We start from the raw sequence: 42,415 nt of genomic DNA on the forward strand, positions 1-42,415 counted from the left end.
ATATAGACCAATACGCCTAAATTATGGCGGCGGCAGGCAGGAATCATTTCGTATTCGGGCGCGCGGAAAAGAATGTTGTAGCCGATTTGGTTGGAGACGGCTGATCCGTTTTTCATCCAATTCTTCAGGTTCTTCGGGCCAAAATTGGAGACACCGATCTCACGAATTTTACCTTCCTGTTGCAGCTTTTCTAAGACAGGAATAATCTCTTCGTAGGGCGCTGCCGTGAAAGGCCAATGCACTTGGTACAAGTCCATGTGGTCAACGCCTAAACTGCGCAGGCTGTTTTCACAGGCAGTCCGCAGTTTGTCCGGCGTGCAGCTGTCGGTCGATGCTTTTGATGCGATATAGACTTTATCGCGCCGACCACGGAGCGCTTTGCCCAAAATTTCTTCCGACTGGCCGTCGCCGTATATTTCAGCCGTATCGAAAAGATTGATACCGGCATCTATGGCAGCGCCGACAACGCCGTCAACGTCAGTTTCGTTGTCATCGCCCCAAAACTCGGGGTCGCCGATCTGCCAAGCGCCAAAAGAAATAATGGATACTTTAAGCGCGCTTTTACCTAGTGTCTTATAGTGCATAATTACTCCTAAGGTCGTATCAATTTCCTTCAAGGCAAGCAATTAAAGTTTCTGAACCGCTTGCTCGAAAGAAATATTATAGTATGACAGGCAGTCCTGTTTGAATAGACTCACTGGCGGCAAGGGTCACGCGCAAGGTCTTAAGCCCTTCCGCATAACTGCTGCGTATGCCCGTGCGTTTATTTTGTTTCAAGGCCTGAAGGAACAAGTCATTTTCAATTTCATATTTGTTCTTCGCACTGAAATGTTTGATGATTTTATAGTCTTCCCGTATTTGCAGCCGATCGTCGGAGAGGGTCAGGCTAAATTGGGGCGTATCAATTTTCATGGACAGACTGCCGGGATGATTTAAGATGCAGGTCGTAGATATAGAGGCTACGGCGCCCGTTTTCAATCTGAGATTGATCACGCTGCTTTCTTCCACATCAAAATCTTTTATTTTCGACAGGCAGCCACGGGTACCCATGGCGTGCACTTCTGACACGGGCCCGCAAAGATAAAGCAGCAAATCGATGATGTGTGAAGTTTCGTCCATGATCTGACCGCCGCCTTGATCTTTACGTTGAGACCATTTCGCTTCCGGCGGGTGGGTGTGCCAACTGCCCGTGATCAGAGAATTGACCTCTCGGGAAAGAAGGCGCTTCGCTTGTTGGGTCAGATCACAATACCGATAACAATAACCCACCTTCGCCAGTATCTTGGATTTTCGGATGGCGGCGCTGATGGTACGTGCTGTCTTAATATCCAGTGCAATGGGCATTTCGATAAACAAATGGATGCCCCGTGTTGCTGCTTCTAGTTCATAGGCGCCGTGCGCAACGGGGGGTACCGCAATATAGACTGCCTGCGGTTTGCCCGTATCGTACATGGAAAGGGCATCTTTAAAAACAGGGACGTTGAAACGTGCTCCGAAAGATTCTGCTTTTTCTTGATTGATATCAAAGCAGCCGACGAATTCCACATCGTTTCTTTGTGCAAGCAAATTACTATGGGTGGAGGCTATTGCGCCACAACCGATGAACCCGATTCTGACAGGGTTCATAGTCTCCTTCCTTTTCCCCGGTCATAAAAGATATTCGCTTTAGGTGCTGATATATTAAACATACGGGATACCGTGAGGGATATCAAGATCAATAGAACAGCGCCTTGCTGTTGCACATGATCTCCATGAGTCTATCATAACAAAAGCCGACACCGTAAAAAGTCACCGTCACGAAGCTTCACTATTATTTAAGGAATGATCTTCACATGAAGATGCGTATAGGCGGCGTAACCGCTATCATTTTCCCGTTTCACCTTCACGATGTAGTCGCCCGGCTGCTCATAGTGGTGCTCCAGCATCGTGTAACCATCCGGTGCGTGGGGGTCGGGATTCTTGCCCGATTGAGTGTAAACGGGGGCGCTGCCATCACCAAAATCCCATATTTCTGATCCATCTTTAAATCCGAAAGCCCGCACGGAAAAGGTAATACGATCTCCGGCTTTCAGATTAAAGGTAGGCGTGTATGCAACATGGAGCGAAGGCATATATCTTTCAGGATTCTCAGGATTAAGGACGTGTACGATGGCAAAATCATAATCGACCGCCCCGCGGCTATCGGTAATTTTTAATAGCTCTTCAAATTTACCGGGCTGCAAATACTGGCGTTCCACTTTTTCTCCCACGGCCGTTTCACCATCGGTAAACTGCCACTCATAAGAGTTAATGGCATCTGCTGCAGTCCAGCTGTGCGATCCGTCTAGGGTTATGGTGGCGCCGGGCATGATCAAATGACGTTGACGGGCGCAGGCTAAAATTTCAGGTTGGTATTGATTTATATAGGCTTCTCGGATGAGTGCATGGGAAGGCAGCGTTCCCCAATCGCCGCTGGGTTGTCTGCATTTAATTTCAAAATGCAAATGAGACCAACCGCCGCTGGCGCCCTCTTTGCCGACTAGACCGAGAAAAGTTCCTTTTTTCACGTAGTCGCCTAATTGCACGCCTTCATCTATGTGGCTAAAATGGCTGTAGCGATAAAACCAGCCGCGCTCATCGTATAAATACAGCACATCAGCCCGTGACTTAATCGGCGTATCTTCCGTAAATCCCGACAAATTTTGACCCCGCGCAGAAACGACCAAGCAGTCGCAGGCTGCTAAAACACGGGTTTGTCCTTCCACTGCGCCCAAATCAATGCCCGCATGATAGTAAACCGTTTTTGAAATACGTGCGCCGCCATCAACGGGTTCATTATCAAACCACGTATGGGAACTATGCCAAAGCTGGTCGATAGGGTAAAGAAAGGAATCAGGCTCCATAAGGGGGCTGTCTTTCGGCCACAGCCGCAGACGAATCTCCTTTCGCAATCCCCAATAATCTTCTGCGGCGCCTTTGTTATACCCCTGCGTGATGGGCGCGTCCACCAATACCCCGTCTACCTCTACGGGTCGGTTATAAAGTCCGGCCGTCAAGGTTGTTTCGTCTTCTCCAACGCGCAGGGTCACGTCAGCGCGACGCACGGCATCGCGGATAGGATCGCGAGTTTCATCCAATCCAAGTACCGCCAGATCGACTGTACTGCCGTCTTGCAAGGGAAGGGAAAGTTCCTCGCCTACATCAAGATCAACCAGCGTAAAAAGCGGGGACAGCGAAGGATAGGGGAAGCGCACCGCCAGATTGGGGCTTTCCCATTGGATCCGTGCGCAAAATAAGGCTCCCGTAGCGCCGCGCGTGCGCATCTCATCATTCCAGATGCCTTCATTGACGGTGACCCACGACTCGCGCTCTGACACGTTGGCTGCGCCAAAATTACCTAAGGTAGCGCCACGCTCCGGAATCAAAACACGCTCCGATGCCCGTAAGACACATAGATTATCCGTATCAACTTGGGCAATGAACAAGGGCGCGCGGTGGCGCATAATGTGGTCGTTGTCGGCGCCACGGCGTGTATAGACTAAAAATAGAGCGTCGGAATGGGTCACCCAATGCTGCTGCGTGTTATAGGAACCCAATTCTTGACCGTCATCAAAAAGCCACGGAGTAATAGGGTCAAAATGTATCCCGTCTGTGCCGGACGTGACGTAGCCTCCGTTATCATTACGCAAGGTCAAATAGAAGCGATCATCAAGGCGGGCAAGGGAAGGTTCACATAATCCGCGCCCCCCTTCAAAGGTCATTTCCGTGCCATGCTCAAGGTAGGTGAGTTCTTCGCCGTCAAAGGCGCAGCGTGCCACCGTAACCGAATAATCCTTTTGTCCGTCAGTCCCATAATACAGGGGCAGCAAGAGATTGCCATTGGGCTCAATCAGCCATTGGGCGCAGGCGTTACGGGAAAAATGGAACTTGGGCTCATCCGGCATCTCAAGGACTTTCCAGCCGGTCCAGGTATCGGTCTTCGGATCGTACAGGGCATAGGCGGTTTGATCGGAACGTGCTTCATCTTCATAAAGACTGCCGTCGGGCCGATAATAAAGTTGAGCGCCAATGGCGAGCACCTTTCCGGTTATAGGATGGTAGCCCGGCGTTACATCACACACAGCGCGAATGGTGCCGCCCGGGCCATCCCGCCATACCAGTTCGGGGATTTCGGTAGGACCTGTCCACGTTTTTCCAAGATCATCTGTGCGCATGCTATACAAGCCCGAGTAGAAATCGGAGACCTGCAAATGTTTTTGTACAGTCATAAGGATGGCAGGCTGTCCATCCCGCCCGCCTTGTGGAATAGCGGTGACGCGTGGATGAAACCATAAGAACTCACCATCATCATGTTCAACAGCAGTATCCAATTGAATGGTATATGCCGGCGCTTCCTGCGCCTCTGCAAAAGTAATTTGAAAAAGAAATGATACGGCAGCAATCAGCACAAAGGCATTAACGGTTATTCTTGTACGATTCATTGAAATGACCTTTCTTTAGGCGTGAGCATTCTCAGAAGCCCTTCCCGTTTACAGGTATTTTTGTAATTTTGTGGTGCCTTCGGTATTATAGCCTCTTAAGCCCATGAAACACAGCCGCTGTTTGGGGACGCTTTAAAAATGGTTGCGGCTGCGTTCCCAAGCCCGATTGATATTGAAGGAAAGAATGCTATATCCATGACGATCCGAGCAATTACTTTTGATTTTTGGTTAACCTTGTTCAGAGACCTTAACGGTGAAAAACGGCATGATTTACGGATGGCAGCACTAAGAGAGGCCATTCCGATCAGTGAAGAAGAGGCGGACAAAACACTGCGGGAGGTCATGGACCATTTCATGCGTCAGCATATTGAAACACAAAATACGCTCACGCCCATGGACGCGGTGCAAATGGCCTGTGCGAAACATCAAACTTCGTTGAGTTCCTCTGAGGCGGCCAAAATGGCAGCAGCTTTTGCAGACGTTATTTTGCTGCATCCGCCGGAGCCCATTGAAGATGCTCTTGAAGCGGTGACGGCAGCGGCAGAGAAAGTACCGGTCGCCATCATATCGGATACGGGTATTAGTCCGGGCAAAAACTTAAGCATTTTACTGGAGCGGCAAGGCTTTCTTCCGCTGTTTCAATCGTTGGCTTTTTCCGATGAAATCGGCGCGGCAAAACCGCAGCGCATTATGTTTGAAACGACCGCGCAGCGCTTGGGCGTGAGAATTGATGAGCTTTTACATATAGGCGATTTAGAGCCCACCGATATCGTGGGCGCACAACAGGTGAACAGTAAAGCCGCTTTGTTTACCGCTGTCAATGATCGATTTGCTGAGGGGACCAAAGCGGATTATATTTTTCCGTCTTGGCGCCATTTTCTCGAACTCCTGCCCGACCTTATTTAAATACCGCCGTGCGTGCCGTCGTCAATGATTGCCCCCGGTTCGACCTGAGTGGAAGAGGTATTCTTGTCTATGAGCTCAACGAAGCATAGCTGTCCCTTAACACAGGCTTCTTAAATGCCCGTGCAACTTCACCCGACTGACTGCTTTAAACTGTGAAAATCGGATAGGATACCGTGTAAAAAAGGAGTATCCCAACCCTAAGGTCATGATATACTCATACCCTTAGTACAGGCGATTTTTCGAAGTGAAGCGTGCTGATTGATGATTTTGCTAAAAAAACAGGAACAAAAATTAGGGAAAGTAAATATCAACACCATGATGATAGACAACCCTGAAAAAAGAATACTTTCTTATGTTGCTGCGCCTAGGACAAAGAACAGCAAATCTGAAAGAAAAAATATTTCTAAAACAGTGTTTTGCTTCCTTCGTCGAAAAGTTTTCGCAACTACGCTTTTATCAGCTGCCGTACTTATCCTTTTGCGGGCTTCTGTTGCTTATGCTGCTGAAGATCCCACGAAACCGGATTTTGAAATTCCCAAGACCCATATTGAAGTGCGCGTGCTGCCCGATCCGAAAAGTGTGGAACAAGATCCCGTACCCAAGGCGCTGTCTCAAAGTGAAGAAGAGAAGCGAGACACGGTTCCTACTTTAGACTCTCTCCATCTCGAAATGCAGACCCTGCGCGATGAATTGCGTCTCTTACAATCAACGCTTGATTTGCTGATCAATCAAATTATGGAAGATCAACGCAAAGAAAATGAATTTCTCCGACAAGAGATCTGGCGTTTAAATCAACAACGAGAAGAATGCGGATTACCCGATCAAACGCGAATACCACGGCCCGGTATTGGGATTATTCGGGAAGTTTTAGACGGGCAAGATTTCTACGGTCAAGAAGATGAATTTGACGAACAAAAGCCGCTGATTGATTTTTCTCAAGGAGCAATACTGCTTCCCGAGGATTATAGCGATTCCGAAAAAGAAGAAGAAGAAGAGGTTCCGGGAAGCGGCAAAGCCAGTTCCTATACCATCCTCCAAGAATGGGGCCGTGACCCCGATATGGTCGCTGAAATAGGAGAGGGCGCCGCATCGTTAAAAGGGATGGTAGGTGTTGTGCCTGCCGGGAGTCCCCGCGCCGATGTGGAACAGCTCGGCCGTGAATTAAGAAAACAGTATGACGAATATGATAACATCAATATAGAATTATTCGATGATGAAGAGGCTGCCCAACACTATGCACAAACACAGGTGGGCGATTCCGCGCACCGTGTTTTGAGCATTTCTAAACATGCAACCTCCGGGCGCGACATTATCCTATACATAAAAAAGGGGGAAGCCCAAGAGGTTGCGCCCTAGGCTGAAAAGACGCTTAGCCAAGAACTTTTTGGCCTCAATGGATCGGGCAGCATTCCCCACGTTTACCTGTAAAACTACCCATGAAACCTAGGTTACAAAATAAGGAGAAGAATGATGAAAGATGCACTTGAAGTCTTACGTACCCGCAGAACTGTCCGCGAATATGACACAAGCCAAGGGATCGATAAAGAGGTCTGGGAAACCATTATTGATTGTGGTCGGCTCGCTTGCACCGCACGCAATGATCAACCCTGGGAATTTGTGGTCATTACCGATTCTAAAACGCGGCAACAAATCGCCGATTTGACAGAACACGGAAAACATATAGCCGATGCCGCCGCTTGCGTTGCTGTATTTTGTACGCGTACCGATTATTATGTTGAAGACGGCGCGGCAGCCACACAAAACATGTTGAATGCGGCGTGGGCATTGGGTGTTGCAGGCTGTTGGGTAGACGGCGATAAAAAAGACTACGCTCCGGCAGTTGCTAAAATGCTGGGCGCTCCGGAAGACAAGAAACTTTTTAGCTTGGTTGCTTTAGGGCGACCTGCCGCTATCCCTGAAACGGAAAAACGCCCCTTAAATGAGGTGCTGCACTGGGAAAAATTTTAATCCTGCCACCTCCAAGGCCCCGTGCCTTGTTCGAGGGTTAAGAAGCGTTTTTTCCAAGGCAGCCCACATCCAAATCCGCCGAGTGCACCGCCGGCGGCAACAACGCGATGGCAAGGAATTAACAAGAGTATCGGATTTGCGCCCATGGCTGTGCCAATTGCACGGGCAGCCTTGGGCGAACCAATCTCTTCGGCTAAAGCGCCGTAGCTGCGGATTTGTCCGTAGCCGATTCTTTGTGCGGCGCGCCATGCCCGTTGCTGAAACGCCGTACCTTTCCGTAAATCGAGGGGGAAGGCGGATAAATCGATAGCCTTGCCGGCGAAGTAGTCGGTGAGCATTTTTGTCAATCGCCGTTGCTGAGCGCCGTCCGAGATTGCCGTAAGCGGCAGGGCAGGAGGCTGTGCATCTGCCGCATAAAGGGTCAGTCTTTGCAATCCTTGACCGGAGAGGTAACCGCACAGGGCGCCGCCGGCGAAATCAAAACGAAAGTTAATGTCTTGATCTGTCACGTGATTCTCCGCAATGCAGTGAGAGGAAACTAAGCAAGTGGGCCTATAAGCCGGGTTCTGTCCGGAGCGTCGAAACGCTCCTGAACGGTCATTCATCTAGGACCAACGTCACCGCAGGTCTCAAGCATCCTACCCGGAACCGGCGTGGGCAACGCCATTGGTTCCCTATTTGGATTTGCTCCGGACGGGGTTTAGCGAGCCGTTGCGTCACCGCAAACGCTGGTGCGCTCTTACCGCACCTTTTCACCGTTACCTGCCGAAACAGGCTGTGTATTTTCTGTGCCACTTTCCGTCGGATCACTCCGCCTTCGTGTTACGAAGCGTCCTGCCCTGTGGAGCCCGGACTTTCCTCGATACGGATAAAACCGCACCGCGACCGTTCAGCCCACTTGCATCATCAGTATAAGCCCCCATCCCGGGTTATTTCCACAAAGAGACCAAAAAAATATTTCGCCGTGTCTGGAACGCGAATAGAAATCTCCTTCCTAACTTTGAAATAATTAAAGAGTTGGGATACACTGTTATTTCCTTCCAAGCACTTTTGTTAAGTGTGCCCTATTTTATTTTCAACAAGAAAAAGGACGTGATTATGAATCGTTTTGTTGTGGTAGGTATGATCCTGTTATTTTCTGTATCTTTCGCCCCTGTTGATCTTCTTGCACAAGAAGGACCCACTTATGCAGAACGTCTTGGTTTTCCTGCTGATGCTCGTGTCGTGATTTTTCACAATGACGATGTCGGGCTTTGTCACGAGGCGAATGAAGCAAGTATGCGCGGCGTACAGGAAGGACTGATCACGTCGTGGAGTGTCATGTTCCCTTGCGCATGGGTTCCGGAGATCCGTGACTTTCTGAAAGAACATCCGGAGACCTGTTCCGGTGTGCATCTTACGCTCACTTCAGAATGGGATAAATACCGGTGGCGGCCCATTTCTTGTGTAGAAAGCTATCCCGGACTTGCGGATCCCGACGGCTATCTTTGGGACAATGTGCGCCTAGTCGCGGAGCACGCAACTGCCGACGAAATCGAGGCAGAGATTCGCGCGCAGATCGCAACGGCAGAAAAATTAGGTATGCCCATTACCCACTTGGACACCCACATGGGCACGGTCTTCGCCACCGATGAATATCTAATGCGCTATGTGTCCGTAGGTATTGAAAAACAAATTCCCGTACTCTTGCCCGGCGGTCACATGAGCTTGTTGTGCAAGGAAGACCCCGATATGAAGGAGAAAGTGGATGTCATTCGTGTGATCGCGGCATCGCTCTGGGAATCGGGCTTGCCCGTTATCGATGATGTTCACACCGACTCGTATGGGTGGAAGGATGCTGATAAGAGCGATAAATTTGTCGCATTGTTGCCCGATTTAAAACCGGGGATCACACAGGTGATTATTCATGCCACCGTGCCTTCCGACAATTTCGCGCAAATATCCGATTCGAACATAAAGCGGGGCGGTGACTACCACGCCATGATGAGTCCAAAATTAAAAGAAGCCATCGAAAAAGAAGGCATTATATTGACTTCTTGGCGTGAGTTGATCGAGCGCAGAAAAGCAGTGAAATAAGCCGTCCGCCCAAGAAGCGGCTTCTAAATTATTCCATTAATGCCGTGATATGCGCCGTCGCACTTTCAGCCAAAGCATCGAGATTATAGCCTCCTTCGAGAAAGGAAATTATCCGACCGTCGGCAAGGGGTTTCACCATCCGTGTGATCGTACCAAAATCTTCCGATTCAAGTAATTGGTTCGCCAAAGGATCCATACGATGGGCATCGAAACCCGCCGACAGGAGGAGGAAATTCGGAGCAAAGGCGGTGAGCTGCGGTAAGGCAACTTCTTTAATAGTATCCAGCCATTGGTCTGACGTGCCGCCGGGCGGCATCTGGATGTTTAGGTTCGTATCATTCTTGCCCCGTTCATAAGGGTAACCGCTGCCCGGAAATAAAGGATACTCGTGGATGCTGATGAATAGCACCGAATCGTCCTCGTAAAAGGCGTTTTGCGTTCCGTTCCCATGATGAACATCAAAGTCAAGGATGGCGAGTTTTTTCGCGTGTCCTTTTTCTTTGAGCCACCGTGCTGTGATAGCGATATTATTGAATAGACAAAAGCCCATGGCGCCTTCGTACTCGGCATGATGTCCGGGCGGACGCATGATCACGAAAGCATTATCAATCTGACCATCAAGCACGGCTTCCGCCGCGGTAATGCCTGCGCCCGCAGCGAGGAGTGCCGCATCCCAGGAATCGGGGCCCATCACCGTATCGGGATCGTCATAGGGAATGCCATTAAGGCAGGATGCCTGAATCGCTTCCAAGTGGTGCTTGGAATGGTTTCGCAGCAGATCCGCTTCTGTCGCTGCTTCCGGGCGCATAACGGGAACCGCTAAATGATTGGCTTCCACGGCACGCAAGATTGCCAAGGAGCGCAAGGGGGATTCCGGATGATGACTCCCGGTCAGGTGTTTTTCCGCTTCCTCACAATAGAATAAGGCAGTTTTTGCCATCGCGACCTCCAAACATCTCAATGGGTATTTTAGGGATCACTGTTGCAAGATACGGCTGTCCATTCGCCGCTGCAAAGAAGTCCATGCCGTGTGATCAAAATGTGGCTACAACGGTACCGGATTTAATAATCGCTTGGCAGGCGAGCCGCTGATCGTCGCTCAGATCCATATTTTCTTCTTCTTCCGTCTTGGGCTCCAGGTTTTCCATACCCTCAGTCACTGTAATGACACAGGTTCCGCAGATCCCTGCACGGCATACAAACATGACTCCCAAATCTTCACAAGCGTCCATAATGGATGTGCCATCCGGTACTTCTCGTGTTTCTCCGTCAATAATAATAGTCGCCATAACCGTCTCCTTAACTGAATTGTAAAATTCTAAAACGTATACAGGATAAATAGTAAGACAAGGGAATTTCAAGCAGACTTTGAAAAGACGAGGGCCGCTTTATTTTTTCCGCTTGAGAAAAAAAATAGAATAGGGGATTAAAGTGTTCAAATGTCACGGGTTTAGGAAGCAATAATTGTTTTCAAGGCTTGTATAAGCTGATCACATTCTTCATCAGTTCCGACGGTAATGCGCAAGGCATTATCCAGCCGAGGCTGATTGAAGTAGCGCACCAAAATATGATGATTGCGTAAAGTTTCAAACAAGACAGCGGCTGAGGGTGTTCCATCCCATCGTGCCAATAAAAAATTACTCTTTGATTCAGGTACAGAGAAACCCAGATCAAGAAGCTGGCGGCGCAGTTGCGTGCGGCTTTTTCGGATTTGTTCGCTGCGCATCTCCATATACGCATTATCTTGTATGGCCGCCAATGCTGCTTTTTGGCTAAGATAATTCATGTTATAGGAGTCTTTAATTTTTATAAACTCATTGATGAGTGCTGGCTGTGCAACAGCGACTCCTATACGCAATCCTGCCAGGGCATAGGATTTGGAAAAGGTACGCGTAACGATGACATTATCATATTGTAGGGGTAAGTCCATGCAATTATCATCGGCAAAATCCACATAGGCTTCATCAATGAGAACGATGCCTTTAAAGGATTTGCAAAAGTTTTCTATCTCTTCTTTGGGATAGGCGATTCCTGTCGGCGCGTTAGGCCGCGTGAGAAAACACAGAGTCCCTTGTTCATTAAAAAAATCAGGAGACAGTTGAAAGTCATCATCCAAAGGAATTGCGCGCAAGGAGCAGCCATGAAGTTGACAGAGTACGTCATAAAGCGTATAGGTCGGATACACGGTGATAAGCTTATCTCCGGGATCAACAAAGGCGCGTATGGCGAGGGCAAGAATTTCATCCATCCCATTGCCGGCGATAATCCATTCTTCGCCGGGAACGCCATAGCGTTCTGCACAGGCGCGACGCAATGCACCTGCCACGGGATCGGGATACTTACGTAAATGTTCTGTTGATACCGATTGAAGGGCTTCGATGACTTTGGGTGACGGCGGATAGGGATTCTCGTTCGTGTTCAGCTTGATATAGATACCGTCGCGGGGCTGTTCTCCGGGGGTGTAGCCTTCCACATCCCTCAAAATATCTCGTCCGAATTTACTCATTGCCGTACATCTCTGATCCGTACAGTTACAGATTCTGCGTGTGCCTCAAGCCCTTCAAGGGTTGCCAGTTCTTCAATGTCGTGGGCATCGCGCATCAGTCTCTTTTTGGAATACTGCATAATGTTGGTTACTTTACGAAAGTCTTCGGCCGATAGGGGAGAGGCGTAGCGCGCACGACGCATGGTGGGCAGGATATGGTTGGGGCCTGCATAATAATCGCCTACCGCCACGGGCGTCATGGCGCCAAGCATGATGGCGCCGGCATTCATGATTTTAGCTGCTTCACGGGGCGCATATTCTGTTTGAACACTCAAATGTTCCGGTGCCGTGAGATTGGTCAGCTCAATAGCGGTATCCATATCCGGCGTTACAACGACAGCGCCAAAATCGTTCAATGATTTCTCGATAATGGCGGCACGGGATTGAACTGCCATCCGTTCTTTGACACGTTCAATGACGGCTTCCGCTAAGGCTTTTGAGGGCGTAAATAAAAGGCACAACGCTTCTTCGTCGTGTTCGGCCTGCGCCAATAACTCAGCAGCAACATGATTGGGGTTTGCTGTTTTGTCGGCCAGTACAACCACTTCAGAAGGGCCCGCTTCGCTGTCGATATCGACGGAACCGCGAACCAAAGCTTTTGCCATGGTCACATAGGCGTTGCCAGGGCCTGTGATCTTGACCACAGACGGAATCGTTTCTGTACCATAGGCCAAAGCGGCAACGGCTTGTACGCCGCCGACGCGAAATACACGGGTTGCTCCTGCTAAACGTGCGGCGGCAAGTACTGCCGGATGGATAGAGCCTTCATAAGAGGGCGGAGAAACCATCACGATCGTTTGTACCTGTGCGACACGGGCAGGCACGATATTCATCAGAACAGAGGAAGGGTAGAAGGCCTTACCTCCGGGCACATAAACACCGGCCGTCTCAATGGGCGTAACACGCTGCCCATACATGGAACCGTCAGGCAGCGACTGTTCCCAAGATTCCCGTAAATTCTTGGCGTGGAAGGCGCGAATATGTTCATGGGCGCGTTCAAGGATAGCAATGATCCGTTTGGGTACCGTTGCAACTGCTTCCTCTATTTCATCTTGGGTCAACTCTATTTGAGAGGTATCCAGTTTAATCCCATCAAAACGCTCGGTGTACTCCACCAAGGCGGCATCGCCCCGATTCCGCACATCCGCAATAATCGCTTCGATTGATTCTCGGCGCTCTTTTTTAGAGCTCGTATCGGTGCTGCGGTCAGCAGTGTCCAAAATAAACTGTTTTACTTCGGTTAAATTGGCTTCAGAGCTTATTTCAAAATATTTCATGGTTATTTCCTGTCCGTATGTCTTATTCTCGGACGCGTTGTATCGTTGCACCCAGCGCCGCCAGACGTTCTTCTATACGTTCGTAGCCACGGTCAATATGGTATACCCGTTGCACCTTCGTTTCTCCTTCGGGCGCAGAGAGTCCGGCGATGACCAAGGCGGCACTTGCGCGTAAATCACTTGCCATTACAGGGGCTCCTTTAAGAGCAGGGACACCTTGGATAATGGCGGTATTCCCGGCCAATTCAATGCTGGCGCCCATTCGGTTCAATTCCGAAGCTTGCATAAAACGGTTTTCAAAGACTGTTTCCTTGATGGTGCTGTTTCCCGGCGCACAGGCAAGCAGTGCCATCATTTGCGCTTGTAAATCGGTAGGAAATCCGGGGAAAGGGCGTGTGATTAAATCGACGGCATGAATGCCGTTGGGGGCTGCAACACGGATGTTATTATTGCTTGTTTCCACCGTGGCGCCTGACTCATGCAATTTCTCAAGAAATCCGGTCAAATGCTTTTCTTCGGCCTGTAATACCGTCACATCCCCGTGCGTTGCGGCGCCGGCAATCAGAAAGGTACCCGCTTCAATGCGATCGGGAATAACCGTATGTTCAACGCCCTTAAGTTCCTCAACGCCTGTAATGGTGATGGTGTCTGTGCCCATGCCTTGGATTTGCGCGCCCATGGCATTTAGAAAAAGAGCAAGATCTTCTATTTCCGGTTCCCGAGCAACGTTAATGAGACGGGTCGTACCTTTTGCTTTTGACGCTGCCATGATCAGCGTTTCTGTAGCGCCTACGCTCGGAAAGTCTAGGGCGTAGGTTGTGCCGTTCAGACGTCCCTCTGCCACCACATACCCTGCATCAAGGGTGATAGTTGCGCCCATAGCTTCAAGACCTTTGAGATGGATGTCAACGGGGCGCGTGCCGATGGCGCAGCCGCCCGGCAGTGATACACGCGCTTTGTTAAAACGCGCTAATAAGGGACCGAGGACAAAGAAAGAGGCGCGCATTTTGCGAACTAGATCATAAGGCGCATTAGGCGTGACAATAGGGGTTGTGTCTATCGTCATGTACCGCCCGGTAAATTCGATTGCTGTGCCCATATGGGTCAGCAGTTTGTCCATGGAAAAAATATCGTGCAGGCAGGGTACATTATGGAGAACACAGGGACTGTCAGCAAGGATGGAAGCCGCCATTAAAGGCAATGCGGCATTCTTTGCACCGCGCAGGTGTACTTGTCCGCATAATGCTTTACCACCTTGGATAAGAATTGAGTCCATGAGTCCTGACCTTAAAGGCTAAAGATTAAACAACAAAGCCCAAAGCGAAAAGCGCCTTGGGCTGAGAGTTTTACACATTGAATTATTCTGCGGAAGCTTCTTCATCCGGCGCGACATCTTCGTCTGCGGCTGCTTCTTCAGCGGGCGCTTCTTCCGCTGCCGCGTCTTCAGCAACGGCTTCTTCAGCAACGGCTTCCTCAGCGGGCGCTTCTTCCGCTGCCGCTTCTTCAGAAACGGCTTCCTCAGCGACTGCCTCTTCTCCCACCGATTCAGTTACCGCCGGCGCTTCTTCTTCCACCGCTTCGTCTTCGGAAGCAACGGCTTCGTCAGCGTCATCAGCTACAGCTGCAGCGGCTTCTTCCGTATCTCCGATCGTGACGGCATTCACGTCTTCCGTTGTTGCCGTTTCGCCGGCAGCGGCGTCGTCTTCGCCCCAAAGTTCTTCCATGGAAATGGTAGGAGTTGCTTCCACCAGTTCGGGAGCTGCTTCTTTGCCCACTTTACCGGAAAGAATAGACATGACCAATGCAAGAATCATGAAAATACCGGCAGATGCATAGGTGATCTTTTGAGGGAGACTCTTTGAGGAGCGGGGACCGAATATGGTATCAATACCACCACCCATACCAAAGGCTCCTGCTAATCCCTGCCCTTTACCTTTTTGCAACAGTACGATAATAATTAACCCGAAACAAGCGGGAATGTACAGCAAAAGAAAGAGCCACCACAGGGTGTTTAGACTGAAAATAATGTTTAACATACCCTCAAAATTCCTTTTTGTAGAAATGGTGCCGGTTACTTTCGGACAGCCCATTCATTGAGTGATCTTATAGACAGGCGTTGATAATTCCTGCGAAGCTTTCTGCTTGCAGCGCAGCGCCGCCAACGAGAAATCCGTCGATATTCGGACATGCGATCAGATCCCGTGCATTGTCGGGTTTGACACTGCCGCCGTATTGAATGCGTAGTGCTTGAGCCGCTTCAGGGCCAAAAGATTTGTTGATGAGACTACGAACAAAGACATGAGTTTCTTCCGCCTGTTCAGGAGTGGCTGTTTCGCCGGTGCCAATAGCCCAGACAGGTTCATAAGCGATAACCACACGCTCCAGGTCGGCAGCGGTTAAGCCTTTAAGTCCTTCGAGAACCTGACGTTCCAGAACTTTTTCCATGGAACCGCCTTTGCGTTCGTCTAAAGTCTCACCAATGCAAAACATAACATTAAGGTTGCTTGCCAAGGCAAATCGCAGTTTTTCATTTAAAAAACTATCCGATTCGCCCAGAATATGGCGCCGTTCACTATGGCCGATAATGGTCCAGGAGCATCCCACATCAATCAACATCTGCGGGGAGATTTCACCGGTAAAAGCGCCGCTTTCTTTGATGTACGCGTCCTGTGCTCCCAACTGTATCGTGGAGCCGGCAAGCGCTTTGCCAACGGCGTATAATGCCGTGTAGGTAGGACATACCGCCATATCAAGATCAGAGACCCGACCTACTTGGGCTTTCAGGACTTCCGCCAATGCGACTGCCTCTTCAACCATTTTATTCATCTTCCAATTGCCGGCAATAAAAACTTTACGTGCAGCCATACACTACCTCTTTTCAATTTTTGAATGATCTGGATACAAAGACATGCGAAGTGCTCTTTTGAAGGGTTTATGGGACTCCATAGGAGATAGACCCGGAAATTACGCACTCCTAGACACAAATCCTATCATAGATAGAAGAAATAATGCAAACCCTTATTGAGGCAGCTATTCGGGATTAGTTCAAATACCCAAGAGAGCGCATCATTTCCACGTCCTCTGTATTGAATTCTACTTCTGTAGCGTTGCCCTTAGGATGATGTGTATCCCACCGTTCCAGAAGTTCCTTCAGCTCGGAGGCGACATCCCTTTTCTTCGCGTAAAGATTGCTTCGCTCTTGTGGATCATCAGGCAAAAAGTAAAGCAACATCGGCCCTTGTTGGGGGTGTATAAGCTTCCAGTTGTCTCGGATGACCGCCTGAAATATTGCGCTCGTTTGGGATAGAATCTTTTTTGCGCCCGGAAGTTTCGGAACTGCGCCTCCATAAGTTTCCATAAACCGGGGGCGATCCGCAGGCGGCTGCGCTTCTATCAGATTCATACCCAAGGCATAATCCAAGGGATGGAGTCCCGCCAGTCCCAACAAGGTAGGGCCAACATCCATGGTGGTTACCGCCAGGGAACAGCGCCCCGGCTGAACCTGCTCGGAACAGATCATGAAAGGGACGTGGAGCCCTTCTTGATAGAGATGACGGCCATGACCCAAATATCCATGTTCATGCAGATTCTCGCCGTGATCAGCGACAAAGAGGATCCGGGTATCCTTGGGCAAGGCTGCCAACAATACGCCTATATGATGGTCTGTATAGGCGACTTCAGAGGCGTATTTGATGCGCGTTTGTGTCTTGCGATCCACTTGGCGCAGGCGTCGCTCGCCGGGATTGAATGTACTATGGAAATGGTAGGGGGCGTGGGGATCACTATAATGAATCCACGCGAAAAAAGCCTTGTCTTTAGGACGATTCTCCAGCGCTTCAAGGGCGATACGGGTGACCTCTTCCGCTTCCCGTTCCCCGTTGAAAATACCCCAGCGCCGTTGTTCCAAACGGTCTTCGTAAAAATCAAAGCCGCGATTTAATCCTGATAACCGCGCCCGTAAAGTCCAGTTGCTTTGCACGGCAAAAGTGTAGTAGCCCGCTTTTTTGAAGGTTTCTGTGATGAGCGGCACCTTATCATCGACCCGCATACCATTGCGGATCACACCGGTCATTCGCGGATAGCGAGAGCTCAGCATAGCTGTAAAGGAGGGGGCAGTCAGCGGCATTTCACAGCAGGCATTTTCGAAGAGAAGCGCCTGTTTCGCCAAGGCGTCAATATGGGGCGACGTATTCCATTCACAGCCGTAACAGCCCAAAAAATCGGCACGTAAGGTGTCCACTGACAGCAGGAGTACATTAGGTTGAGCAACAGCGCTCACCGCGGCGAAAACAAAGAGACTAACAAAAAAAAATACATTATGATTGGGGCGGATATTCAATTTTAATTTGAAGTACCTGTTGCAGAGGAATTACACGGCTGTGTTCATCACGAATGGAAATGGGGGCTCCGTGATCGTCGAAGGCGGTGAATTCCAGACGAAATTCTCCGGGCGGGGCTTGGAAAGGTACGTCAACGCGCATGGACCAGACATTATCACCGGCTTTTTCATCGGGTGTTTGCCCGTCATCGCGGAGACGAAAGGTCAAACGCGGATCTTCCAGAACAATACCTTCAATGCGATGCACGATTTTGTGACGATCTTTCACCGTCAACGTAATCACTGCAGATTCCCCCGGGCTCAATAAAGAAGGCTCAATAGAGGCTCGGGTGATTTGGGGTTGTTTTGCCAAGGTGTTACATCCGGTAACAGTAACGGCCATCAACAGAAAAACCATCAAATAAACAAGTGGATTACGCATGGTTTTACCTTTTAGAGAAGCATCGTTCCTATTGTCTTCGATAGATCCTCAATACACCTTTTCAAAGGGATTTTTGGGTCGGGGGCACAGGGCAGTCCTAAAGACAAAAAACACTATGAATTACCCGAATCATTGTAATAAGAGTAATTGATTTTTACGTAACAAATCAAACTTGACCCTCAATCTTGGTTTTATGGGCTGCCATTCAAAGTCCGGCAGCACTGTAGTAGACGCCATCGGCATGAGGGATTTCTTCTATAAGCCCACGATCCACAAGGTGCTGCAAGAGTTTCGTTAGTTCGAGGGGATGAATGCCCAAAGCGGCGGCAATTTCACGGGGTGGGCAGGGTCGCCGTTTTATCATGTTCAATACGGAAAGTTCGTCCGCCTCCGAGTCGGGCTGCTCGTCGCCGGAATGGAAAGGCGCGATAACTTCTGCCCTAGGCTCAAATAATTTGGCGAACGCATGTAATTGCTTAAACGGAACTGCTTTCGCCGAGGACTGGGCAGGGGGGCGTGCAATGGTATTCAACTGAATGCGGTCAGGTCGAATCCTCCGCGCGATTGCTGCTATTTCACGAAGCTGTTCTTCTGCCGTGTTTACGCCATTGATAAGCATCACCTCGAGCCAGATGGTATTGATAAAACTTTCGCGGAAAACAATCAATCCGTCAACCATCTGATCAAAACTGATGCTCGGCGCCGGCCGATCAATTTTTTCAAAAAGAGCTGCATTGCCTGCGTCAAGCGAGGGCAGGACCAAATCAGCATGTTGTAAGGCAGCACGTACTTTTGCATCCCAAAGAAGCGAACCATTCGTAATGACGGCAACCGGGATAGAGGAGAGGGCTTTTATGGCATCTATAATTTGACCGATCCCTGTGTGGAGGGTAGGTTCTCCGGAGGCAGAGACGGTGATGAAATCCTGCGCAGGATGCGTTTCCAAAAAGTCTTTCATTTCCTGTACGAGTGCCTCCACAGGCACATAATTTTTCCGTTCACTTGTTTTTAGGGTCGTTCTGCCCTGTTCACAATACACACAATCGTAGGTGCACGTCTTAAAAGGCATAATATCCAGTCCGAGGGATCTGCCCAAGCGACGGGATAATACGGGGCCAAAAATATAACGATAGCTTTTGGGTGGGCTCATGATTGCTCCATGATGGGCTGCGTAAAAAATCTGAACAGTCCAATTGTTTTAAGGTACCAGAACCGCCGCCGAGATGACCGTTGTCCAGCGTCCATCTTTGTCGCCCAGGGCGGCTTTGGTGATATTGGTTGTACGAATGATTTTGCCGCTAATGCTCCAAATGTCTCGTTTCTCATCCCAGCTTTTGTCCGGGTCAAATTCCAGGCCCAAAACCGTTGCGAGCATTTCCGCGGCAAGGTCTTCTGCATAATCGCCGGCTTTGTCGCCTGTTTCCCCGCAGCTATGGTGTTCAGAGAGATATCCGAATTGCTTTGGATCACGAGGCACTGCGACGCCTATGGAAGCGGCAATCAAACGGCGCGGTTCATTGGTCGCTGATTCGCTTAGTACGACATGCGTAATTTGTCCTGCTTTCATTTCCGCCAGACCCTTTTCCGGTTTGACCAATTTGCAGCCCGGCGGAAAAATACTGGAGACGCGAACCAGATTGAATTGGGCGATGCCGCAATCACGCAATGCCAGTTCGAAACTGGAAAGGCGTTCCCGATGACGTCCAACACCATGGGTTAAAAAAATGCGGGTGGGTACGTACATGGCTTATCTCCTTAGGGAAAAAGTGGAGAACCAATCTATTCCTGAATCTGCTTAAAAACCGCTAACTTAAATCATTGTAAAACATTTTTTCTCTTCAAACAATAAACGCAAAAATAAAAGATTGTTTTTGCATCCTCTTTTGTGTGTTCTACAATTTTCAGAAAAACAGCGATTTACTTTTGGTGAAACATATGGAATTTTGAAAGAGTCAAAACAATAGCAAGCTTGTATGTTTTTAGATTCTGTTTTCCTAAAAGATCACGAATCGGAATCAGTGGAATTTATAAAAGTAAAGCGCATGACGTATTTCATCGCAGCTCATGGAACAGATTAATCTTGATTGGAAGGAAGCATCATGATTTACAGGAAAAAGGGATTTACGCTCATTGAGTTGCTGGTGGTAATAGCAATCATCAGTATATTAGCCTCCATCTTATTGCCGGCTCTTTCCCGTGCCCGTGAAGCGGCTCGCAGGAAAAGTTGTCAAAATAATTTAAAACAATGGGGCATTATTTTTAAGCTCTATGCCGACGAATCAAAAGGGCATAAATATCCGCCCATGCAATTCCGCGCCCATTCCAATTTTTCCGCGGACATTGCCATCGGACCCATGGTCAGTTCTATTTATCCCGACTATTTCAACGATCCTGCCATCGCTGTTTGTCCTTCTGATGCTACCAGTTCCGTAGACGATTTTAAAGATGAAAATGGCGACTGGAATATTTATGACAAACCCGATCGGATCGACACGAGTTATGCGTATCTGGGCTTTTTGCTGGATAAATGCGGAGATAACATGCCGCCTGAAGCGTTTATTGCACTCAATGATCTCATGGGAATGATCCCGCAAGTGTCCAACCGTTTTATCTTGGATGATCCCCATGCTACCGGTCCCTACCAGTTCGTTTCTTTGTTATTGTCCACGGTTCAAGAAGTCTTGACCCGCCGCCTGGCCGGGGAAGATCCCTATGTTGCTTCTTTTCAAGTGGTCGATACGGATAAAGAAGTTGATTCTCTTTCCACTTCAAGCGGGTTGATGCCCATGGGCAACGGCGGCAGTAAAACGATTTATAGATTAAGTGAAGGAATCGAGCGATTTTTAATTACCGATATTAACAATCCGCAAAGCGGGGCTATCGCGCAAAGTCATGTATGGGTCATGTTTGACGCCCTGTCCACCAATGTGCGCTATTTCAACCATGTTCCCGGCGGCTGCAATGTCCTGTATATGGATGGTCATGTTGATTTCCTTTTGTACCCTTCCCGTGAAGCGCCGGTGAATAAGGGAATGGCGTTGTTCTTGGGTACTATGCTGGATCGCAGTCGGGGTTAATATGCCGAAGAATGAGGAGAACAGTATCATGCTTAAGTATAAGCTCTTTGCGGGAGCGATGATTTTGCTCTTGGTTATGGTCTTGGTCGGTTGCGGTCCGTCAGAAGAGGAACGCAAAGCCATGCAAACCTTCAATGACCTCGATGAATTAATCGCTCACGGCGGTTATGTCAAAAAGTTTGAGCGTTTTGAATCACGGCCGGATAAAGTGTTTGTTATTGAGGCGGAAATCGTTGATGCCGACGATGTGCCCTTGGGCCTCTTGCGTTCGGAGCGTGTCGAAGGTTTCGGCACTGCCCGGCCTCGCATTCAATGGTATAAAACACCCGGCGTACGTGAAGAATGGACTCCGCCGCGACGCGGCAACAGGCGCGGTCCCCGGGGCGAAGGCGGCCCGCCGAGACGAGAAGGTCAACGGGGAAGACGCGACGGCGCGGCGCCGAGAGAGGGCGAATCCTAAGCATACACAGGAATCGCTTATAAAAAACGTGCCTTTTCAGGGTTCATATAGTCGAAGAGGGTCATCCCTAATTGGCGCATCAACGTATCCAGACGCACGATGGGCAATCCGAGCACATTGAGATAGCATCCTTCGTAGCGTGAGACCAGCAGACTGCCGGGACCATCCACTGTATACGCGCCGGCACGATCCAGGGGGGAGACTGCCTTCACAAAATGCTCAATCTCCGCCTCGTTCAAAAGCCGAAAACTAACAGCCGTTGTTTCAGAACCTTGTACTTCCTGCCCTGTCGCAGTATCACAAAGTGCGACGCCCGTAATTACCTCGTGAGTTTTTCCCGACAACAGGCTTAGCATGCGCCGTGCATCGTCTAAATCTACAGGCTTAGACAATACTTCATTGCCTAAAAAAACGAGGGTGTCAGCAGCAATGACAAGGGTATCTGCTGCTGCTGTAGACGCCACTGCCGCACATTTACGTTTGGCATTTGTTTTGACAATGTCCTCGGGACATTCACCCACGTCGTTTTCATCTATCATGGGAGCTTGAACCTGATAAGATAGGCCAAGATCGTCTAGGAGCGCACGACGTCGGGGAGAGCCCGAAGCGAGGATAAGGGACTTCATAATAGTGATCCGTATTGAGGCTTTGTAACTTTTCCGTGTATCATATGTATTGTAATCAAAATATAGCTTTCTGCCTTTGAATAAAATTACAATCTCCGAGGAGTTTAAAAAAATGAAACACATTAAAACAACTACGCTACGTTCTGCTCACCCCAAACAGGCGATGAGCACTTCAACCATTTTGACCATCGTCGGTTCCGTGTTTACCGGTATCGGTTCAATCTTGCTGGCTGTCAGTGCTTCTATCGATCCCAAAGTGTTTGAAGATTAAGCGACCCCCCTATTGGTCCGTATCGATCGCTTTGGGGCTAATCATTTCTTCGGGGCGGACGAGTCTGTCAAATTCTTCCCCACCCAATAAACCCAAAGTCACTGCGGCGTCACGCAAACTTATGTTTTCCTCATAGGCGTGTCTGGCGATGGCGGCTGCCTTATCATATCCCAATACACGGTTCAGTGCAGTGACCAGCATGCGCGAGCTGTCCAGATGTTTTTGAATACGCTCTTTGTTGGGTTCTATGCCATCGACACAGCGTATCCGAAGCGATTCCATGGCATCGGCAAGTAAGGTAATGGACTGCAATACGTTGTAAATGAGCACCGGCTTATAGACGTTTAATTCAAGGTTGCCTGATGCGCCGGCAATGGTGACCGTCACATCGTTGCCCATGACTTGCGCCGCCGCCATGGTAAGTGCCTCGCATTGGGTAGGATTAACTTTGCCCGGCATGATCGAGGAGCCCGGTTCATTTTCCGGCAAACACAGTTCACCAATACCGCAGCGCGGACCGCTGGCAAGCCACTGAATGTCATTGGCGATTTTCAAGAGCGACACGGCTGTGGTTTTTAACGCGCCGTGTATCGTGACCAAGGCATCATGGGCGGCAAGGGCTTCAAACTTGTTGGGGGCAGGTATCAAGGGTAAAGCCAGTTCCTCAGCAAGTACTTCAGCCATGCGCTGATCGAAACCTAAAGGTGCGTTTAATCCCGTTCCCACCGCGGTGCCGCCAATGGCAAGTTCGAATAAGGCGGGCAAACATGCCTTGCAACGCTCCCAATTGTTGGTCATTTGCTGTGCATATCCCGAAAATTCTTGACCCAAGGTCAATGGGGTTGCATCCATCAGGTGGGTTCGCCCGATTTTTATAATCTTCTCAAATTCTTGGGCTTTTCCACGCAGGCTTTGACCCAGCAAGTCTAGCTGCGGGATGAATCTGTCCACCAACTGTTTGGCCGCAGCAAGGTGCATGGCTGTCGGGAAAACATCATTCGATGATTGGCTCATGTTTACATGGTCGTTGGGATGAACCGGTGTTTTACTCCCGAGCTCGCCGCCCAGCAATTCGATGGCACGGTTCGCGATGACCTCGTTTACGTTCATATTCGATTGCGTACCGCTGCCGGTCTGCCAAAGGGAGAGCGGGAAAGAGTCGTCCCACTTTCCTGATGATACTTCCCGAGCAGCGATGATGATCGCATTTGAAAGCAATGAAGGTAAAAGCCCCAATTCTTCGTTGACCGCTGCTGCTGTTGCTTTGATCAATGCCAACGCGTGAATAACCTCAAGGGGCATCCGTTCTTTGCCTATAGGGAAATTAACGAGAGCGCGCATGGTTTGTGCGCCAAAATATTGATCTGCAGGAACCTGTATTTCTCCCAAGCTATCTTTTTCTACACGGTGTTTCATGTCGGATACTCCTGTATGCAGTGGGGTCATCACGACCATTCTCCACGAAAGCAGTCGGCGCCTGCGTCTTGGGAGATAAGACAAAAAGCATTGGATCAACAGTCGACCATGGCCGTCACCCTTCTATAGTGTCTGATTCTCCGGATGGGGGCGCTTCCTGGGCAGGCGCAGGCGGCGCAGGCGCATCGGCACCCGCTTCTTGGTTCGTGGGAGAAGGTGGGGGAGGGGGCACATAGGCAGGCGGTGCCGTGCCGGCAATATACGCTTCGCGATAGCTGCCGCCTCGTCTGCCGGTTCTTCGGTCGATAGAGAAAAATTCAATGCCCGGCGGCACTTCAAAGTCTTCTACAGGCAGATCCTGTTCTGCCTCCAGCATAAAATCAACCCAAATGGGGCAAGCCAATCGTCCGCCTGTTACATCGGCACCGCTGCCTAAAGAGCGGTTGTCCCGGTAGCCAACCCAAACCACGGTTGTATAGTCAGCGGTGAAACCACAAAACCAAGCATCGCGGCTCTCATTCGTCGTGCCTGTTTTACCGCCTACAGGACGTTCTAGAACATGGGCGCGCCAGCCGGTAGGATAATAGCCTCCCGTGCGGCAGACTCCTTGCAACATGCTGTTGAGCACATAGGCGACCTTCGGATCCATGGCTTGTTCCGAGCGTGCAAAATCTCGGTAATTATAGCGCTGTATACCATCGGCATCTTGGATGTCGGTCACCAAAATAGGATCGTAACGCATGCCGCCATTAGCAAAGACAGAATAGGCTACACATTGAGTCAGGGGTGTGACCTCACCTGATCCCAAGGCTATCGTAAGTCCCTCAACGTCTGTGGGTACGCCGCAGCGTTGTAAATAGGAGCGGACCATCGATGTGCCCACTTGATCTGCAATCTTCACCGATACAATGTTGATCGATTTTTCTAAGGAGTAGCGTATGGGGACGGCGCCGCTGAATGATCCGCCGAAATTTTTGGGTGTCCACCAGACCCCTGCCGGTGTTCGCCGAGAAAAGGGAGCGTCCACAACGATGGTGGATGGGGTCATTCCTGAAGCGATGCCTGCCGCCCACACGAAAGGTTTCACGCTTGATCCCGGCTGGCGACGTGCCTGCGTGGCGGTATTATATTTTTCAAGTAAAAAATCGCGGCCGCCTACCATGGCGCGTACTTGACCGCGATAGGGAGGCCGGTTATCAATACAGACCAAGGCGCCGGAAACGGGCATGGAATTACCGTCTTTATCTTTGCGGTTTTTACCAAAGCGCATGTCGAAGCTTTCCAGCGCATCCAACATGACACGCTCCGCAATTTCCTGAAGACGCATATCAACCGTGGTATATACTTCAAGTCCGTCACCAAAAACTTGTTCCGATTTATATTGGCTTAAGATGAAACGGCGTACTTCTTCCACGAAGTAGGGAGCTCGGAAACGACCGCGGACGGAATAGTCAATTAATGCACTATCCGGTTCACGCCGTCGTACCGACGCGAGCATATCTTCCTGCAGCGCTTCTTCATATTCGGCTTGGGTGATAAATTTATTTTCCAACATCTGACCCCACACGGTATTGCGACGACTCAACGCGATCTTTGGGTTGTTTTTGGGATTATTGGAATTGGGCCAGCGGCTCACTCCTGCCAAGGTGGCGGCATCGCTCAAGCTTAATTCATAGCAATGTTTTCCGAAATACTGCTGCGCTCCCGTTTCCACGCCATAGGCACTGATCCCAAGGAAAACTTGGTTGAGATAGAGCTCTAAAATCTCATCCTTTGTAAAATCACGTTCCACTTGCAGGGATACCAAAGCCTCACGCAATTTACGCGCATACGTTCGCTCCTGGCCAACTTGCAGATCTTCCACATTGCGAACCACCTGCTGCGTAATGGTACTGCCGCCGCGCATTTTCCCCGTCTGAACCATATATAAAATGGAATTTAAAATGGCATCGGGCCGCACGCCTTTATGCTCGTAGAATAAGCCGTCTTCTGTGGCGATAAAGGCTTTTTGCACAAAGAGAGGAATATCATTCAGGCGTACCAGATGCCGTTCTTCCATTGAGAATTCGCCGATTAATTGACCGTCGCTGCTATAAATTCGAGTGCCCACTTTAGGCCGAAAGTCGGCCAATACCTGGGAAACATTATGGCGTGTATCATTAATCAGCCAGACAAACCAGCCCAGTCCAATGCCCCACAAGGCGGCAACGACGAGCATAATCGTCATGAATATACCAAGACAGCCCCGGCGCTTTACTTCGGGTACAGATTCTGTAGAAATTTCTTTATTCATTGGCTTAGCTTATCATGCAATCCTTTGAATTGACAAATAATTGAAGGTTAAAAAGGTAGTATGACAATCAAAAAAATGTTGCCCGCAGTCGTGTGTGCATGACTTGTTTGCCCACGCTTCTCTATAGTCTAAAAATATTGAGCAAGGCGCCAACCCTTACGCCAAGATAAGTCCATAAGAGCATATAATATGCTGTCATGGTAAGGCAAAGAAGAACAAGAATCGCAGATCAAGCGTGGCGGCGTATGAGGGATGATTCATCGACCCGGAAGCGGTTCCATCAGAAAAAAAGAACCGTAGTCATTTGGAAATCTTGGCGCTTTTGGGATCATTATTATCGAGAAGAATCATTGAGTCGTGACATCTAAGTCGCCTTCCTTGCTTGACCAAAGAATCATCACGTTCCGAGTCGCTTTAGTCATGAACTCAGGCTGGCGCGTTATTGTTCATAAAAAAACTGCCTTTCAACGCATAATTCGAAGACGACTATATCCTATTTCCCATCCGATATTCATCATTTTTAGCTCAGCGAAGAATTGAATGTCAAGACTTCAGTCCACCTCCAAAAGCGTGTGTCATAGGGATCTTACCGGAGATTCCATGAAAGCTCTGGCGACCTTTCCATTTCTAACACCTACGCCTAAAAGGCTTTCTGTGACCTACGCAAAGGTTCGTTATTGAATAGACTCGTTGTAAAAAATGACAGAAAGGGTTATATTATGATCTGTGGTGTAGATGAAGAACTGTTTTAAAATCTTATTATGACTTGCGGAATTAAGTCAGAAGAAGATACACTTGATCACGCAATGAATGGGTTTCGATAAAGACAAGTGTTAACACAATAATGGAAGGAGTAGCGTATGTTGAATCTTGCCCACTATCTTGATGTCGTTGCCAATCGTTATCCCAACAATACAGGCGTCATTTTGGATGACGTCCGTTTATCGTGGCACGATTTGGCTGAGTTTGCCCGTCGTGTCGCAAATGTATTGCAGTCCAAAGGGATCCGTCGCGGGGATACGGTGGCGATGATGATTCCTAATACGCCCCACTTTCCTGCCATCTATTACGGAATCCTCCATGCAGGCGCGGCGGTTGTTCCTGTTAATGTTTTGTACCAGCATCAGGAAATTGAACACTACCTAACTGATTCCGGCGCGAAAGCCTTTTTCGCTTTTGAGATGTTTGAAGAGGAAGCGCGTAAAGCTTTTCTGGGCGCGGAATCTTGCAAAGATTTTTTCGTCGTATCAGCGCCCCATGAACTGGGGGATCCTGTGGTGGGAGAAAATTTTACCAAGGCAGTGATGCAGGCAGCGCCTACCTTTGATACAGTCCAAACCATGCCTGATGATACGGCTGTTATCCTCATATACGTCGGGAACAACAGGCGCGCCTAAAGGCTCAGAATTGACTCACTTCAATATGTTTTTAAACGCCTACTATGCCTGTCACCAGATTATGAAGATGAGCGTTTCTGACATCGTTTTGGTCACCTTACCTTTATTTCATTCTTTTGGTCAGACATGCTTAATGAACGCCTCCGTATTGGGCGGCGCGACCATGACCATGGTACCGCGCTTTGAAACACAAAAAGTCTTGCAGGTGATTGCCCGTGATAAGGTGACGATTATCACCATGGTACCCACCATGTATTTCTTCTTGTTGAATACCAATGACGGCGCAACACAAAATTTTGAACAGGTGCGGCTTGCCGTATCCGGTGGCTCCGCCTTGCCGGAAGATACCCACCGGCGCTTTCAAGAACGTTATGGCATCACGATTTTGGAAGGATACGGATTGTCAGAGACTAGCCCCGTAGCGTCCTTTACACAGGAAGGAGAGGACGTACGTGTTGGCTCCATAGGCAAGCCCATTTGGGGCGTGGAAATGCGTATCAAACGCGATGATGGTTCCTTCGGGAATGTTAATGATGTGGGAGAAATTATTATACGGGGTCACAATGTTATGAAACAGTATTTGAACCGCCCCCAAGCGACGCGGGATGCCATAATAGCGGGCTGGTTTCACACAGGCGATGTCGGATACTTCGACGAAGACGGCTTCTTTTATATTGTAGACCGCAAAAAAGATATTATTATCCGAGGAGGCATGAACATTTATCCTCGTGAAATTGAGGAAGTTTTGTACGCCCATCCCAAAGTACTCGAAACTTCTGTGGTTGGTGTTCCCGATCCCGCACGCGGTGAAGAGGTGATGGCTTTCGTTTCCCCTATCGACGGGGAGACGATTATCCCCGAAGAGCTCGTAGAATATCTTCAACAGCGCATTGCAAAATATAAGCTGCCCAAAAAAATTGAGATTATGAAGGAGCTGCCTAAAGGGCCTACCGGAAAAATACTGAAACGGGAATTAAAAGTCATTGCTGCCGGAAAGAAAACGAATCCTTGACTTTTATACGAATCCGATTTTCTATGCAAAACTGCCGGTGAACAACGGGACTTGTTATTCACCGGCAGCCGTATTTTTCAGCAGATACTGTCTAGATTACATGACTTCTTCAATAATTGAGGCGATACCATTAAATCCGGCAGGGGTGGATAACATGATCTCACGCCATGAGCCGTCAATACCCAACGTGAGATTCAGTTGCACTTTAGACAAGTCAAAATTGGCAGGGATTAAATCAGCCAAGGAATCGCTTGCTTTGGAACCGTCAATCGTGAGGAATCCATAGACTCCTTGATTGAGGACTTCTGCATTTATGCCGGATTCGCCTGCTCCCGCATCAACGCGGCCCATGGCGGTTTCAAGTATATTTTTGTCGGGCGTCACAATAAGTGTCTTATCGGCTAAGCCAAGATGCAAGTCGGTATCATCGCTAACGTTGGCATAAACATAGACGTCATTGTCGCCAAATTTATAACTGGGCTCCTCGATTTTCGCCAACATTTTCAAGAGGTTAGGAATGCCTTCACTATTCTTGGCGTTGACCGCAATAATGGCTTCGGGGATCTTTTTGTTTTTCATGCCAGAAAAACTAATCGCCAATTCGTCGTCCAACATGCCGGAAGCGATACGAAGATAGCCGCCTGCTTGCCGGAAATCTTCATTTTTCATCAAGGTCATGGAGATGACATTGATAAGCTCGGGAGTCAGACGTAAGTTTAAGGCTACCGGCGCTTGAGGATCCAAAAATTCATTCAATTTTAAAGGTGCCGGTGCGGTCAAAGGCGCATCGCTCATATCGTGGGCTGCCAAGCGGACATAGGCTTTGCCCGCCTTTTCTCCAATGGCAACTAACACTTCATCGGAGAATTCTTTTAACGTATCCATCAGGGGCTGGAACATTCCCAAAGCGGCGATATCGGTTAGCAGACCGCTTTCTTCGATAATGTCAAATCGGGTCAAAGCGACCACTTCGTCTTTGTTGCCTTCTTTACCATACTTGACCACGGCGGGATTACTGGTGCGCGTTGCCAATTGTTCAACCAGCTCTTTGTTGGAGGCAAGGAAAAATTTGTTGTCCCGTAAAAAGAAACTAATTTTTTGATCGGGACTGTAGTGCCCGCTAATGTCGTTGGGCAAGGCGATTTCTTCGCCCATGCCGCCAAGAAGGAAAGACAAGGTTTCATTGAGCGCATCGGCATCATCAATGGTCAAGACCACAGCACCTGCTACATCGTCATCGTTTTTATAGTGCAGAAAAGCGACGGCGGGGGCGTTGACATTCACACCGCATTTGGCAAGTCCTTCAGATAAAGTATCACTGCCGAGCATAGTGGCGACGGTCGAAACACGCTCAACATAGGGCAGAGGAAGATCAAGAATCGGACTTGCATTTTTTTCCACGTCAGCAATGCTTGGAAAGCCTAAAGCCAATTGCGTTCCGGCAGGTTGGAAGGCTAATAATTCATTAATGGTGACGGCTTGGGCAGTAACTGCGCCTGCCACGATCATAAGCCCTAAAAGCCAAACAACGTGCTTTCGATTATTCAAGATTTTTCCCATGTTGTTTTCTCCAATTGGTTGTTTTGTTTGTGCTGTGGTTGGGGACAGGGTCCCTTTTTCCCACCGACGGTTTCACAGTAAATGAAAGGGAATCTCCGGTCGAAATCCCCAATGACTGTATATAAGACGCTTTGTAATCCTTTTCGGTGTCATTATTTTACGCCAAGATTTATGATCGCTAAAGACGATATGAAATGTCGACCCGAAAATTATTCTTGAAGTATAAAACCCATTCACGGCTGGCTTTTTTTTATACCGAGACCTGCCGAAGGTTGCTTTGCTTGTTGCCTGTTACGCTAGGAAGAAGCTCCAAAATCAACGGATGACCTATTCAATTCTTATTTGCGGCGTTTGATCGCAATGTCATTAAATTGTTCTGCCAATTCGTGTTTGCGCACCTTACCGATGGCTGTTTTGGGCAAAATGTCAAGGAAACGTACAAAGCGCGGGCATTTGTAGGCGGCAAGTCGTTGCTTACAATAGGAAATAACTTCTTTTTCTTCCAAATTGTGGTCGGGGTTGAGTTGAATCACGGCAAGCACTTCCTGACCCCAAGTGGGTTCATCCACGCCGATGACAGCAACGTCTGCCACTTGCGGCATCGCGGCGATGATTTGTTCGACCTGTGCCGAATAGATGTTCATGCCGCCGCGAATGATCATGTCTTTCACACGATCCACAATATAGAGGTAGCCTTCGCTGTCGAAACGTCCCAGATCACCGGTTTTCAGCCAGCCATCTTTGAGCACTTCCGCCGTTGCTTCCGGATTCTTGTAATAGCCTTTCATGACCGTTGGCCCGGAAATTAAAATTTCGCCTACTTCTCCCGTGGGTACATCTTTCCCTTCTTTATCCACGATTCGTATGGTCGTATAGCGCAGCGCCGGTCCGCAAGAATTCCAGCGTATGGGATCTTCGTGGTCGGCAACAGCGCTGGCGCAGGTAGCCTCACTTAATCCATATCCCATAGTCAACGGTTTATTAAATACGCGCATCACTTCATCATAGATGGCTTTGGTCATCGGAGCGGCGCCGGACACCCAGAAGCGGATAGACTTTACATCTTCTGCGCAGGCTTTAGGCAGACGCGTCAATATTCCATAAACAGTGGGTACAGCGCTCATGGTTGTGATGCCATGCTCTTTGATTTGGTGGAGAATTCCGAAAGGATTAAAGGCTCCGCCAACCAAAACGATAGACGCTGGGATCAGCATGGGCGTCAGGATAGAGACAACTTGTGCGTTGACATGAAAGAGGGGGAGGAGACACAAAAATTTGTCTGCATTCGAAAGGCGATTCGACCGAGAAATGGCGCGAGCATCCCAGAGGTAATTGCCATGGGTTAAGATGACACCCTTAGGTTTGCCTGTCGTACCCGACGTATAGATCAACGCAGCATCGCTCTGTTCATCTACCACAATCGCCGGTATTTCTTTTTCTTGCAACAAAGAATCGAAAGGAAGGGTGTTTGCGTCTTCAGAGTCACCTACCACATAGATGAATTCGATCTGTGGGATTTTGCTTTTCACATCGCCCATTTGAGCAAGTGTTTCGGCCCGTACCACAAGAGCCCGTGCTTCAGAATGGCCAATGACATAGCTATATTCTTCTTGGGTTAATGCGGGATTAATCGGCACCATGATCGCGCCGATACGCCCAAAGCCAAGAAAACAATAAAGATATTCCAAACAGTTATCCATCATAATGGCGATTTTATCGCCTTCGCGGATACCTGCGGCTTTCAAATTGGCTGCTACACTACCGGCCCGTTCATACATAGACTGGTAGGTAATTTCTTCAGCACCATAAATAATCATGACCCGGTCAGGTGCCTGCCGGGCCTGTTCCTCCAATAACAAAGGTATTGTCATAATATTTTTCCTGCTCGAACGAACAAGGGAAGCTTCCTGCCTTATGGCATACATTTTAAAGTATATCCTACTATAACCGAGTTCTTCAAGATAAGTTTATTCACCAGGATGGCTAAGGTAACCGATTCCTCTAAATACTTAACGGGCACTGAATTTCAATTGACCCAGTGCGCCAAAGTCGGCGTGATACAGACCTGCCCGGGCCTTGTTAATTTTTCCGAGCGCGCCATTAGAGATGATCTGCCCTGCTTCAATAACATAGGATTGGGCAATCAAATGGTTCACCGTTTTCAGCAAGGTGAGCCATTGCCCGTGGGCGGTCATGTCGCCTCGCGCCTCATTAATCACAGAGGAATCCAAGCTGAGCTGAATCGCTACGGCATCAGGATCAATGGTGTTGGGATCATGTTTCGGCCCTACAAGCATGGTTTTTCCGTTTATGTTCCAAGCCACGAGGTCAATTTCTGTCGTTGGCCCATAGGTTTCCACCGCTGCTCCCGGCAATTCAATGACAGCGGAGATAGCCGACACATAATCGCGCAGCTTGTCGACAGAATCAACGGTTTCACGAATGGTTTTGCCAAAATGATATCCGATTTCTGTTTCGATGTGGCGCGGCGCTCCGTCTTCCAAATCCAACACAAATTCCCGTGTGGGATCATAGTCCACTGCATCGGGTATAACGGCAACAAGCGGGTGGAGGTCATCGTCTGCCGACACGCCTGCCGCTTTGTAACCGGCAAGCTTTTCAAGACCGCAAAGTCTTTCGACAAAAAGACGTTGAATGGCGTAGGCATCGTCCCAGCCTGCTTCGGGATGTACCGCGCTCAAGGGCGGCATGGGATGATTGCGTTTCCACGCGTCCGTCAGTTGTGCGGCAAAGACGCGATTTCGCAAAGTGGTTGCATCGTTAGTTTTTGCGTCAAACCATGCCGCGTCTTTGATCGGTACACCGTCGCTGTTCGCGGCGATAGGCAGATGGGCATCACGCAATTCGTTGACTTGTTCACGGCTGCGGAGCCGATACTCCCGGAGCATTTCGATGTTATGACGCCTGCACAGGTCACGAACACGGATGCCTGGTTGAAGCGCCCGAAGCATGTACCAGCCTTCAGGATGCCAGTCTCGTTCCATGGTTATTTCTTGAGGATAACGCTCCAGCAGTGCCGCCACCTTATCCCGATTATAATCCTTATGAACTAGGCTGCGGTCAAGATCTAAGGTGGCGATATTTAGCTTGTCCAAAGGAACTGTATCCGGGGGAATAGGCTCCCCTGTCATATCGTAAAAATCGCCGTCGCCTACGGACACGACGTAGTAAGCGTGAATGCCTGCATAGGCGCTCAGGGGAAAGCCTCCGCCGAAGGCGCTGGGCCAAAATACGATTTCCGCGCCTTTGTTCGAAGCTTCCAGCCACAATTCCGGAAAATTAAGGTCGAAACAATTTAACAGGGCGATACGCCCAAAATCCGTATCGAAATAGGGAACCCGCGCTTCGCCGCTATAGGCATTTTCAGTCCATACCACGAATATTTTTCGGTATTGCCCCGCAATGTCGCCTTGACGATCAATCAACACAGCTGTGTTGTAATGGCTTTGCTCGTGTACTTCAAGGAGCGGACAGATCACATACATACCGTATTCTTTTGCCAAAGCGGCGACGACCTCCGTCGTCGGTCCGGGGATGGTTTCGGGAGCGCCTCCGCTAAACTCTTCGGGCAAACAAACAATATCTGCGCCTGCCTTGCCTGCAGCATGGAGGTACTGCGTTGCCATTTCCATCTTTTCCGTGTAAGCGCCGTGATACCCAATCGCGGCGGCGGCGACCTTTACGGGACGGCCAATCAGTGCCTCTTCCCCTGAAGCAAAGGCGGCAGCTGAAAGAAAGTGTACCGTCATGATGAAGAGCAATAGTTTTGAACAATGAAAGAGCTTCATATACATTCCAATCTTAATGATTTGCTTGAATGGCTTATTACGCGTTTTATCCACTGCAAGACCAAGAAATGCGGAACTAGGGTATTGCCGCCATACGTTGAAACAGCCCTTGTGTACACAAACTTAATTAGCGAGGCGGACAATGTGTGAATAAAATACTAGCGTATTTTTAAAATACAGTCAAGACCTTATAGAAGAGATTCGCTTCTATTTTTCGGAATTTCTCTCTTTAGTCTGCGCAAAAATTTTACATGCAAAAGAAGTGAACCGGCGGAAGCATTTTCGACTTCAACCGGTTCACCTATTGTTAAACAAAAGAAATAACTTTAAAGGGGAGGACTAGAGTTATTTGATCCCGATGACGTCTTCAATGGCTTTGCCTGCTTGCGGTACATCAGCGCAATAGTCTTCTCCCAAAAGTGCGGCCAATGTGGCGGCAATGCGATTTAATGAAACGGGGTCACAATCTGTGCGTTCGCCCAAAGCTTCGGTATCAGGTCCCATGAAGGCCAAGAAAATATCTTCAGAACCTCGGATATCTTCTCCATGGCTGCGCCATTCAATGCGGCCATTGCCGCGCCCATGATCACAGCAAAAAATAAGGGTGGTCTTGTCTTTGTATTGGGGCAAGGATTGGGCTGTTTCCCAAATAATTTTTAACGCGTTATCAGCGTGCAGAGCGGCTTCAAGATACAGATCATAACGATCGGCGTGACCCCACTCATCGGTTTCGCCAAAGGAGAGATAGAACACTTTGGGTTGGTGTACTTTAAAGTATTCGTAGGCGGTTTCGAAGGTCAAAACATCGAAGGGTTCACCTTGCCACCGACGAATCACCTCGTTTTTCATACGATTGAGTGATTCTAAGACGGGCGTCAAGGGTACTTCTGTAAGCGGTTCATAGCCGGCGTTCACGAGGAGACCGCTGCGGTCGCGGTTTAATATATAAGGGAAGAGATCCCATGCCGCAAAGGCGGCTACTTTGCCGTGATAGGCCTCTTTGTTGTGCAGCCATTCCAGAACATTAATATTTGGATTGGGGATCTTAGCATTGCTGTTAATCTTGGGATCAACAAATCCGCTGAAGAGCTCCGAATAACAAGGACACGAAAAGTTAAGTCCATTGGTCAGCTGTGCGATGCTGCCCTTATCTTTGTTCCCGAAGAGTTGGCCCTCTTTCACAATAACTTGCCATAAAAAGGGCATGAGCGCTTCACGTCTGGCTTCCGGTGTTGGGCGCCAATAGGCTTGACGGAGACGGTCATTTGCGTCCAACTTGCCTCTCGGATCTAAGAGGGCTTCTTCCGCACCGGTAAAGACCTCTTGCCACCGCAGTCCATCTACCATCACAAAAATAATGTTTTCTGTTTTGAGCTCTACTTGATCCGCCGCCCAAGAGACGCCTTGTACAAGCAGCGCCAGCGCCATCATTACCACGAATAGTTTCGGAATTTTAGACATGGTTGTACGTTCCTTTCATTTGGTTGGGTGCAATCTAATGCCGCCCTTTTCTAACATCGGCATTAAAATAATCTAGATTTTCATTGTTTCAAATTTTGTCGGTCTATTTCCACCATTAAAATGTTTGCATAAAAAATGAAGCCTCTACAGGCTTCATAATGCGCCGCTGGGGGCGGCAAACCCAGTAAGACCGCGCTCCCAATTAATCTTCTTGTAATGGTTGCAAAGAATGGATCACCTTTGATAGGTTTAACGTATCCATATAGGCTTTCGATCACCGTTTTTCTAGAAAGAAAAAAGACGTAGCGATCTCAATAAAAAGAATATGTTAATTACAATTCATTTGGAGGAAAAGGCGATGAAACTCAAGGCGTCTCAAAAAGAGTATTCTAATCCGTTGAAAGGGCAAGTGCATCACTTGTGTCGAATGATCTTTCCTGTCTTGTTGGTCGGTATCGTTGTTGTTGCCTCGGGAACACACATGGCGCTAGCGGATGTTGATGCACCCTTAAAACCTTGGGTAGAAAACCCCTTTTACTGGAGCTGGAACGATAAACCCATTTTGTTGTTGGGAGGCAGCGATGATGACAATCTGTTTCAGTGGCCCGAAGCAAAACTCATCCCTCAATTAGATCGACTGGCCGAAGCGGGCGGTAACGTGATCCGTAATACCATGAGCGATCGAAAAGACGGGGAATGGGAAATTTACGCCTACAAACAATTGGAGAATGGCAGCTATGATTTGATGCAGTGGAACGATGCCTATTGGGATCGCTTCGAGTGCATGCTTCGCGAAACGGCCGCGCGCTCCATTTTTGTACAGATTGAAGTCTGGGACCGCTTTGACTTTACCGATAGCGGCAACAGCAACCGCTGGAAAATTCATCCCTACAATCCGACCAACAATATTAACTATACCGGTGAAGAATCGGGACTGGACGACCACTATCCCGATCATCCCGGCCGAAACAGACAGCCCTTTTTCTTTACCACCCCTGAGCAGCAAAACAATACCGTATTGCTTCCTTATCAACAACGTTTTGTCGAAAAAATGTTGGAGCATTCGTTGAAATATGATCATGTCCTCTACTGCATGGATAATGAGACCAACGGCGACGAAGCATGGGGTCAGTACTGGGCAAAATTCATAAGAGAACGTGCAGAAAAAGCGGGGAAACGGGTTTATCTCACCGAAATGTGGGACAAATGGGATTTGACATCCTCCATGCACAAACGCACTTTCGACCACCCAGAATTATATGATTTTGTTGATGTCTCCCAGAACAACCATAAAACGGGACAGGAACATTGGGATAATTTTTTGCATGTCCGTGAATACTTATCGTCCCTGCCGCGTCCCATGAATACGACCAAAACCTACGGCGCTGACGGCAATAAATTCGGGCATACAGACCAAGACGGTATTGAGCGGTTTTGGAGGCACCTATTGGCAGGCGCTGCGTCTATGCGCTTCCACCGTCCTGACGCGGGGATCGGCTTAAACGATAAAGCAGTGGCCGCGATTCGCGCCGCACGGATGCTCGAATCAAAAATACCCTTATGGACGTTGAAACCTGCCAATGCGTTATTGTCAGACCGCGACGATAACGAAGCCTATGCCGCCGCAGATCCGGGCCGGGCTTATGCCTTGTATTTTCCCGCAGGCGGCGCCGCTGTGAGCTTAGATCTTTCTGCTGCCAAAGGCAAGTTCACCCTGTATTGGATTAATATTGATACGGGCGCTTGGGGCGCAGAACAAAAAGTGAAAGGCGGCAAAAGCATAGCCTTAAATGCGCCTGATGACGGGAACTGGGCGATTGCTTGTGTATCACGCAAAAAATAGCTGCCACCCTTCACAGCTTCTTGTCGATCTCTACAATAATTTGGAGAAGTGGAATCGATCCTTCTTCTTTCACCCTTCCTCGTTATAAGGGAAATGGAGACAGAGCATGCAAATCAATATGAAATACCTAATTTTCTTTTCTACGCTCGTGATTTTTCTTCTTGTTTTTCAAGGTGCGATACGTGCAATACAGACAGAAGAGCTTCCCGCCCAAGTATTGCGTCACGTCGTGTTGTTGAAGTTTAAGGATGACGTGACGGCGGAGCAAGTGCGCTCCATAGAAACGACTTTTTGCCGATTACCCGACGCAACAGGACTCATCCGCGACTTTGAATGGGGAACCAATGTGAGCCCTGAAAATTTGGATCAGGGCTACACCCATTTATTCTTTATGACATTCAATTCCGAGACTGATCGCGACGATTATTTACCGCATCCTGCACATCAAGAATTCGGGCAGTTGCTGACGCCCGTTATAGACAAAGTCGCTGTTTTTGATTATTGGACAAAACCCTGACCGAAGGCTTCAACGGAGAGCGCGCACAGCCTTGCGCGCGGCCGCTGCGCCGTCATCACCAATCCTTATACATCTTGGTGTAAACGGTGTTTGGTGTCTTCGATCACCTTATCGATAATGGTATCCAACGATGTGGTGGCTTTGTAGCCGATGGCGTCGTGAATCTTTTTCAGGCTCGGTTCGCGATAGCGCATATCCTCATAACCGGGGCCATAAGCCTGCTCATAGGGCACATAACGTATATCAGATTTGCTGCCCGTATGCTCAATGATTTTTACTGCCAATTCCTCCATAGTGATGGATTGGTTGTTGCCGATATTAAAGACTTCGCCGCGAATATCCGTGCGTTCCATAAGGGTGATGAGGGCGGGAACCACATCGCCCACATAGGCAAAACAGCGCGATTGTTTGCCATCGCCAAACACTGTTAAAGATTCATTCAGCAAGGCTTGCCGGATGAAAGATGGAATGACCATGCCGTAGCGGCCTGTTTGCCGGGGTCCGACGGTGTTGAATAGACGGGCAATGACAACCGGGTGTCGTTTTTCGCGCCAGTACGCCAGCGCCAAAAATTCATCCAGTGCCTTGGAAGCAGCATAGCACCAGCGGTGGAGATGTGTCGCGCCGATGACACGATCATCATTTTCATGAAAGACCTCCCGCGAGCCTTTACCGTACACTTCACTCGTTGAGGTGATGAGCAGGCGTCTGCGGTAGCGACTTGTTTCCTCCAATACAATTTCCGTGCCTTGGATATTGTTGACGATGGTGCGGATGGGATGGTTCACGACCAGTTGGACGCCCACCGTAGCAGCGAGATGAAAGACCACATCCACTTCCCTGACGAGATCGCGGACAATGTCTTGGTTCAATGTGGAATCAATGACACAGGTGAGATCAGGCAAGGCTTCAATATTTTCGAAACGGCCTGTGCTCAAGTCATCCAGAACAAAAACTTTGTGCCCTTGAGCGTTTAGAGCTTCACACAAATGGGAACCAATGAATCCCGCGCCGCCGGTAACCAATATACGCATAAAAATCTCCTGAACCCTTCTTTCCATAAGAACGGTATGTTTGGGCACAATAATACCTGTTGTAGAATGGTCACGGCAACACCGCGCCGCCAATGTCCGATGAAACCGCCTTTTAAAACCATTAGTCCACTCATGGGAATGTTATATCACGTAAAATAACCGCCAATCTATGGAAGGGTGCTGTATTATGCACAAGCCTTTTTTGATCTTGAGTTGTCTGTTACTGTCTTTTTGTGCCGCCGCCATCGAAAGTGAAAGCCTCTTCCTTGATCAAGGCTGGCGGCTTCAATCAGGCGCGAAGATTGATGAGACAGGTGAAACACTGTCGCTGCCGCATATGGATGTCAACGATTGGTATTCAACGGATATACCGAAAACAGTTCTTGCCGCGCTCGTGGATAAGGGCGTTTATCCTGATCCCTACTTCGGTCAAAATATGAAATCTATCCCCGGCTATCAGGACGGCAGTTGGCTGGTGCAGCGCGAGGACAGCCCCTTCAAATCTTCGTGGTGGTATCGTTGTGAATTTGATTTGCCCGCCGCTCAAGACGCGGAATATTATACGCTCCATTTTGACGGCATCAATTATAAGGCTGTTATTTGGCTCAACGGCAGGAAGATCGCCGATAAAGATGAAGTTGTCGGCATGTTCCGGAGATTCCAGTTCCCCGTAACGGATCAGTTGGTACGGGGCGGCAAAAATGTGCTCGCCGTCGAAATAATCCCGCCCGGCTTGTTGGAAGGGAAGCAGCCGCGAACCAAACAAATTGAAGCGACCACAGGCTGGGATGATCACAACCCGCAGCCGCCTGATATGAATATGGGTATCTGGCAGCCTGTCTATCTGCGGCGGCAAGGACCGGTCACGCTCCAACATCCTTATGTGGAGAGCGATTTGATCCTGCCCGCCCTCCAACAAGCCTCCCTGATCGTGTCGGCTTGGTTATTAAACAACAGTGATGAAGCAATTGCATGTACCGTATCAGGGCGTATTGAAGGCCGAGAGTTTGTCCAGGAAACTGCCCTGGCGCCGTCTGAGAAGAAAGAGCTTATTTTTAGTCCTGCCGATTTCTCCGTCTTGGTCGTAGAAAATCCCCGTGTTTGGTGGCCCCATCCTGCGGGAAATCAGGAACTCTACCAACTTGAGCTTGAAGTCTCCGTTAAAGGAGAACAGTCTGACGCCCTAAAAACTACCTTTGGCATACGAGATTGCAGTACCCACGTCACGGCAGAGGATTGGCGCAAATATCAACTGAATGGAAAGGATATCCTGATTCGGGGCGGTGCTTGGATGACCCAAGACATGCTGCTTAATCTGGATGCGTCGCGCTACGAAGCACTTGTCCGCTACGCTCGAGAAGCTAATTTGAATATGCTCCGTTCCGAGGGTTTTTCTATTCGCGAAACAGAGACCTTTTATGATTTGTGCGATCGTTCCGGTGTCATGGTCACACAACAACTTTTTGGCCGCAATCTTCCCGATGAAGCCTTGGCGATTGCTTGTATCGAAGACACCTTATTGCGCATACGAAACCATCCGAGCCTTGTGCATCTTTTGGGACATGATGAAACTTTCCCGACAGAAAGCTTGGATCGCGCATATAGAGAACTTATAGAAAAGCATCGGATACGGCGCAGTTATCAGCCCCATTCCGGCACCTTCAATATTGGTACACGCGCTAAGACAGGGGGGACTCGGACAGGTACCCGTGAACTGTGGACCTATACCGGCCCATCCCATTACTATTGGATTCAAAAACGCAAGTTTGATTCTGCTTGGGGATTCGCCCAGTCGGGAGGTATCGGCGGCGTGCTCGCGGCGCGGGACAGCATACGGCAGATGCTGCCGGCAAATGACCTCTGGCCTGCAGAAAAGAATGAGAGCTGGTCTTTCCACACGGTAACGCAAGGCATCTCGTATTTTGACGCTGTATTCCGAGCTATGGACCGCGGCTATGGAGCGCCCAAGTCTTTTGATGACTTCTGCAATAAGTTGTATGCCATGAATTATAACAGCGCCCGCGGCATGTTCGAAGCCTACAGCCGCCACAAATACGATGCCTTGGGCATAACAACGTGGAAATATAATGCGGCTTGGCCCGCCGCACTGACATGGCAATATGTGGATTGGTACAAGCGTCCGACTGCCGCTTATTATGGCGCTAAGAAAGCCTGCACGCCCGTGCACGCCCTCTATGCCCACGATGATCAAGGGCTCTATGTTGTCAATAGTCTCTATGATGCGCAACCAAATTTGCCCCTGCACCATGCTTTATATGGTCTCCATGGAAAGAAAGTTACAGAGCGAAGAGATACGGTGTCAGTCGGTGAAGATGGGCGCGTCCGCGCCGCTGTATTGGATTTTCCTGAAGAGGTGGGCGAAACGTTCTTTTTACACCTTCAATTAGAAGATGACCACGGCGCGCCTTTGTCCAACAATTGCTATTGGCTCTCACGAACGCCGGATATACCGGGTAAATCAGGCAGTGGAAAAGACGGTATTTTTTACACAGAACCCAAATCAACGGCAGATTTTACTGCCCTCCAATCCTTGCCCGAAGTAGAGTTAGATACCCGTGTATCCTGTGCGGACGATCAGCTGCGCGTGGAGGTGCAGAATCCTTCGGAGCACATTGCTTTCTTGGCGATTTTCGCAGTGGTGGATCCGGAAACAGCGCTGGAAGCTGCACCCGTATACTGGAGCGATAACTACATTACCTTAATGCCTGGGGAATCACGTGTTCTTCAGGCAGAAACGAAAGGGATGAAGGAGGGAGCCTTCCTGCGTGTGGAGGGCTTCAATATTTCTTCCCAAGAAGTACCTTTGATAAAAGAAGCGGGTGTGTAAACAGGGGGAGACCGGTTCGCATATTTTGAAAAATCCGAGGTGCCGTGATACAGTAACGACATGAATTCGCTGTGGAGAGGCGTTGCTGTGTGTCACGTTTCCCTTGTGTTTTGACCTTCTGAGTGGATACTGTCCCAAGTATCTTCACGCCATGTCAGACCTTCACGATGGGGCACACTGCATCGAGTCCGGGTTTGGAAAGTCCCAATTACATTTCTTTGAGATGAAGCGTGTTTTTTTGTATCTCCACGGTGTGGAATCGGACACTTCGCAACAGCGATAATCAAGGACAGAGAATTTTTAAAATCCCCGGCTAAATCAGTCGGAAAAACAAAAGCTATACTACACAATTACACTCCGATGAGAGGAAAGGTTTGATTATGAATTATTTGGCAGAACGAATGAACGCTATTGATGCCAGTGGTATCCGCAAAATATTTGCACTCGCCGCGAAAATGGAAAACCCCGTCAATCTCAGTATTGGACAGCCTGATTATGATGTGGATCAACTCTGCAAAGATGAGGCATGCCGACAGATCCAAGGCGGCTTTAATTCCTACACGCAGACCTGGGGAATTGATGAGTTGCGTGAGGGAGTATCCGAATATTATGATGCCAGATTTGGCACACCTCTCAAAAATGTCATGATTACCGGCGGCGTTTCCGGCGGACTTTTCCTCGCATTATTGGCGACGATCAATCCCGGCGACGAAGTTATTTTCGCCGACCCTTATTTTGTCATGTATAAGCATTTAGTCAATCTGCTGGGCGGCGTAACCGTTCCTGTCAACACCTATCC

The 42,415-nt window shown here is 49.0% G+C and carries 34 protein-coding genes, 1 other RNA gene and 1 pseudogene; 12 read left to right on the plus strand and 24 right to left on the minus strand.

Going from position 1 to position 42,415, the window contains the following annotated elements; genetic code table 11:
* The 3 genes from GX117_11530 to GX117_11540 form a co-directional block, all read right to left on the minus strand.
* Positions 1–584, minus strand: a 584-nt coding sequence (locus GX117_11530; protein NLO33960.1) for an aldo/keto reductase, incomplete at its 3' end; no start/stop codon positions are given.
* A gap of 76 nt (positions 585–660) precedes the next feature.
* Entirely contained in the window at positions 661–1,626 is a 966-nt protein-coding gene (locus tag GX117_11535) for a Gfo/Idh/MocA family oxidoreductase (GenBank protein NLO33961.1), read from the minus strand.
* Between the two features lie 188 nt (positions 1,627–1,814).
* A complete protein-coding gene (locus GX117_11540; protein ID NLO33962.1) occupies positions 1,815–4,460 on the minus strand; it encodes a peptidoglycan DD-metalloendopeptidase family protein in 2,646 nt (881 codons plus the stop codon).
* Between the two features lie 195 nt (positions 4,461–4,655).
* Here GX117_11540 and GX117_11545 point away from each other — a divergent pair, with 195 nt between their 5' ends.
* The 3 genes from GX117_11545 (at position 4,656) to GX117_11555 (ending at position 7,334) form a co-directional block, all read left to right on the plus strand.
* Positions 4,656–5,366 (plus strand): HAD family hydrolase, encoded by a 711-nt coding sequence (locus GX117_11545; protein NLO33963.1) that lies wholly within the window; start codon positions 4,656–4,658, stop codon positions 5,364–5,366.
* Positions 5,367–5,843: 477 nt separating this feature from the next.
* On the plus strand, positions 5,844–6,722 hold the full coding sequence (locus GX117_11550; GenBank protein ID NLO33964.1) for a hypothetical protein: 879 nt from the start codon (positions 5,844–5,846) through the stop codon (positions 6,720–6,722).
* 114 nt (positions 6,723–6,836) lie between these two features.
* Positions 6,837–7,334: a nitroreductase family protein gene (locus tag GX117_11555; GenBank protein NLO33965.1), complete on the plus strand. Its 498-nt coding sequence runs from the start codon at positions 6,837–6,839 to the stop codon at positions 7,332–7,334.
* Here the strand turns inward: GX117_11555 and GX117_11560 are convergent.
* Together GX117_11560 and rnpB are read right to left on the minus strand one after the other, a co-directional pair.
* Positions 7,331–7,672 carry a methylated-DNA--[protein]-cysteine S-methyltransferase gene (locus tag GX117_11560; GenBank protein NLO33966.1) on the minus strand — a complete coding sequence of 114 codons (342 nt, stop codon included), beginning with the start codon at positions 7,670–7,672 and terminating at the stop codon, positions 7,331–7,333. The two genes, GX117_11555 and GX117_11560, sit on opposite strands and share 4 nt — an antisense overlap.
* A 201-nt stretch (positions 7,673–7,873) precedes the next feature.
* Positions 7,874–8,235, minus strand: an RNA gene (rnpB, locus tag GX117_11565) — RNase P RNA component class A.
* A 197-nt stretch (positions 8,236–8,432) separates the two neighbouring features.
* On the opposite strand from rnpB, the gene GX117_11570 reads away from it, so the two are divergent.
* Positions 8,433–9,410, plus strand: a complete 978-nt coding sequence (locus tag GX117_11570; GenBank protein ID NLO33967.1) for a ChbG/HpnK family deacetylase — start codon at positions 8,433–8,435, stop codon at positions 9,408–9,410.
* 28 nt (positions 9,411–9,438) lie between these two features.
* On the opposite strand, the gene GX117_11575 is transcribed toward GX117_11570, so the two are convergent.
* The 11 genes from GX117_11575 to GX117_11625 all read right to left on the minus strand — a co-directional run bounded on the left by GX117_11575 (position 9,439) and on the right by GX117_11625 (position 19,736).
* Positions 9,439–10,350, minus strand: a complete 912-nt coding sequence (locus GX117_11575) for a histone deacetylase (GenBank protein NLO33968.1) — start codon at positions 10,348–10,350, stop codon at positions 9,439–9,441.
* Positions 10,351–10,444: 94 nt separating this feature from the next.
* A complete protein-coding gene (locus GX117_11580; GenBank protein ID NLO33969.1) occupies positions 10,445–10,699 on the minus strand; it encodes a (2Fe-2S)-binding protein in 255 nt (84 codons plus the stop codon).
* 161 nt (positions 10,700–10,860) lie between these two features.
* Positions 10,861–11,916, minus strand: coding sequence for a histidinol-phosphate transaminase (locus GX117_11585; protein NLO33970.1), 1,056 nt, complete (start codon positions 11,914–11,916; stop codon positions 10,861–10,863).
* Complete coding sequence (hisD, locus tag GX117_11590; protein ID NLO33971.1) at positions 11,913–13,232, minus strand: histidinol dehydrogenase; 1,320 nt, start codon at positions 13,230–13,232, stop codon at positions 11,913–11,915. The genes GX117_11585 and hisD overlap by 4 nt, the downstream gene beginning before the upstream one ends.
* A 22-nt stretch (positions 13,233–13,254) precedes the next feature.
* Positions 13,255–14,508 carry a UDP-N-acetylglucosamine 1-carboxyvinyltransferase gene (gene murA / locus GX117_11595; GenBank protein ID NLO33972.1) on the minus strand — a complete coding sequence of 418 codons (1,254 nt, stop codon included), beginning with the start codon at positions 14,506–14,508 and terminating at the stop codon, positions 13,255–13,257.
* An 82-nt stretch (positions 14,509–14,590) separates the two neighbouring features.
* Positions 14,591–15,268 (minus strand): preprotein translocase subunit SecG, encoded by a 678-nt coding sequence (gene secG / locus GX117_11600; GenBank protein ID NLO33973.1) that lies wholly within the window; start codon positions 15,266–15,268, stop codon positions 14,591–14,593.
* Positions 15,269–15,335: 67 nt separating this feature from the next.
* Complete coding sequence (locus GX117_11605) at positions 15,336–16,097, minus strand: triose-phosphate isomerase (GenBank protein ID NLO33974.1); 762 nt, start codon at positions 16,095–16,097, stop codon at positions 15,336–15,338.
* Between the two features lie 175 nt (positions 16,098–16,272).
* Complete coding sequence (locus GX117_11610) at positions 16,273–17,571, minus strand: sulfatase-like hydrolase/transferase (GenBank protein NLO33975.1); 1,299 nt, start codon at positions 17,569–17,571, stop codon at positions 16,273–16,275.
* Positions 17,549–17,992, minus strand: a complete 444-nt coding sequence (locus GX117_11615) for a hypothetical protein (protein ID NLO33976.1) — start codon at positions 17,990–17,992, stop codon at positions 17,549–17,551. Before GX117_11615 ends, GX117_11610 begins: the two co-directional genes overlap by 23 nt.
* Before the next feature lie 205 nt (positions 17,993–18,197).
* A complete protein-coding gene (locus tag GX117_11620; GenBank protein ID NLO33977.1) occupies positions 18,198–19,142 on the minus strand; it encodes a radical SAM protein in 945 nt (314 codons plus the stop codon).
* Positions 19,143–19,190: 48 nt separating this feature from the next.
* The gene (locus GX117_11625; protein ID NLO33978.1) at positions 19,191–19,736 is read right to left on the minus strand and encodes an arginine decarboxylase, pyruvoyl-dependent; all 546 of its coding nucleotides are present in this window, start codon (positions 19,734–19,736) and stop codon (positions 19,191–19,193) included.
* A gap of 355 nt (positions 19,737–20,091) precedes the next feature.
* Between GX117_11625 and GX117_11630 the strand changes: the two genes are divergently transcribed.
* Together GX117_11630 and GX117_11635 are read left to right on the plus strand one after the other, a co-directional pair.
* Positions 20,092–21,069 (plus strand): DUF1559 domain-containing protein, encoded by a 978-nt coding sequence (locus tag GX117_11630; GenBank protein NLO33979.1) that lies wholly within the window; start codon positions 20,092–20,094, stop codon positions 21,067–21,069.
* Positions 21,070–21,097: 28 nt separating this feature from the next.
* Positions 21,098–21,529: a hypothetical protein gene (locus GX117_11635; GenBank protein NLO33980.1), complete on the plus strand. Its 432-nt coding sequence runs from the start codon at positions 21,098–21,100 to the stop codon at positions 21,527–21,529.
* A gap of 17 nt (positions 21,530–21,546) precedes the next feature.
* Here GX117_11635 and maf read toward each other — a convergent pair whose 3' ends face one another.
* On the minus strand, positions 21,547–22,155 hold the full coding sequence (maf, locus tag GX117_11640) for a septum formation protein Maf (GenBank protein NLO33981.1): 609 nt from the start codon (positions 22,153–22,155) through the stop codon (positions 21,547–21,549).
* A 112-nt stretch (positions 22,156–22,267) separates the two neighbouring features.
* Between maf and GX117_11645 the strand changes: the two genes are divergently transcribed.
* Positions 22,268–22,426: a hypothetical protein gene (locus tag GX117_11645; GenBank protein ID NLO33982.1), complete on the plus strand. Its 159-nt coding sequence runs from the start codon at positions 22,268–22,270 to the stop codon at positions 22,424–22,426.
* A 9-nt stretch (positions 22,427–22,435) separates the two neighbouring features.
* On the opposite strand, the gene fumC is transcribed toward GX117_11645, so the two are convergent.
* A complete protein-coding gene (gene fumC, locus GX117_11650) occupies positions 22,436–23,842 on the minus strand; it encodes a class II fumarate hydratase (protein NLO33983.1) in 1,407 nt (468 codons plus the stop codon).
* 115 nt (positions 23,843–23,957) lie between these two features.
* Complete coding sequence (locus tag GX117_11655) at positions 23,958–26,135, minus strand: PBP1A family penicillin-binding protein (GenBank protein NLO33984.1); 2,178 nt, start codon at positions 26,133–26,135, stop codon at positions 23,958–23,960.
* Between the two features lie 860 nt (positions 26,136–26,995).
* On the opposite strand from GX117_11655, the pseudogene GX117_11660 reads away from it, so the two are divergent.
* A pseudogene (locus tag GX117_11660) lies at positions 26,996–28,544 on the plus strand (long-chain fatty acid--CoA ligase).
* 96 nt (positions 28,545–28,640) lie between these two features.
* Here the strand turns inward: GX117_11660 and GX117_11665 are convergent.
* The 4 genes from GX117_11665 to GX117_11680 form a co-directional block, all read right to left on the minus strand.
* Positions 28,641–30,104, minus strand: coding sequence for a hypothetical protein (locus GX117_11665; protein NLO33985.1), 1,464 nt, complete (start codon positions 30,102–30,104; stop codon positions 28,641–28,643).
* A gap of 338 nt (positions 30,105–30,442) precedes the next feature.
* Entirely contained in the window at positions 30,443–31,975 is a 1,533-nt protein-coding gene (locus tag GX117_11670) for a long-chain-fatty-acid--CoA ligase (GenBank protein ID NLO33986.1), read from the minus strand.
* Positions 31,976–32,113: 138 nt separating this feature from the next.
* On the minus strand, positions 32,114–33,913 hold the full coding sequence (locus tag GX117_11675) for a hypothetical protein (GenBank protein NLO33987.1): 1,800 nt from the start codon (positions 33,911–33,913) through the stop codon (positions 32,114–32,116).
* Positions 33,914–34,258: 345 nt separating this feature from the next.
* The gene (locus tag GX117_11680) at positions 34,259–35,374 is read right to left on the minus strand and encodes an LTA synthase family protein (protein NLO33988.1); all 1,116 of its coding nucleotides are present in this window, start codon (positions 35,372–35,374) and stop codon (positions 34,259–34,261) included.
* A 358-nt stretch (positions 35,375–35,732) separates the two neighbouring features.
* Here GX117_11680 and GX117_11685 point away from each other — a divergent pair, with 358 nt between their 5' ends.
* Positions 35,733–37,217, plus strand: coding sequence for a hypothetical protein (locus GX117_11685; protein ID NLO33989.1), 1,485 nt, complete (start codon positions 35,733–35,735; stop codon positions 37,215–37,217).
* Positions 37,218–37,335: 118 nt separating this feature from the next.
* The gene (locus GX117_11690) at positions 37,336–37,734 is read left to right on the plus strand and encodes a Dabb family protein (GenBank protein NLO33990.1); all 399 of its coding nucleotides are present in this window, start codon (positions 37,336–37,338) and stop codon (positions 37,732–37,734) included.
* A gap of 65 nt (positions 37,735–37,799) precedes the next feature.
* Here the strand turns inward: GX117_11690 and GX117_11695 are convergent, their stop codons facing one another.
* Positions 37,800–38,768, minus strand: a complete 969-nt coding sequence (locus tag GX117_11695; protein ID NLO33991.1) for an NAD-dependent epimerase/dehydratase family protein — start codon at positions 38,766–38,768, stop codon at positions 37,800–37,802.
* A 187-nt stretch (positions 38,769–38,955) separates the two neighbouring features.
* Here GX117_11695 and GX117_11700 point away from each other — a divergent pair, with 187 nt between their 5' ends.
* Together GX117_11700 and GX117_11705 are read left to right on the plus strand one after the other, a co-directional pair.
* Complete coding sequence (locus GX117_11700; protein NLO33992.1) at positions 38,956–41,616, plus strand: hypothetical protein; 2,661 nt, start codon at positions 38,956–38,958, stop codon at positions 41,614–41,616.
* Positions 41,617–41,996: 380 nt separating this feature from the next.
* On the plus strand, positions 41,997–42,415 hold a 419-nt coding region (locus GX117_11705), incomplete at its 3' end, for an aminotransferase class I/II-fold pyridoxal phosphate-dependent enzyme (GenBank protein NLO33993.1).

The organism is Candidatus Hydrogenedentota bacterium (assembly GCA_012523015.1).
GTDB lineage: Bacteria > Hydrogenedentota > Hydrogenedentia > Hydrogenedentales > CAITNO01 > JAAYBJ01.

Excerpts from the sequence above, each read along its gene's own strand:
- GX117_11535 (NLO33961.1), bottom strand. The coding sequence starts at position 1,626 with ATGAACCCTGTCAGAATCGGGTTCATCGGTTGTGGCGCAATAGCCTCC.
- GX117_11540 (NLO33962.1), bottom strand. The coding sequence starts at position 4,460 with ATGAATCGTACAAGAATAACCGTTAATGCCTTTGTGCTGATTGCTGCC.
- GX117_11545 (NLO33963.1), top strand. The coding sequence starts at position 4,656 with ATGACGATCCGAGCAATTACTTTTGATTTTTGGTTAACCTTGTTCAGA.
- GX117_11555 (NLO33965.1), top strand. The coding sequence starts at position 6,837 with ATGAAAGATGCACTTGAAGTCTTACGTACCCGCAGAACTGTCCGCGAA.
- GX117_11560 (NLO33966.1), bottom strand. The coding sequence starts at position 7,672 with ATGCTCACCGACTACTTCGCCGGCAAGGCTATCGATTTATCCGCCTTC.
- GX117_11570 (NLO33967.1), top strand. The coding sequence starts at position 8,433 with ATGAATCGTTTTGTTGTGGTAGGTATGATCCTGTTATTTTCTGTATCT.
- GX117_11575 (NLO33968.1), bottom strand. The coding sequence starts at position 10,350 with ATGGCAAAAACTGCCTTATTCTATTGTGAGGAAGCGGAAAAACACCTG.
- GX117_11580 (NLO33969.1), bottom strand. The coding sequence starts at position 10,699 with ATGGCGACTATTATTATTGACGGAGAAACACGAGAAGTACCGGATGGC.
- GX117_11585 (NLO33970.1), bottom strand. The coding sequence starts at position 11,916 with ATGAGTAAATTCGGACGAGATATTTTGAGGGATGTGGAAGGCTACACC.
- hisD (NLO33971.1), bottom strand. The coding sequence starts at position 13,232 with ATGAAATATTTTGAAATAAGCTCTGAAGCCAATTTAACCGAAGTAAAA.
- murA (NLO33972.1), bottom strand. The coding sequence starts at position 14,508 with ATGGACTCAATTCTTATCCAAGGTGGTAAAGCATTATGCGGACAAGTA.
- secG (NLO33973.1), bottom strand. The coding sequence starts at position 15,268 with ATGTTAAACATTATTTTCAGTCTAAACACCCTGTGGTGGCTCTTTCTT.
- GX117_11605 (NLO33974.1), bottom strand. The coding sequence starts at position 16,097 with ATGGCTGCACGTAAAGTTTTTATTGCCGGCAATTGGAAGATGAATAAA.
- GX117_11615 (NLO33976.1), bottom strand. The coding sequence starts at position 17,992 with ATGCGTAATCCACTTGTTTATTTGATGGTTTTTCTGTTGATGGCCGTT.
- GX117_11620 (NLO33977.1), bottom strand. The coding sequence starts at position 19,142 with ATGAGCCCACCCAAAAGCTATCGTTATATTTTTGGCCCCGTATTATCC.
- GX117_11625 (NLO33978.1), bottom strand. The coding sequence starts at position 19,736 with ATGTACGTACCCACCCGCATTTTTTTAACCCATGGTGTTGGACGTCAT.
- GX117_11630 (NLO33979.1), top strand. The coding sequence starts at position 20,092 with ATGATTTACAGGAAAAAGGGATTTACGCTCATTGAGTTGCTGGTGGTA.
- GX117_11635 (NLO33980.1), top strand. The coding sequence starts at position 21,098 with ATGCTTAAGTATAAGCTCTTTGCGGGAGCGATGATTTTGCTCTTGGTT.
- maf (NLO33981.1), bottom strand. The coding sequence starts at position 22,155 with ATGAAGTCCCTTATCCTCGCTTCGGGCTCTCCCCGACGTCGTGCGCTC.
- GX117_11645 (NLO33982.1), top strand. The coding sequence starts at position 22,268 with ATGAAACACATTAAAACAACTACGCTACGTTCTGCTCACCCCAAACAG.
- fumC (NLO33983.1), bottom strand. The coding sequence starts at position 23,842 with ATGAAACACCGTGTAGAAAAAGATAGCTTGGGAGAAATACAGGTTCCT.
- GX117_11655 (NLO33984.1), bottom strand. The coding sequence starts at position 26,135 with ATGAATAAAGAAATTTCTACAGAATCTGTACCCGAAGTAAAGCGCCGG.
- GX117_11665 (NLO33985.1), bottom strand. The coding sequence starts at position 30,104 with ATGGGAAAAATCTTGAATAATCGAAAGCACGTTGTTTGGCTTTTAGGG.
- GX117_11670 (NLO33986.1), bottom strand. The coding sequence starts at position 31,975 with ATGACAATACCTTTGTTATTGGAGGAACAGGCCCGGCAGGCACCTGAC.
- GX117_11675 (NLO33987.1), bottom strand. The coding sequence starts at position 33,913 with ATGAAGCTCTTTCATTGTTCAAAACTATTGCTCTTCATCATGACGGTA.
- GX117_11680 (NLO33988.1), bottom strand. The coding sequence starts at position 35,374 with ATGTCTAAAATTCCGAAACTATTCGTGGTAATGATGGCGCTGGCGCTG.
- GX117_11685 (NLO33989.1), top strand. The coding sequence starts at position 35,733 with ATGAAACTCAAGGCGTCTCAAAAAGAGTATTCTAATCCGTTGAAAGGG.
- GX117_11690 (NLO33990.1), top strand. The coding sequence starts at position 37,336 with ATGAAATACCTAATTTTCTTTTCTACGCTCGTGATTTTTCTTCTTGTT.
- GX117_11695 (NLO33991.1), bottom strand. The coding sequence starts at position 38,768 with ATGCGTATATTGGTTACCGGCGGCGCGGGATTCATTGGTTCCCATTTG.
- GX117_11700 (NLO33992.1), top strand. The coding sequence starts at position 38,956 with ATGCACAAGCCTTTTTTGATCTTGAGTTGTCTGTTACTGTCTTTTTGT.